The following is a 57,671-nucleotide window of genomic DNA, read 5'->3' on the forward strand; positions in this document are numbered from 1 at the left end:
GCTGAGCCAGAGCAGCTCGGTGCCGATCCGCGAGCGCAGCGAGAGGATGAAGTCGGGGGTGGCCATGCCTCCACCGTACGGGCGCCGTCGAGCCCGCGGTTACACTCGGCTCACCCGAGAGACCCCACCGTGGAGGACGCCGTGACCTGGTCCGCCCCGCAGGACGCCCCGCCGACGGTGCGCATCGCCGCGCACCGATCGACCATGCTGCCCAGCGAGCGCCGCGTCGCCGATGCGATCGCCGCGCAACCGGCGACGCTCGTCGAACTGACCGCGCAGGAGCTGGCCGAGCGCATCGGCGTCGCCCGCACCACCGTGATCCGCGCCAGTCAGAGCCTGGGCTACGCCGGCTACACGCAGCTGCGGCTCGCGCTCACCAAGGAGCTGGCGCGCTCGGTCCCGGCACCGCGCACGGTCGGCGAGGGGATGCTCGGCCGCCTCCGCGCGGACGTCGAGGAGCTGGCCTCCGGCCTGCACCGCCTCGCCTCGACGCTCGACGAGGCGTCGATGCAGCGGGCGGTCGAGCTCGTCGCCGCCGCCCCGCGGGTGCTCGTCTTCGGCTCGGGGCTCTCCGCGACCATCGCCGAGGACCTCTCCATGCGGCTCACCGGGATCGGACGCACCGCGGAGTACCTGCTCGATCCGATCAGCCAGCAGATCGCCGCGGTGCAGCTACGCGACGGGGACGTCGCCCTCCTGGTGAGCGGATCGGGCGCGACGCAGTCGAGCCTCGCGGCAGCGCGAGCGGTCGCCGAGTCGCAGGGCTCGCTGGTGCTGATCACCTCGTTCGCCCGCTCCCCGATCGCCGAGCTCGCCGACGTGCGGCTCGTCGTCGGCCCGGTGCAGCAGGGCTTCCGCGACGAGCTGGTGCGCCGCACCCGCGTGCCCCACTCGATCCTGGTGGAGTTCCTCGTCGACCGCGTCGGCGAGGCGCTGGGCCCGGAGGCCGCGGCGATGCACCTGCGCGCGATCGGCATCCTCGCCGACAACATCGGCGAGTAACCGCTACTCGGCCGGGGACTCGGCGGCGACCTTCTCGAGGTCGCCCTTCAGCACGGCGAGCGTCGGCCCGGCGGGGTTGAAGAGCAGCCCCTCGACGCTCGGCGCGCTGAGCACCGAGCGGGCGTGCTTCGGGAACGGCACCGGCACGGCGAGGTGCTTGGGCGACCACGCCCACACCTCGGCCGGTGAGGTGAAGGCGGCGGCGTAGCTGCGGCCGTCGGGCGCCTTCACGCCGGCGACGGAGAGGTCCTTCGCGGCGGGCGGCTGCCCGTCGACGACCTCGCCCTTGCGCTCGACGGCCAGGAACACGGTCTCGGTCTCGGCGAGCACGCCGAGCACCGCGCCGAGGCGGCCCTCCGGCTTCGTGGCGAGGGCCTCCTTGAGCGCCTCGTTCGCGCCCGGCTCGACGGGCAGGCCGCGCACGATCTGGTCCTTCGGGATCACGATCGACGCGGAGCCGGAGCCCGCGTCCACGATCACGCCGTCGTACTGGTCGCGTGTGGCGAGGCGCAGCGCGCCGAGCGCCGGCTGCACCATCGACCGGACGACCTCGCCGTCCTTGTGCGCCTTGCGCAGCTCGGCGTTCGAGGTGAAGAGGAGCAGGAAGTTGCGGCCGTCGTCGGACCGGCGGCTGGCGACGGCGATGGTGGAATCGCGCTGCACCTTGCCGTCCTCGATCTTGAGCTCGGAGGCGCTGATGTCGAGCAGCAGCTGGCCGCGAGCGCCCTGGCGCAGCACGTCGGCGAGCGCCTGCGGGCTGTTGCCCCTGGCCCAGCGCTGCAGCGCGGCCGCCACGTCGGCGTGGTGCGGGCCGACGGGGCCTTCGGCGCCTCGGGCACCGGCGCGCTCGGCATGGCGAAGGAGAGGTTGGCGGGATCGGAGCGGCCGACCGTCGTGGTCGTGAAGGGCATGCTCGGCTCGGCGGGCGCCTGCGGCTGCGGAGCGGGCGCCTGCGGCTGCTCGGCCTCGGGGGCCTCCGGCTGCGCATCGGGTCGCGGCTGCTCGGCGGGCGCCTGCGGCTGCTCGGCGTCGGGGGCCTCGGCCTCGCTCGCGGCGGCTTCCTGCGACGTGGGCTGCGACTCGGGCTCGCGCCGCTTGCGGTTGAAGAGTGCCATTCGATCGACGCTACAGGCAGTGGGTGAACAGCTGATGCGCCCACCGCGAACAGCCCGGCGTCGGCCCGTGACTCAGCACCGTCGCGACGACTCAGCAGCGTTCACGGCACTGACTTGTCGCGAACATGATGAGTCGCGGCTCGGGGGCGCGAAGTGCGTCGCGGCTCGGCGGTGCGCGGCGCGTCGCGGCTCAGTCGCGCGCGAAGAGCGCGGCCCGGTTGGGCGAGAGGGCGCTCCAGGCGAGGTCCGCGGGCTCGCCGAGCCGTGCATCCGCCTCGACGATCTCGGCCGCGGCCAGGCGCCCCGCCGCCGCGGAGGTCTGGATGCCGTAGCCCGACTGCGCCGCGAGCCAGAAGAACGTCTCGACGTCGCCGTCGCGCCCCATCACCGGCAGGTGGTCGGGGCTGTCGACGCGCAGCCCGGTCCAGGCGCGGCGCACCTCGAGCTCGAGCTCGGTGAGCGCCTCGACCCGGCGCAGGGTCTCGGCGACGAGCTCCTCGCGGGGCTGCGCGTCCTCGGCGGCACTCGGCGCGTCCTCCATCGGCGAGGCCAGCAGGCCCTCCTCGTGCGGGCGGAAGTACACGCCGTCGCGGTCGTCGACGAACATCGGGGCATCGACGGGGATCGTCCCCCGCAGCGGCGCCGCGATCGCCACGGTGCGGCGCAGCGCCCGCAGCCCCCGCGGCCGCAGCCCGGCGAGGGACGCCACCTCGTCGGCCCAGGCTCCGGCGGCGTTCACGAGGTGACCGGTCGAGACGTCGCCGCCCTCGGTCTCGAGCACCCAGCTCGACCCGCGGCGCTGGATCTCGCGCACGCGCCAGCCGGTGAGGATGCGGGCGTCGCGCTCGCGGGCCATCTCCTCGTAGGCGCGCAGCAGCAGCGGTACGCGCACCTCCCTCGAGGCGTCGTCGATGGCCGCGCCGCGCAGGACGTCGCGGCGCAGGAACGGCAGCAGCTCGTGCGCGTGCTCGGGGTCGATGCGGCGGAAGCCGCGGCCCTGGGCGAGCAGCGCCTCGATCGGGTCGGCCGGCGCCTCCGCCTCGCCGCGGGCGATCGCCGCGAGCTCGGCGGCTTCCGGCGCGACCGCGCCGACGACGAGCGGCCGCGGGCTGAGGATGCGCTCCCCCATCCGATCCTCGATGGCGGGCATCAGCTCGAGCGTCGCCGCCGTCAGGGCGCGCACCGGATCGGGACCGTAGCTCGGCTGCAGCTGCTGCGCCGAGCGCGAGCTCGTGTGCTGCGCGAGGCCGCGCTCCGCCTCGACGACGATCACGCTGGCCTCCTCGGCGAGCGCCGCCGCCAGCGAGAGGCCGGCGATGCCGCCGCCGATGATCGTCACGTCCGCGGTCAGCCTCGCCATGCCGCAACGGTACCGGCGCCGCCGGACGCTCCCGCGCATCCGCTCGCCGCGCCGCTCCGCGCCGACTCGCGTCGACCGGCACCGTGTCGAGGGGACGGCAGCTGCTCATCCCGCCCTCCCGAAGAGCGTCTACCGTCCCCTCGACCTCGGTCGACGCGGTGCGAGCGAGGATGGACGCGGTGCGAGCGGGAGTCGACGCGCTCGGGGTCGGGACGAGGAGCGCGAGGCCCGGGACGAGCGGCGCCCGGCACGAAGCGCCGGTACGCTCCCGGACGAGCGGACGCCCCCGCCGAACTACGATTGACGGGCCCATGAGCGACCTGACGATCACCTACCCGCCCGAGCTGCCCGTCAGCGCGCGCAAGGACGACATCGCCCGCGCGATCCGCGACCACCAGGTCGTGATCATCGCCGGCGCCACCGGGTCGGGCAAGACCACGCAGATCCCCAAGATCTGCCTCGAGCTGGGCCGGGAGTCGATCGGCCACACGCAGCCGCGCCGCATCGCCGCGCGCACGATCGCCGAGCGCGTGGCGGAGGAGCTCGGCAGCGAGCTCGGCGGCCTCGTGGGCTACCAGGTGCGCTTCACCGACCAGGTGAGCGCCGACACGCGCATCAAGCTCATGACCGACGGCATCCTGCTCGCCGAGCTGCAGCGCGACCGCGACCTCAAGAAGTACGACACGATCATCATCGACGAGGCGCACGAGCGCAGCCTCACCGTCGACTTCTTGCTCGGCTACCTGCAGCGCCTGCTGCGCCGGCGCCCCGAGCTCAAGGTGATCGTGACGAGCGCGACGATCGACCCCGAGAGCTTCGCGCGCCACTTCGCCGACGCGAGCGGCGAGCCCGCCCCGATCATCGAGGTCTCCGGCCGCACCTTCCCCGTGGAGGTGCGCTACCGCCCGCTCGTCGCCGACGCGGTCGAAAGCGACGATCCGGATGAGGACGGCAGCGCCGGCCAGGACCGCGACCTGAACGAGGCGGTCGCCGAGGCGATCGCCGAGCTCGGCGCCGAGGAGCCCGGCGACGTGCTCGTGTTCTTCAGCGGCGAGAACGAGATCAAGGATGCCGAGGAGCACCTGCGCGGGCGCCTGCCCGCCGGCACCGAGGTGCTGCCGCTCTACGGCCGCCTCTCCGCCGCCGAGCAGCACCGCGTCTTCGAGCGACGCGGGGCGACGGTGCGCCGCCGGATCGTGCTGTCGACCAACGTCGCCGAGACCTCCCTGACCGTGCCGGGCATCCGCTACGTCGTCGACACCGGCACCGCCCGCATCAGCCGCTACTCGACCCGCGCGAAGGTGCAGCGGCTGCCGATCGAGGCGATCAGCCAGGCCAGCGCGAACCAGCGCTCGGGGCGGTCCGGGCGCACCAGCCCGGGCATCGCCATCCGCCTCTACTCGGAGGAGGACTTCGGCAAGCGCCCCGAGTACACCGAGCCGGAGATCCTGCGCACGAACCTCGCCGCGGTGATCCTGCAGATGATCTCGCTGGGCCTCGGCGAGATCGAGCAGTTCCCGTTCCTCACCCCGCCCGACTCGCGCGGCGTGCGGGACGGCCTCGGTCTGCTCACCGAGCTCGGCGCGATCGACAAGGATGCGCGCATCACCCGCATCGGCCGCGACCTGTCGCGCCTGCCGATCGATCCCCGCTTCGGGCGGATGGTCGTCGAGAGCCGCAAGCACGGCGTCAGCCGCGAGGTGCTCGCCATCGTCGCGGGGCTCAGCGTGCAGGACGTGCGCGAGCGGCCCGCCGAGCGCCGCGGCCATGCCGACCAGCTGCACGCGCGCTTCACGGACACGACGAGCGACTTCGTCACGATGCTGAACCTCTGGAACCACCTGCAGGAGCGCCAGCGCGAGCTCGGCAGCAGCGCCTTCCGCCGCGAGGTGCGGGCCGAGTACCTGAACTACCTGCGCATCCGCGAGTGGCAGGACGTCTACCGCCAGCTCGCGCGCATGGCCCGGTCGTTGCAGCTCGAGGTCGGCGAGCCCAGCACCGACGCCGACGGCATCCACAAGTCGCTGCTCGCCGGCCTCCTCGGCCAGATCGGCCTGCGCGACCAGGGCAAGAAGGACTACGCCGGGGCGCGCGGCACCCGCTTCGTGCTGTTCCCGGGCAGCGCGCTGTCGAAGGCGCAGCCGGCGGCGATCATGAGCGCCGAGCTCGTCGAGACGAGCCGCCTCTTCGCCCGGATGAACGCCGCCATCGACCCCGCCTGGGCCGAACCGATCGCGGGCGACCTGGTCAAGCGCACCTACAGCGAGCCGCGCTGGGAGCGCAGGCAGGGTGCCGTGATCGCGGACGAGCGGATCACCCTGTTCGGGGTGCCGATCGTGCCCCGCCGCAAGATCCAGTTCCGCCGGGTCGACCTCGACTACTCTCGCGACCTCTTCATCCGCCACGCCCTCGTGCAGGGCGAGTGGGACGAGCGCTACCCCTTCGAGCGGTCCAACGCGAAGCTGCGCCGCGAGCTCGAGCAGCTGGAGGAGCGCACCCGCCGCCGCGATCTGCTCTACGACGACGAGGCCGTGTTCGCGTTCTTCGACGCGCGCATCCCGGCGGACGTGGCGACCGTGCGCGACTTCCAGGGCTGGTGGAAGACGCTGCCCGACCAGTCCATCCTCACCATGACGATGGACGACCTCGTCGAGCGGGAGGAGATCGACGAGCTCGCCGACGAGCGCGAGGCCTACCCCGAGCAGTGGCGCCAGGACGACCAGGTGCTGCGGCTGCACTACCACTTCGAGCCCGGCGCCGACGACGACGGTGTGACCGTGATGGTGCCGCTCGCGCTGCTGCCGGGGCTGCGCGCCGAGGGCTTCGACTGGCAGGTGCCAGGGCTGCGCGAGGAGCTCGTGACCGCGCTCATCAAGACGCTGCCGAAGGGGATCCGCCGCAACGTGGTGCCCGCCGGCGACTGGGCGCGGCGCCTCCTCGCCGAGCACGTGCCCGCGGAGCCCGACGGGCGCGAGCTCGTGCAGGTGCTCGCCACCGCCATCCGCGCCGCCGCGCACACCCCCGTCGAGCCGGGCGACTTCGACGTCGAACGGCTGCCCGCGCACCTGCGGGTCACGTTCCGCGCGGTCGACCAGCGCGGCCGCGCGGTGCGGAACGAGAAGGACCTCGCGGCGCTGCAGGCTGCGCTCGCCGAGCGCAGCCGCAGCAGCGTGGCGAAGGTCGCCGCCGCGGCGCCGAAGAACGACCTCGAGCGCAGCGGCATCGAGCGCTGGGACCTCGACGCGCTGCCGCAGGTGCTCGACACGAAGCAGCCCGGCGGCGTCGTGCGCGCCTACCCCTCGCTCGAGGACGACGGCCGGTCGGTCTCCATCCGGCTGCAGTCCACCCCCGAGGCGCAGCAGCGGGCGCACCGCCGCGGCGTGCTGCGCCTGCTGCAGCTGGCCACGCCGAGCCCCGCGGGCTACGTGCTCGAGCACCTGACCTCCAAGGAGAAGCTGCTGCTCGCGGCCGGGCCGTACCCCTCCGCCCGCGCGCTGATCGACGACGCGCTGGCTGCGTCCATCCGCTTCCTGGTCGATGAGCGGATGCAGGGCGCGCTCCCCTGGGACCGCGCCGCCTTCGACACCCTCCGCGAGCAGGTGAGCCAGGGCGTGCTGCCCACGCTCGACGCGACCATCGAGGTCGTGCTGCGCGTGCTCGGCGAGGCGCAGGCCGCCGAGAAGGCGCTCAAGGGCGGCACCAGCCTGGCGCTGCTGCCCGCGCTGAACGACGCGCGAGCGCAGCTGGCGGGCCTCGTGCATCCCGGCTTCGTCTCGGCCATCGGCGCCTCGCAGCTGCGGGAGGTGCCGCGCTACCTGCGCGGGCTGCAGCAGCGCCTGCAGCGGCTGGCGGAGAACCCGGGCCGGGATCGCGTCGGGCAGAACGAGGTCGAGTCGGCGACGCGGCTGTTCACCGAGGCCGGCGGCACGGTGCCGGTGCCAGCGGATGCGCCGGGACGCCTCGTGCGCACGCGCTGGCTGCTCGAGGAGCTGCGCGTGAGCGTCTTCGCGCAGACGCTCGGCACCGCCGAGCCGGCGTCGCTCAAGCGCGTGCGCCAGGCGCTGGACGGCAGGTGACCGAGCTGCGCACGGGCTGACGGCCGTCCGTCCCGGCGGTCCGCCGTCGAACCCCCTCGCGCTCCGCCCCGCCGTGTCCGCCGGCGCGGAGCGACTCGAGCAGCGCGCGCCGTCGCGGGATCACCGCGCTCTCCGGACAGCCCCGGGAACGAGGCCGCCGGTTCCCTTGTGGCCGTCGGAAACGCGATTTATCCTCATGTCGCTCGGGCTCGGGAACCCGCGCATCCCCCGTCAGCTACCGAGGGCGGCTCGCGCCGTGCCCCGCCGAGCCGCGCTCGGAATCCAGGAGAACAGCCATGTCCAACAGCGCTCACCGCGGCACGCCGCGCCGCCGCCCGGCGATCATCGCCCTCATCAGCCTCGTCTCGGTCGTCGGCATCGGCACCGCGGCGTACGCGTACTGGACCACGACCGGCGGCGGCTCGGGTTCCGCTGCCACCGGTGCGGTCTCGACGGTCGAGATCGTGCAGACCAGTCAGGTGACCGACCTCGCGCCCGGCTCGGGCACGCAGGCGCTCTCGGGCACCTTCAACAACCCGAACGATGCCGCCGTCGCGGTCGGCGCCGTCGAGGCCGAGGTCGTCGTCACCGGCGCCGGGGACTGCTCGGCGGACGACTACGTCATCACCGGCACCGGCGCGGTGACCGGCGACAGCGTCCCGGCGGGCACGGGCGTCGGTTCCTGGAGCGGCCTCGACATCGCCTTCGACAACGATCCCGTCCGCAACCAGGACGACTGCCAGGGCGCCACCATCACCATCGAGTACACCCTGACGCCGGGCAGCTGATCGAGGCGTCGTCGCCGGAGGACCCGGGCGCACACCGGCTCGCATGATGAGGCACTCGACATCGCGCCGCCGGCACGGTCGCCGAGCGGCGTCGTCGGGGAACCGTGTGCGACTCCTCCTCGTTCCGGCCGTGCTGCTGAGCCTCGCGCTGGGGCTGCCGAGCGGAGCGCTCGCCCACTGGACGGCCGAGGGCAGCGGCACCGGGACGGGTACCACCTCGGCTCTCGGAGCGCCGGTCGCCGAGGCCGCGCGCATCGCCGGCACGAACACGATCGTCATCAGGTGGAGCCCGCCGGTCGCGAGCGTCGGCCACACGGCGTTCCATGTTCAGCGCTCGCCGGCGGGCGGTGCGACGTGGGTCGACGCGTGCGGCTCCGACGCCGCGCCGATCCCGGGCACGTCCTGCTCGGACACCCCGACGTCGACGGGCACCTGGACCTACCGCGTCATCGCCCAGCAGGGCACCTGTCGCACGCCCAGCGACGAGACCGCGCCCATCGCCACCGACCACGTGCGCCCGACCGTCACCATCGAGCAGGCGACCGGACAGGCGGACCCCACCCGCGCGCTCCCCATCCGCTTCGCCGTCGAGTTCAGCGAGGCCGTGACGGGATTCGACACCGGCGACGTCGCCATCGCCGGCACGGCCGACGTGACCGGGGCGACGGCGACGGTGACTCCGCAGACGGCGACGCGCTTCTCCGTCGAGGTCACCGGCGTCACGTCCAGTGCCCCCGCAGGGGCACGGTCGTGGCGTCCATCGCCGAAGGACGGGCTCGGGATGGCTTCGGCAACGGCAACGTCGCCTCCACGAGCGCAGACGCCACCGTGCTCTACGACCCCAGTCCTCCCGCGGTCCCGATCGCTCCCGATCTCACCGCAGCGACGGACACGAGCGCGCCATCGCTCATCGCGACGAACGGGCGCGCGGACGACATCACCCGTTCCGAGACCCTGACGTTCACCTCAGCCGAGGCCGTCCCCGCGACGACGCTGCCCGCCGACACGGCCGGGGGCAGCGTCCGCCTCTACCGGTCGACCACCGCGACCGGCGCGAGCGATCCCGCGCAGCCGGTAGCGATCGCCGAGATCGTGGGCGGGGGTTACACGCTGAGCGACCCCGGCTCGGCCGGGCTCGCCGACGGCACGTACCACTACTCGGTCCGCCTCCTCGATCGAGCCGGCAACACGAGCGCGGAGAGCCCGCGGCTCGCCGTCACCCTGGACCGCAGCGCACCGGTGCCGTCGATGGCCTACACGCGGTCCATCGTCACCCTCGTCCCGCTGCTGGGCAGTGTGACGGTGGCGGGAACGGCACCGCACGCCCCGGGCGATCTGCTGCCGCTCGACATCCGCGTCTGCAGTGGCTCCTCCACCGGCTGCGCGACGGCGAGCACCGCGACCGTCATGGCCGATGCGTCGACCGGGTCGTACAGCTACACCACGGGATCCCTGCTCGGCGGCATCCTGTCGAGCAGCACGGCCCAGGTCTCGCAGTACGACCGAGCCGGCAATCGCGGCTCCAGCGCGCCGGTCACGTTGCCCGGCCTGCTCGGATGATCCCCCTCCGCTGGTGGGGCGTCGTCGGCGCCGTCGTCCTGCTCGCGCTGCTGCTCCTCAGCGTCCCCGGGCCGCCGGGTCCGCTCCAGGTGCGCCAGACGGGCGACGTGAGCGACCTGATGCCCGGTGAGCGGCGCGAGCTCGTCGGCGTGATCGACAACCCGGGCGGCGTCCCGCGCACCACCTCCCAGCTGAGCGCCGCGGTCACCGGGACCAGCCACCCGGCCTGCGGCCCGGAGTTCTTCGTCATCGAGGGCTCGCCGCTCGCCGTCGACCTCACCGTGCCCCCGGGCCCGGACCAGGCCGCCTGGTCGGGGCTGCTGATCGCGCTGCTGCCCGAGGCGGCGGCCCGCGAGGCGTGCCAGGGTGTCGAGGCCACCATCGACTACGCGCTGCGCTGACGACCCCGCGTCGCCCGACGTCACGCGCCGTCACTCCCCGTCACGAACCCCGCGGAGGACGACGCCGCGCGGGAAGGTGGTCCCACCGATCGGAGGGAGGCGGCATGGCACGTCGACGGCGCACGCTGCACCTGCTGCTGGGCGTCCCTCCCCTCGGCGGGCATCGCGCCGCGTGGCGCCGCGCCGAGCTGCCCGCTGGCGCGCAGGCCGACCCCTCGCACTACGCCGAGCTGGCCGGCCTCGCCGAGGCCGCCAAGCTCGACGCCGTCGTGCTGCCGGACGCGGCGGCGCTCGCCGAGGATCCCGCATCCGCTCCCCCGGCCCGCCTCGACCCCTCCGTGCTGCTCGGCGCCCTCGCGACGGCGACCACCCGCATCGGTCTCGTGGCCGCCACGGGCACGAGCACCGCGCATCCCTTCGAGGTGGCCCGGCGCATCGCCTCGCTCGACCTCGTCTCGGGTGGTCGGGCAGCGCTGCTCGCCACGAGCGACTTCCCCGAGGCCGCGGCGCTCAACGTGGGCGACGACCCCGCCGCGCTGCGCGGGGAACGGCACCGCCGGGCCGCCGAGTTCCTGCATGTCGTGCAGCGGCTCTGGGACAGCTGGCACCCCTCCGCCGTCGTCGGCGACACCGCGCGGGGCCTCTTCGTCGATCCCGAGCGCATCGCCCCCATCGACCACGACGGCGAGTTCTTCGCCGTGCGGGGACCGCTACCGGTGCCGCGCGGTCCGCAGGGTCGGCCTCCGGTGCTCGTCGCCGCGTCGAGCGATGCGGAGCGAGCGCTCGCCGCCCGCCACGGCGAGATCGTGCTGGGCGGGGAGGGGCTGCTCGAGCGCGCGGTCACCGCGTACAACGAGGTGAAGGCCCGCGCGGCGGCCATCGGGCGCAGCCCCGACCGCATCCGCGTCCTCGGCCGCGTGGCGACCGTCGTCGGTGCGACCGAAGCGGATGCGCGGGCCCGGCTCCGCGAGCTCGACGCGTACCTGCGCGACGACGGCGAACCGCTCGGCGCCGCCGGATGGGCCGAGGAGGGCCGCGGCGGCGTGCTGCTGGTCGGGGCCCCCGAGCAGGTGGCCGAGGAGCTGGCGCGTCGCTTCAGGGCCGGCGCCGCGGACGGCTTCGTGCTCACCCCCGACGTCTTCCCGTCGGGCGCGCGCGACCTGCTCGAGCAGGTCGTGCCGATCCTGCGGCAGCGGGAGCTCTTCCGACGCGACTACGAGGGCGTCACGCTGCGCGACCACCTCGGCCTGCCGCAGCCGGTGCTGCGCCGCGGCGCGTCCGCGACCTGAGCGGGTCACGAGCCGCACCGGTGACGAGCCGCGCCGGTCACGAGCTGCGTCGCTTCCAGCCGCTGCCGACCGCTGCCGACCGCTGCTCATCAGCAGTCCCGAATGACGGAACTCCGGCAGAACCGGTGCCGCCCGGCCCGACACGGCGGGGGACGACACCAGGACTCCGTCATTCGGGATCGGACGGCGCATCCGCTGTCCCGGTCCCCGCACGGAAGAAGGGGCCGGGCCCGCAGTCCCGACCCCCTCGCGGTGCGCTCCGCGCCCCCTCAGCTGTACAGACGCACCGGTGCGCGGGGGTCGCGCTCCGGCGTGACCTCCGCGACTCCCTCGGCGAGGGCGGCGCGGATCGCGCGCTTCTCCTCGACGTTGCCGCGCACGAGCGGCAGCGCCCGGGCGATGGACTTCTCGATGCGGTCGGCAAGCAGCCGGCTCGAGACCCGGTAGTCCGTGAAGTCGGAGTCGTGGGCGTAGACGCCCAACGGCAGCGTGAGCGCCTGGAAGAAGGCGAACAGCGGCCGGAACTGGTGCTCGATGATGAGCGCGTGGCGCTCGCTGCCACCCGAGGCGGCGAGCAGCACCGGGGTGTCGACGAGCGCGTACTGGTCGACGAAGTCGAACAGGTGCTTGAAGAGCCCGGTGAAGCTGGCCCGGTAGACCGGGCTGGCGACGACCAGCAGGTCGGCCGTCTCGATAGCCTGCAGCTCCTCCTCGACGACGGCGGGGAGTTCGGCGCGGCTGAGCGCCCCGGCGAAGTGCGGCCCGATCTCGGTGAGCTTGATGAGCCGGGCCTCGATCGGATGCACCTGCGCGAGACGGTCCAGGATCTCCTGGAGCAGCACGGTGGTCTTGGAAGGGTCGTGCAACGAGCCGGAGACGGCGACGACCTTGATCGGGGTGGACATGCGCACCAGTGTGCTCCGGCCTACGACGGGCGTCGAACGGGTGCGTCACACTTCGACGCGGGGCGTCGTCGTCCCCTCGACCGCGAGGACGCGGGTGACGCGATCGGAGCTCGCCGGAGCCTGCACGGGGGTGGAGGCCGTCGTGGAGCGACCGTCCCATCCGGCGGACGGGGGCCGCGGGGGCCGCGTCGGCCGTGCCCACAGCCTGCCGGTTCCGGGCGGGTCTAGAGTCCGTTCCATGACCGCGCTCGCCAGCATCCCCCTCACGACCATCGACGGCCGCACGACCAGCCTCGACGAGTACGAGGGCAAGGTGCTGCTGATCGTCAACGTCGCCTCGCGCTGCGGTCTCGCGCCCCAGTACGAGACGCTCGAGGAGCTGCAGAGGACCTACGGTGAGCGCGGCTTCACGGTGCTCGGCTTCCCGAGCAACCAGTTCCTGCAGGAGCTCGGCTCGGAGGACGCCATCGCCGAGTACTGCTCGATGACCTGGGGCGTCACCTTCCCCATGTTCGAGAAGGTGAAGGTGAACGGTCGCTCGCAGCATCCGCTCTACGCCGAGCTGACGAAGGCGCAGGACGACGCGGGCAAGGCCGGCCGTGTCAAGTGGAACTTCGAGAAGTTCGTGGTCGCCCCGAGCGGCGAGATCCGCCGCTTCCGGCCGACCACGCTGCCGGACGCGCCCGAGGTGATCGCGTTCATCGAGGCGAACCTGCCCGCCTGAGCCGGAATGCAGCGGTCCGGCCGCCGGTTCGAACGGGTATGAGCGACTACTTCGACCGCGAGGACGACAAGAAGCACGTGCGGGTCTACAAGGAGCAGACCCCGGACATCCTGCAGGCGTTCGGCGCCTTCGACAAGGCGGTGTTCGCCGCCGAGGGTCGCGAGATCCCGCTGAAGTACCGCGAGCTGATCGCGCTCGCCGTCGCCGAGACCACGCAGTGCGTCTACTGCATCGAGGCGCACGCGAAGCGGGCGGCGGATGCGGGCGCCACCGAGGGCGAGCTCGCCGAGACCGCCTGGGTCGCCACGGCGATCCGCGCCGGCGGCGGCTACACGCACGGCCGCCTCGGCTTCAAGTTCAGCGGCCTGCGCAACGAGGACGGCACGCCGCACGAGCACTGAGCCCGTCCAGCACCTGCGACTTCGCGTCGGGGCGCCTCGGCGACGCTGGGGCATGCGCCCGCGCGCCCCGTTGCCGTCGAAGCGCCCCGAAGCGGAGTGAACCAATCGGCGGGTGAGCGCAACCGGTGGCGAGACGGCCGGCGATCGAGCCCCGACCGGGCGTCACACGATTAACTGGACGCCGTGCAGTTAATCGGCGAGGCTCGTGGCATGACGCTGCTCGCCGCTCCTCCGCCGCCCTCCGCAGCGGGCGACCGCATCCGCTCCACCGTCGTCGGCCTCGTGCCCCACGCCGTGCCCTACGCCCGCGGGCTCGCGCTGCAGGCCGAGTCGACCGCGCGGCTCGAGGCCGGGGACGACCGCGGCGAGCTGCTGCTGCTCGAGCACGAGCCGGTCTACACGGCCGGCCGGCGCTCGCTGCCGGAAGAGCATCCGACCGACGGCACCCCCGTCGTACCGGTGAGCCGCGGCGGCAAGGTCACCTGGCACGGGCCGGGCCAGCTGGTGGGCTACCCGATCGTGCGGCTACGGCGACCGCAGGCGGTGGTCGACTTCGTGCGCGTGCTCGAGCGCACGCTCATCGACGCCGCCCGCGAGCTCGGCGCCGACGCGGTCGCGGTGCCCGAGCGCAGCGGCGTGTGGGCGGTGGCGCAGGGCGGCGATCTGGTCAAGGTCGGGCAGATCGGCCTCAGCGCGCGGCGCGGCGTCATCGGGCACGGTTTCGCGCTCAACTGCAGCAACGCGCTCGAGCCGTTCGCCGCCATCGTGCCCTGCGGCATCACGGATGCGGGCGTCGGCTCCCTGAGCACGGTGCTCGGCCGCCGCGTCGATCCGGTCGACGTGCTGCCCGTGCTGCTGCCGCGGCTGCAGCGGATGCTCGAGGAGCAGGCCGCGTGAGCCCGGCGCGCATGCTGCCGTCCACGGGCACGCGGCCGGAGGAGCGGACGGTCGGATCGAGCGGCGCGCCCGCGGGGTCCGGGCGCGAGCAGGCCGGCGGTCCGACGGGACCGCTCGCCGCGGCGGACGGCGCGACCGCCTCGCCCGGCGGGCCGTCGCAGGCGGCCGGCTCCGCGCATCCGCTGCCCTTCCCCACCACGGTGCGACCCGCCGCCGAACACCCGACCGCACCCGACGGCCGCCCGCTGCTGCGGGTCGAGCAGCGCAACCGCGAGACGCCCATCGAGCGCAAGCCCGAGTGGATCAGGACCGTCGCGAAGCAGGGCCCCGAGTACCGGCAGCTGCAGGGCCTCGTGAAGGACGAGGGCCTGCACACCGTGTGCCAGGAGGCCGGCTGCCCCAACATCTTCGAGTGCTGGGAGGACCGCGAGGCCACGTTCCTGATCGGCGGCGCCATCTGCACGCGGCGCTGCGACTTCTGCCAGATCACCTCCGGCAAGCCGCTGCCGCTCGACCTCGACGAGCCGCGCCGCGTCGCCGACTCGGTCGCCACGATGGGCCTGCGCTACGCCACGATCACGGGCGTCACCCGCGACGACCTGCCCGACACCGGCGCGTGGCTGTACGCCGAGACCGTGCGGCGCATCCACGAGCGCAACCCGGGCGCCGGCGTCGAGGTGCTCGCGGACGATCTCGGCGGACGCCCGGAGCACCTGCAGCTGGTCTTCGACGCGGCGCCGGAGGTGTTCGCGCACAACCTCGAGACGGTTCCGCGCATCTTCAAGCGCATCCGCCCGGCGTTCCGGTACGACCGGTCGCTCGACGTCATCGCGCAGGGCAAGGCCGCGGGCATGATCACGAAGTCGAACCTCATCCTGGGCATGGGCGAGACCGACGACGAGGTGCGCAGCGCGATGCGCGATCTGCGCGACGCCGGCACCGACATCCTCACGCTCACCCAGTACCTGCGCCCCTCGCCGCTGCACCTGCCGGTGGACCGCTGGGTGAAGCCGCAGGTCTTCGTCGAGCTGCGCGAGGAGGCCGAGCGGATGGGCTTCGCCGGCGTGCTCGCGGGCCCGCTCGTGCGCTCGTCCTACCGCGCCGGGCGGCTCTGGGCGCAGGTCATGGAGGCGCAGGGGCGCGAGATCCCGGCCGCGCTGCAGCACCTCGCCGCGGACCGCACCTTCCGCCAGGCCGTCTGAGCGAGCGGATGCGCACCACGCGCATCCGCTCCCCGCCCCACTTCACCCCACCAACCCGCACCCAACCCAACCCGATCCAACGCAACCCGCACCCCCACCCGACCCCCACCCCTGGTCGATTCGGAGGAGCGGCTCGAGTCGGCGGCTGCTCGCACCGGTCGACTCGAGCCTCAGGGCGTGCAGCGCGCCCCGGCAGCGGTCTCCGCTCCTCCGAATCGCACGTGCGGCGGCGCGGAGTGGTCGCCAGGCGATGCTCAGGCGTCGCCCGCGCCGACCGCGGCGGCCTCCTCGACCGGGCTCGGGTCGCGGCCGTCGATGGGGCGCAGCGCCTTCGCGCCGAGCGCCAGAATCGCGACCGTGACGACGACGCTCGCCGCGGCGACCCAGTAGGGCATGCCGGGGCCGAAGGCATCCGCGAGCAGGGTGGCGAGCGGCGGGGCGATGGCGCCGCCGAGGAAGCGCACGCCCGAGTAGGCGCCCGAGGCGACCGGGCGGGGCAGGTCGGTGGCCTCCATGACCGCCTCGGTCAGCGCCGTGTTGAGCACGCCGAGCGCGAGCCCGCCCGCGACCACCGCGGCGACGACCCCGGCTGGCACGTCCGCGAGCAGGCCGGCCGCGACGAGCACGACGGCCAGCACCCCGAGCGCCCCGCGGATCACCGCCGTGCGGCGGAAGCGCCGGGTGAGCGCGGGCGCGACGAGCACGCTCGTCAGCGCGACGCCGAGGCCCCAGCCGAAGAACACGAGGCCGAGCCCGAGCTCGCTGAAGGGCAGCACGAAGGGGCTGTAGGCGAGCAGGATGAAGAAGGCGATGTTGTAGAAGAAGGCACCGGCCGCGAGCACGCCGAGCGCCGGCACGGCGAGCGCGCGGAAGGGCGCGCTGAGGGGGATGCGAGCGGATGCGGGCCGGGCATCCGCGGGACCGGAACCGGCGGCGTCCGCTCCGGCCGCGGCGGCGACCGTCGCTCCGCCGGCCGCAGCCGCGCCGGACGCGCCCGCGGCACCGCCCCGCGCATCCGCTCCTCCACCGCCCTGCCCGGGCAGCAGCGCGACCACCGCGACGAAGCCGATCGCCATGAGCGAGGCGGTGCCGAAGAAGGGCCCGCGCCAGCTGACGCTGCCGAGCGCGCCGCCGACGAGCGGCCCGATGGCGATGCCGAGGCCGAGCGCCGCCTCGTAGAGGATGATCGCGCTGCCGGTGCCGCCCGAGGCCGCGCCGACGATCGTGGCGAGCGCCGTCGAGATGAAGAGCGCGTTGCCCAGCCCCCAGCCGGCGCGGAAGCCGATGACCGCGTCGATGCTGCCGCTGAGCCCTGCGAGCGCGGCGAAGACCACGACGAGGGCGAGTCCGATGAGCAGCGTGCGCTTGGCGCCGATGCGGCTGGACACCCAGCTCGAGAAGAACATGACCACACCGGTGACCGCGAGGTAGCTGGTGAAGAGGAGCTCGCTCTCGGTGGGTGTGGCGTCGAGGCTGCTGGCGATCGCCGGCAGGATCGGGTCGACGAGCCCGATGCCCATGAAAGCGATGACGCAGGCGAAGGCGACCGCCCACACCGCCCTGGGCTGCTTGAGGATCGAGCCGGTGGCTCCGTGGGCGCTCATGCGCACTCCTTCCGCCGCGGCGGGGCCGCGGATCGACGCGGCCTCGGCCGCGATCTGCTGGCCGGCGCGCCGCGCGGAGCGGTGGTCGGTCGTACGGGCTTCGCCGTCGAAGCGGATGCGGGCGATGGCGCCCGCACGGGAACTCGCGCACCCGGGTTCGTCACCGGGCGCGCGAGGGCTCAGGTGGTGCGGGTGGCCGAACCCTCCAGCACGCCCGTTGCGGATGACGCGGTGCCCGGTTCCGAGCGGACCTCCGCCGCGCTCGGGTCGAGACGCTCGCGCAGCAGCGCGACCGTGCGGCGCAACGCCGCGACGTCCTCGGCGTCGAGGCCGCCGAACTGCGGCTCGAGGGCCGCGACGAGTCGCCGCCGCCAGTCGTCGAGGGCGGCGTCGCCGGCGTCGGTCAGCACGACGAGGCGTGCGCGCGCGTCGCCGGGGTCGGCATCGCGCCGCACCCAGCCCTGCGCCTCGAGGCCCTCGACGATCTTCGTCATGGTCGGCTGCGCGACCCGGCTCGCGGCCGCGAGGTCGCCGAGCCGCAGCGGGCGCTCGCGCAGGGTGCTCAGCGCGCCCCAGACCGCGGCGGAGCGGTGCTCGCCGGTGGCTTGCGCGGCCCCTCGCGTGGCCCGGTGCACGAGCGCGAGCAGCTCGCCGAGCTCTGCCAGACCGTTTCGCATAGCCTAACTATATAGCGTCGCTATCGTCTCCGCAACGCCCGATGGCCACGCGGAGGTCGGGCCCCGGGCCTGAGTGCCCGGGGCCCGACGAACGGTCCTACTGCATCGCCCACCGCTGGGTGGCGCTGCCCGTCGGGCTCCAGAGCTGCACCGCCGAGCCGTTGGCCGTGCCGAACGCGGCGACGTCGAGGTTCAGCCCGTTCGAGAGGTTGCCGATCGTGCCGTCCGTGCGGAACGCCCAGCGCTGGCTGGTGCTGCCGTTGCACGGCCACAGGATCGCCTTCGTGCCGGCGGTGACGCCGTTGCCGTCGGCGGCCAGGCAGCGGTCCCCGATGCGGATCTCGTCGGCGGCCGTGCGCGTGAAGCGCTGGTTGGCGTTGCCCACGCAGTCCCAGACCTGCAGCTGGGCACCGGATGCCCCGTTCGGCACGTCCAGGCAGCGGTTCGAGTTCGCGCCGCGGAGGCTGAACGGCACCCCGAGCGGCGAGGCGTCGGTGACGTACTGCCACTCCTGCGCGTCGTTGTCGCTGCTCGGCAGCGCGTTCTGCAACGCGATGGAGCCGTTGCCGCCCGCGGTGACGTACAGCGAGGCGTTGCGCGCCGACTGCATCGTCACGAATCCGTCGCTGGTCGGCACCAGGCGCCACTGCTTGTCACTGGCGCCGTCGTCGACCCACTGCGCCAGCGACTGGCCGGCGGTGGCCTGACCCGTCCAGGTGGCGATGCTGCGGCCGCCGCTCTTGTTGAGGAAGGTCGTGAGGCCGTTGCGGGTCTCGGCGCTCCAGCGCTGCTGCTCGCCGGCTCCGCTGCGCGGCACCGTGAGGAGGTCCGGCGTGTCCCCGGTCAGGTTCGCGTCCTGAGTCCTGCCGGACTGCGGGCTCAGCACCTGGCCGGTCTTGCGGTTGACGAGCAGGCCGTAGGCGCTGTCGGTGCGCCCGATGTCGAGGTCGGCGTGCAGCACCGGGCCGGTGCTGCCACCACTCCACCCCGCCTGCGCGATGAGCACCCGTCCGGTCCCCTCCACGTACTGCAGGTTGCGGCTGTAGCCACCGGGCACGCTGCTCTGGAACTCCTTCCACTGCCCGTCGCTGCGGCCGCTCTCGTTGACCCAGACGCTGCCGCTGCCGGCCGCGTTGTAGATCAGCCGCCCGTCGGGCAGGGCGACCGTGACCGGGCTGCCGCCGGCGCTCAGCCCGCGCTGACCGGAGGGGACCGGCAGCGTGCCGATCTCGGCGCCGTCGGCGTCGCCGGTCGCGAAGAAGCGCAGCGGGTCGTCCGCCATGAGCACCCTGGTGTTGGAGCCGCCGCCGAAGAACTCGAAGGTCATCATCCAGCGACCGTCCACCGTGGGGGCGACGGTGGTCATGCCCGGCCGTCCTCCGCCGATCTGCCGCTTGCCGTTGCCGCGGTCCTGGGTGAGCCCAGGCGCGTCGACCACGGGCTGGCTCCAACCGGCGCTGCGCCCGTCCCAGGTCCTGTGCACGAGGATCTGGCCGTGCGAGTCCGGGGCGGAGGCGTTCTGGGGATCGATGGTCGGCACGCCGGTCTGCGGGTCGAAGCCGAGGTAGTCGTTCTCGTCGGAGTAGTACGCGACGAGCTGCCCGTTGCGGGCGATGAGGTGCGGCTCCCAGACGGGGTCGACCTGCCGGGCGGAGTTCGCCGCGGCGGTGCGGCCGATGGCACCGGCGCTGCCGCCCTGCCATCCGCCCTGCGCGATGACGTTGAGGAACCGCCAGCTGGCACCCTCGTCGCTCGACGCGTAGAGCGCGATCGCGACATCGCGACGGTCCCCGTCCCCGGTGGGCCGCCAGTTGGGATCGGCCGCCTTCTGCTCCGCGGCGTAGGCGTCATCGCCGGAGACGACGGTGGCGAGCAGCAGGGTGCCGGCCGGCAGCGCTCCGACCGCCTGCGGCAGCACGTAGAGGTGCGGGTTGGTCCAGTTGCTCGTGTACTTGGCGTACTGCGGGTCCGAGGAGGCGTAGGCGGGCGCCACCACCTTCGCGAGCGAGCGCCAGGTGGTGCCCTGATCGTCAGAGACGTGGATGGGCATGGTCTGCCCCACCGGCGCCGTCTGGCTGTCCTCGAACGCGGCCACGAGCCGCCCGCTCGGCAGCTGCGCGGTCTTCGGGTAGAGCACGCACGGGTTCTTGTTGCAGGACGCCGGGTTCTGCGCGGTGAACAACGGCGATGCCGTCGGTTGGTAGGCCGCTGCCGGTGCGATGCCGGTGATGGCGAGACCTGCGGCGAGGACGGTACCGGTGAGTCCGGCGATGAGGCGCCGGGAGTACAGCTGCTCCATTGCAGCTCCTTTCGAGTGAGCGATGGGATCGAGCATCCGCAATCCGACGCCACAGCGGAACCGCGCGCCGCGAGCTGGAAACCTTTTCTCGTCGCTGAGGGATCGTCACCCCGTCCGCGGGCCTCCGAGCGCCTGGTCGGTCGCCGGGGGCGCCTCGCCGCAGCCGCCCGCTCGGATCTCGAGAGCACGGGCGCCGAGATCGGGTCCATCGGAGCGGCCGCGTTCCTCGCGCTCGTCCTGGGCGCGGCGACGACGGCGGCGGTCCGCAGACGATGCCAGCCCCGGTGATCCGCCAGCCCGGGTGATCGACCAGCCCGGGTGACCAGCCAGCGCCCCGCGAGTGAACTCGCGAGGGCGCTGCGCTGGTCCCGGCGAGGGCGCTGCGCTGTTCCCGGCGGGGGGCGGAGCGACCGCCGAGGAGTGCGCAAGGCAGGACGACCGGGCACGAAAATCTTTCGCTCATCGAAGACTTCCCCGGCCTTCCCCGCGCGCATACATTGACCAATGCGTCCGACCCGAGACGTTCATCCGGCCCCGCGCAGCAGCGGAGACGGGGTCGACACAGAGAGGTGTCCCCATGAAAATCTTTCGCACCCCGGCTCGAGGTGCCGCCGGTCTGACGGTCGCAGCGCTCAGCATCGCGGCGCTCGCCGGCTGCGCGCCGGCGTCGAGCGACGGTCCGAACGAGAACCGTCCCGAAGGCGAGATCCACGTCGCCGTGTACGGCGACGCTGCCGCGTCGGTCGAGCAGGCGGCGGCGGATCGCTTCAACGAGGACTCGGAGATCAAGGTCGTCATCGACTCCATCCCCGGCGACAGCAACTACGGCAGCGCCGTGCGCACGTCCCTCGGCACCGACAACGCCCCCGACATCTTCATGAGCTGGGGCGCCGCCGACATCGAGCAGCTCGTCGACGCGGGGGCGCTGCTGCCGCTGGACGAGTTCATCGCCGAGGACCCCGCCCTGCGCGATTCGTTCATCCCCACCGTCTTCGACGAGCAGGTGATCGACGACGAGGCCTACGGCATCCCCATGCGCGGTACCGCGCCGACCTTCCTCTTCTACAACGAGCAGGTCCTCGCCGATGCGGGGCTCGAGCCCGCGCAGAGCCTGGACGAGCTGCTCGACCAGACCGAGGTGCTCGCCGCCGACGGCGTGACGCCGGTCGCGCTCGCCGGCGCCGACGTCTGGCCGACCCAGATGTGGTTCCAGTACCTGTTCGCGCGCCAGCTCGGCAACGAGGCGGTCGCCGACGGACTCTCCGGCGACGCGGACGTGTGGGAAAGCGAGGGCAGCCGCACGGCGCTGACCGAGCTGCGCGACCTGGTCGACGCGGGCACCTTCGGCACCAGCTTCGACTCGGTCGGCTACTCCAACCAGGGCACGACCGCGCTGCTGAGCCAGGGCCGCGCCGCCTACGAGCTCATGGGCACCTGGAACTACGCCACCCTCGCCGCAGCCGACGCCGACTTCGCCGAGAACGACCTCGGCTGGGTGGCGTTCCCGGAGCTGACCGGCGGCGCCGGCGCCCCCGGCGACATCGCCGGCAACCTCGCGAACTACTACAACGTCGCCGCCGACACGCGCTATCCGGAGGCCGTCGCGGGCTTCCTGGCCGAGCTCTACAGCGACGATTTCCAGAACGACCAGCTCGCGATCGGCAACCTGCCGCCGACGACCAACGCCGGTGAGCTGGTGGCTGCCAATCAGGACCTCGACGCGCGGACCAAGGAGTACCTGGACTTCGTCATCGGCCTGGTCGAGGACGCCCCGTCCTTCCAGCTGTCCTGGGACCGCGCCGTGCCGACCGAGAGCACGACGCGACTGCTCGACGCGATCAGCGGCTACACGAACGGCTCGCTCGACGCCGATCAGTGGGTGGAGCAGATGCAGTCCCTGACCGCCACCGACTGATCCACAGGACGAGAGAACTCCCCGCCATGCCCTCCGCCGCGCCCCGCGCGCGTCGAGGCACCACCCAGGCCCGCCGGGTCGGTCAGCATGAAGCTGGTCGGCCCGGCGCGGTCTGGGCGCTGCCCGCCGCGCTCTACTTCGTGCTCTTCGCCCTGCTGCCGCTCGGTTTCGCCGTCTGGCTGTCGTTCACCAGCTACAACGGGATCCGCCTGGCTCCCCCGAGGTTCATCGGCCTCGAGAACTGGACCCGCCTCGTCGCCGACCCGGTCGTACTCGGCAGCGTGGGCACGACGCTCACCCTTGTCGTGGTCGCGGTCGCCACGCAGGTGCCGCTCGGCCTGCTCACCGGGGTGTGGGCGGCCGGACCGCAACGGTTCCGGGCCGTGATCGGCGCGCTGTACTTCATCCCGCTGCTCATGTCGACGGCGGCCGTCAGCGTGCTGTGGAGCTCGCTGATCGACCCGAACTTCGGGCTCCCGAACGCCCTGCCGTTCCTCTTCGGCGATGGCAACCTGCTCGGCGACAAGGGCTCAGCGCTCGGCGTGGTGGCCTTCATCTACCTGTGGGGTGCGACTCCGCTCTACACGCTGATCTTCCAGGGGGCCGCGCGCACCATCCCGCTCTCCCTCTACCAGGCCGCTCAGCTCGACGGAGCCGGCATCGTGCGCCAGTTCTTCTCGATCACCCTGCCGCAGCTGCGCAACACGATCATCACGGTCTCGATCCTGATCGTCGTGGGCACCTTCACGGCCTTCGACATCATCCTCATCCTCACCCGCGGAGGGCCGGACAACGGCACCGCGATCCTGCCCTTCCTCATGTACGAGCAGGCCTTCGTGTCGTTCGACCTCGGCTACGGCAGCGCCATCGCCGTGGTGCTCGTCGTGCTCGCCGCGGTCGTGTCGACGGTCATGGTCAAGATCACCGGATACGCGGACATGGCCGGAACGCAGGAGGGCATCTGATGCGCACCCGACCGAACTGGATCGCCGGCGCGGCCGCGCTGCTGTGGCTGGCCGTCGTGCTGCTGCCCGTGTTCCTCATGCTCCGGGCGTCCTTCGAGTCGCAGGGGACCTACCTGGCGAACGGCCCGATCGCCCTGCCGACCGAGTTCAGCCTCGACAACTTCGCGCGCTCCTTCGAGATCGGCTTCGGGCGCTACCTGCTCAACGCCGGCATCATCGCCCTCGGCACCGTCGCGATCGTGCTGATCCTGGTCCCGCCCCTGGCCTTCGCCATCGTGCGCAGCCGCTCGCGCACCGTCCGCGCCGTGTTCCGGGTCCTGCTGATCGGCCTGGCCGTGCCAGCCCAGGTCGTCGTCATCCCGCTGTACTTCCTCATCGACTCGCTCGGCCTCTTCGACACCCTGCTCGGCGTCATCCTGCCCACGGCGGCGTTCGTGGTCCCGCTGACCACGCTGGTGCTCACCGGGAGCATGCGCGAGATCAGCGGCGAGACCTACGAGGCGATGGCGCTCGACGGCGCCGGCTCGGTGCGCACGTTCCTCAACCTGGTGCTGCCGCTGTCGCGCGGTGGCATCGCGACGATCGTGGTCTACACCGCGCTGAACGCCTGGAACGGCTTCCTCCTGCCCCTCATCCTCACCCGCTCCCCCGAGGTGATGGTGGCCACGGTGGGTCTGAGCCAGTTCCGCCAGCAGTTCAGCGTGGACATCCCCGGGCTGCTCTCGGCAGTGGTGCTCACGATCATCCCGATCTTCGTCGTCTACCTCTTCGCCCGGCGCGCGCTCGTCGCCGGCCTCACCGGAGTGGGCGGCAAGTGATGGCGGGCGAGGCGACGCGGTCGGTGCGCCGCATCACCATCGGCGACGTCGCCCGCTCGGCGAACGTCTCCGAGGCGACCGTCTCGAAGGTGCTCAACGGGCGCCGCGGGGTCGGCGGCGACACCCGCGAGCGGGTGCAGGATGTGGTCCGCGAGCTCGGCTACGTGAGCATCAGCGAACGGCAGGGCTCCCTGCGCCGGGTCGGCGAGGCCACCATCGAGGTGCTCCTCGAACCGCACGACGTCGACAACCCGTACTTCTCGACCTTCATCGGCGGCGCGGTGCAGCAGGCCGCGGACTCGGCCGCCGCACTGCTCGTGCGACCGGTGACCTCGATCGACGAGCGCTTCGATCTGCGCTGGGCGCAGTCGGTGGCACGGGCGGGGCGGGTCGGCGTGATCGAGCTCACCAGCGCCTACTCGGCCCACCGCGAGAACGCACTGCGCGCGGTCGGTCTGCCGATGGTGCTCGTCGACCCGATCGACCGCCCGCGGCCCTCCACCCCGAGCATCGGCGCCACCAACTGGGCCGGCGCCTACGAGGCCGCCCAGCATCTGCTCTCGCTCGGCCACCGCAGGATCGACTACATCGGAGGACCTCCGAAGGCCCGCTGCGACGAGGTGCGCGCACACGGGTGGGCGGCCGCGATGGGCGATGCCGGCATCGCCGTCGACATCGAGGCGGTTCCGCGCGAGGCCTACTCCTTCGAGCACGGGCTGCGCGCGGCGACGGCGCTGCTGCAACGGCCCGACCCGCCGACGGCGATCTTCGCCGGGAGCGACATCAGCGCCAAGGGCGTGCTCGAGGCCGCCCGCCGGCTCGGGGTGCTGGTGCCCCGCGACCTCAGCGTCGTCGGCTTCGACGACACCTACCTGGCGCAGACCTCGACCCCGCCGCTCACCACCGTGCATCAGCCGATCGCCGACATCGGCCGCACCGCGGTCTCCACCCTGCTGCGGTTGGCCGCCGGCGACGCGCTGGCGACGCGTCGGATCGAGCTCGCCACCCATCTCGTCATCCGCGACTCCACGGCTCCGCCGTCGCCTCGCAACCCGAACGAAGGACGCCCATGACCCCCGAGAGCATGATCCCCGAGAACCCGTCGACGACGCCCCGCTGGCACGACGTCTCCCTCCCTCCCCGGGACCGCGCCCGAGCGCTCCTCGACGCCATGACCCCGAGCGAGCGCCTGGCCCAGCTCGGATCGACCTGGCCGGACGCCGACGGCGCGAGCGGCGACGTCGCTCCGATGCAGAGCACGCAGAATCGCGCGCAGCCCTTCGACGAGGCCATCGCCGGCGGCATCGGTCAGCTGACGAGGGTCTTCGGCACCGCCCCGCTGACGCCCCTGGAGGGCATGGCCAAGCTCAACGAGCTGCAGCGCGCCGTCCGCGACGCCAACCGCTTCGGCCTGCCCGCGCTGGCGCACGAGGAGTGCCTCACCGGGTTCACCGCCTGGCAGGCGACCGTCTTCCCGACCGCGCTCGCCTGGGGCGCCACCTTCGATCCGGACCTCATCGAGCGGATGGCCGCGGCCATCGGTCGCGACATGGCGGCCGTCGGCGTGCAGCAGGGGCTCTCCCCGTGCTCGACGTCGTCCGCGACTACCGATGGGGCCGCGTCGAGGAGACCATCGGCGAGGACCCCTACCTCGTCGGCGAGATCGCCGCCGCGTACGTCCGCGGGCTCCAGTCGGAAGGCATCGTGGCCACCCTGAAGCACTTCGTCGGCTACTCCGCCTCCCGGGGGCGCGCAACCACGCCCCGGTCTCGATCGGGCCCCGCGAGCTCGCCGACGTCATCCTGCCCCCTTCGAGAAGGCGGTCGTCGCGGCGGGTGTGCGCTCGGTGATGAACGCCTACAACGACAACGACGGCATCCCGGCGGCCGTGGACCGGTCCCTGCTCACCGAGCTCCTGCGCGAGACCTGGGGTTTCGAGGGCACGGTCGTCTCCGACTACTGGGCGATCCCCTTCGTCAACAGCATGCACCGGGTCGCCGAGGACGATCTCGACGCGGCACGCCAGACCCTCGCCGCGGGCATCGACGTCGAGCTGCCGCACACCATCGGCTACGCGCCGGCGCTGCTCGAGGACCCGGCCTCGCTCGCGCTCATCGACGCCTCGGCGCTGCGCGTGCTCACCCAGAAGGCCGAGCTGGGACTGCTCGACGCGGACTGGGCCCCGCCCGCTCCGACCGCGATCAATCTGGACTCGGCGGGCAACCGCGACCTCGCGCGCCGGATCGCCGAGCGCTCGGTGGTGCTGCTGCAGAACGACCGGGCGGCGCTGCCGCTGCGGGCGCCGGAGAGCATCGCCGTGATCGGGCCGGGCGCGGACGACGCCGGCTGCCTCTTCGGCTGCTACTCCTTCGTCAACCACGTCGTGCCCAACCACCCGGGCATCGACATCGGGGTGACGGCGCCCACGGTGCTCGATGCCGTGCGGGCCGAGTTCCCGGGCGCCACGGTGCGCCACGCGCTGGGCGTGCCGGTGCTCGGCGGCGATGACGACGGGCTCGACCGGGCCGTCAGCCTCGCGGCGGAGAGCGAGATCACCGTGCTCGTCGTCGGCGACCGTTCCGGCATGTTCGGCCACGGCACCTCGGGCGAGGGATGCGACGCCGAGGATCTGCGGCTGCCCGGCCGGCAGACCGAGCTGGTCGAGCGGGTGCTCGGGACCGGAACGGAGGTCGTGCTCGTCGCGCTCTCCGGCCGGCCCTACGAGATCGGCGGCGCCGCGCGGGCATCTGCCGCCGCCCTGCAGGTGTTCTTCCCGGGCGAGGAGGGCGCTGGGGCGGTCGCCGGAGTGCTCTCCGGACGCGTCAGCCCCTCCGGCCGCCTCCCGGTGCAGATCCCCGGGGATGGCTCCAACCAGCCCGGCACCTACCTCGCAGTGCCGCTCGCGCTGCGCAGCGACGGGGTCAGCAACCTCGACCCGACGCCGGCCTACCCCTTCGGCCACGGGCTGTCGTACACCCGCTTCGAGGTCGAGCGGTTCGACGCCGCGGCACGGCACATCCCGGTCGACGGACGAACGGTCCTCACGGCGCGCGTGCGCAACGCCGGCGGCACCACGGGCAGATGGGTGGGCCAGGTCTACCTGAGCGACCCGGTCGCGAGCGTCGCCCGACCCGTGCGACAGCTCATCGGGTTCGGCGCGATCGAGCTCGCCGCCGGGGAGACGGCGACGGTCGAGTTCGACTTCCACGCCGACCTCGCCGCGTTCACCGGGCGCGATGGCACGCGACGGGTCGAACCCGGACTGATCGAGCTCCGCCTCGCCGCGGACGCCGCCGACGAGGGACGGATGGTCGTCATCGAGCTGACCGGCGACGCACGTCGCGTGAACCACTCGCGCGAGCTCACGATGCCGGTCCGCCCGGTCTGAGCGTCACCGACGCGGGATGCCGCCGGTCGCTTGTCGCTCCGTCCCGGCACCAGCCCTCGTCGCCGTTGCGATCACCGCATCGATCACGGCGGTGCGCCTCGATCTCGAGCTGCGGATCAGCGCGGTCGCCCTGCGCTTCCTCGGGCGCAGGGCTTCGCCGCGACCACGGTCGAGGACATCGCGGAGTCGGCTGGCGGTTCACCGAGGACCTTCTTCCGCTGCTTCGCGACGAAGGAGGATGCGGCCCTGTTCGATTTCATCGAAGTCGATGAGGCGCTCGGAGGGCTTGAACTCGACGTCAAGGATCTGGCGGACGCCAGCGTCGAGGTGCAACGGTTCCTCGCAGGCCTGCTCCGAGCCCTCGAGGGCGACAGACTCGAGCGATTCGCCCAGATCCGACGCCTGACCGAGGCGATCCCATCGATCCGCCACGCAGCCGATGCACGCCTGCGCACCGTGACCCGGGGCATCCGAGACGCGCTCATCGCTGCGCTCGGCGAGGCCGCGGACGACGCCCGTCAGAGCTCGAGCTGCCGCAGTCGGGGCACGTTGCCCCAGACGACGGAGGTGTAGGCCGGGTCGAACATGGCGTGGTAGCCGCCGGTGTGCCAGAACACGACCGGTCCTCGCAGCGTCTGTCGGCGGGCCTGGTCGATGAGCGCGGCGGCCGCCTTGCCGGTGTAGACCGGATCGACGACGATCCCTTCGAGTCGCGCCATGAGGTCGATGGCCTCGTAGACGCCGTCGGCAGGCTTGCCGTACCCCTCCCCGAGGTACTGCTCGGTGATCTCGAGCGCATCGGCGCCGATCTCGATCGTCGGCGCCACCAGCGCCGCGGCCTCGCGCGCGAGCTGCAGGTACCGCCCGGGCACGTCGTCGTAGACGTTCTCCGCCACGACGACGCCGAGGATGCGCGTGTCGGCTCCCTTGATCGCCCGCCCGAGGACGAGACCCGCGTGCGTGCTGCCGGCCGAACTCGCGTGCACGATGGTCGAGAAGGATGCGCCCTCAGCCGCCATCTGCTCGTCGAGTTCGCGGTAGGCGCGGGCGAAGCTCGTGGCGCCGCGGCCGGTGGCCGATCCGATGGGCAGCCGGTAGACGTGCTCCCCGTCCGCCTCGAGCTCCGCGACCACATCGGAGGTGCGCTGAGCGAGCTCCACCCACGAGATGTCGCCGACCAGCCGCAGGTCGGCGCCGAACAACGCGTCGAGCAGCAGGTTGCCGACCGGCTCCTTCGGCTCGTCGTGGCAGAGCACGAGCGTGCATCGCATCCCGAGTGCGGCCGCCGCGGCCGCGGCCGCCCGTGTGGCGTTGGAGTGACGCGACCCCTCGGTGACCAGGTGCGTCGCGCCGAGCTCGCGGGCGCGAGCGAGCTCGACCTCGAGCTTGCGCACCTTGTTGCCCGCCAGTCCCACGGAGCCCAGATCGTCGCGTTTCGCCCAGACCTCGACGCCCAGCTCCTCGCTGAGCCGGTGGAGCGGCTGCACCGGCGAGACGAAACCGCGCAGGTCGAGTCGGGGGAGATCGAGTGGCATCGAGGCGTTCATGCGTGCACCGTACGCCGTCGGCACGGGCCGCACGAGCGCGTCCGACGCAGAGGAGCACGTGCGCGCCAGGCGCAGCCGTGACACCGGATAATTGGGCATATGCACACACTCGACGCCCTTGATGCGAGCATCCTCCTCGAAAGGGATGCCACTCCGGAGGCGACCGTCCTGGAGATCGCGCGTCGGCTGCAGATCTCCCGGAACACCGTCCACAGCCGGCTGCGGCGCCTGCGCGAGAGCGGGGCGCTGGGGGCACCGAGCTCGGCGCTGCTCGCCCAGCACATCGCGAGACCGCTGGTCGCGTTCGTGACGGTCTCCGTGGCGCAGCAGCACATCGATGGCACCGTCGCGGCGCTGCGCGCCATCCCCGAGGTCCTCGAGGCGCACACGATCACCGGCGACGCCGACATGATGCTGCGCGTCGCCGCGGCCGACACGGCCGACCTGCATCGCATCACGCAGCGCATCCAGCTCGCCCCGGGCGTGCGGCGCAGCAGCACCTCCATCGCCACCACGGAGGTCGTCGCCCGACGGGTCGTGCCCTTGCTCGAACGGCTCCGCGACCAGACCACCGATCGCGCCCCGAAGCCGCCGTCGCACTAGTTGGAGGCGGGGGCGAAGCGGCGCGATCTCGTCGGCTGATGGGGAGCGGCGAAGGCGGCATCAACGGCTGACTACCACAAGCCAAACAGAATGACGGTTATCGGATCACTGGTTGGCAGCCACTGCCGTGCTCTCGCGCCATTGCACCTCGGGGCGGAGGGTGTGCAGGTCGCCCGCATCCGCCTCGTCCGACATCGCGGCGAGGAGGGTCGCGACGCCGCGGGCGCCGAGCTCGCTGAAGTCCTGCCGCACGGTCGTCAGCGAGGGGACCCAGAGCGAGGACAGGGGGTGGTCGTCGAATCCGGCCACCGAGATGTCCTGCGGCACGCGCCGTCCGCCGTCGACGAGTCCGCGCATCAGTCCGAGCGCGATCTCGTCGTTGCCGCAGAGCACGGCCGTGACCTGCGGGTCCGCGGCCAGCTCGCGCCCGACGGCGCGTCCGCTCTGCGGATCCCAGGTCGCCTCGATGATGTCCGGCACCGGAGCGCCCGCCTCCTGGAGCGCGGCACGCCAACCGGTCGTACGGCCGTCTTCGCCGTGCACGGCAGGGACCGTGATGTGGTGCACCGTGCGGTGGCCCATCTCCAGCAGCCCGCGCACGAGCTCCTCGGCCGCGGTCGACTCGTCGATGAGCACTTGCGGCACGCCGTCCGCACGGGCACCCGACAGTGCCACGACCGGCACCGACGTGGGCAGCGAGCGCAGGGTGGCATCGCCCGCCGGGTCGAAGGTGAGCACGATGACCCCCTCGGGGCTCTGCGAGAAGGCGGCGGTGACCGCGCGCCGCACCACCTCGGGGTCGTCGTTCTCGACCACGGAGATCGTCACCGTGTAGTCGGCCGCACGCGCGGCGAGCTCGATACCGCGGATGGTCTCGGCGTAGCCGTATCGCGAGGTGTTGCTGGTGACGATGCTGAGCATCCGGGACCGCCGGGAGGCGAGCGTGCGCGCTGCGGCGCTCGGGCGGTAATCGAGCTCCTCGATTGCGGCGAGAACGCGCTTGCGCCGCTTCTCGCTGACGGGCACCACCTGGTTGAGCACGCGCGAGACCGTGGGCACCGAGACGCCCGCCCGCTCGGCCACGTCGGAGATCGTGGCCTGCTTCTTCACCGTCGTCATGGAGTCCTTCTGCTGGGCGGTCCGGCCGCTCCCTGCGGGACGGCACCTGCCGTTCATCATAGATCTTGATAGCGGTTTCAAACTGCGCTACGTTGCATCTCTGAAAGCGGTATCATTCGATAGCGCGACGACGTCGATGGAGACGGAGCACGGATGAGCACGGACACCTGGCTGACAGGCGGCATCGCCCTCGCGCTGCACTGGTCGCAGGACGAGCCGGTGACGGTGACGCTGAGCGAGAACGGTGCCGAGCGCGGAGAGCACAGGGTGCCGCTCGTCGAGGTGCTCACCGCGGGCAGCGGCCACGTGCCCGCCTCCGCACGCTCGGTGCACACCGAGCTCGGGGCCGCGTTCCGTCACGTCGGCACGCAGCAGTCCCTCGAGGACGGCACCGCCCGGCTCGAGATCGTGCAGTCCTCAGGCGCTCTCGAGGCGCGGGCGCAGCTCGAGGTGCTGCCGGGCACCACCGCGGTGCGCTCGACGGTAGAGGTGCGCAACACCGGCGACGAGCCCGTCGTCCTGCTGTCGGTCGCCTCCTGGAGCGCGGGATTCACCCTGGCCGGCGATGACGATCCGATGGCCGGATGGCAGCTGCTCTCCGGGCGCAGCGACTGGCTCGGCGAGGGTCGCTGGACCACGACCGACCTGCGCCGCGACCTCTTCCCGCGTCTCGCCGAGCATCTCACCGGCCACGACCCGCGCGGCAGTCACCGCGTCGCCTCCACGGGCACCTGGTCCACGGGTCAGCAGCTCCCCTTCGCCGTGCTCGAGCACGCCGAACAGCGACGGGCCCTCGCCTGGCAGATCGAGCACAACGGCTCGTGGCGATGGGAGATCGGCGAGGACACCGCGGGCGGCTACCTCGCGCTCTCCGGCCCCACCGCCGACGACTCCTCGTGGTCGCAGATGCTCCGCCCAGGCGAGGTCTTCCGCACGGTGCCCGTCACGGTGGCCGTCGGAGCGGACGCGGATGCGGCCGTGGCCGCGCTGACCCGGTACCGCCGCGCCTCCCGTCGCGATCACGACGACAACCGGCTCATGCCGGTGGTCTTCAACGACTACATGAACACCCTCGACGGTGATCCGACCACCGAGAAGCTGCTGCCGCTCATCGCGAGCGCCGCGGAGGTCGGCGCCGAGGTGTTCTGCATCGACGCGGGATGGTACGACGACTCGGGCCACTGGTGGGACAGCGTGGGCGAGTGGCTGCCGTCCACCACCCGGTTCCCGGGCGGCCTCGGCGAGGTCATCGGCGCGATCCACGACGCCGGGATGGTGCCGGGCCTCTGGCTCGAGCCCGAGGTGGTCGGCGTGCGCAGCCCCGTGGCCGATGCGCTGCCGACCGAGGCGTTCCTGCAGCGTCACGGGCAGCGCGTGGTGGAGCACCACCGCTACCACCTCGATCTGCGCCACCCGGCGGCGCGCGCTCACCTCGACGGCGTCGTCGACCGGCTCGTGCGCGAGTTCGGCGTCTGGTTCTTCAAGTTCGACTACAACATCGACCCGGGTGCGGGCACCGACCTGCACGCCGACAGTCCGGGTGCGGGCCTGCTCGCCCACAACCGCGCGCACCTCGATTGGCTCGACGGCGTGCTCGACCGGCATCCGCAACTCGTCATCGAGAACTGCAGCTCGGGCGCCATGCGCATGGACTGGGCGATGCTCTCCCGCCTGGCCATGCAGTCGACCTCCGACCAGCAGGACTTCCGCCGCTACCCGCCGATCGCCGCATCCGCTCCGCTCGCGATGCTGCCGGAGCAGGCCGCCAGCTGGGCGTATCCGCAGCCGGACATGGATGCGGAGGAGATCGCGTTCTGCCTCGTCACCGGACTGCTGGGCCGCTACTACGTCTCGGGCTATCTGAACCGCATGGACGATGCGCAGCGGAGGCTGGTGACCGAGGCGATCGCCGCCGCGCGATCGCTGCGCACCGAGATCGCCGGGAGCGTGCCGAGCTGGCCGCTCGGCTTGCCGGGGTGGGAGGACGGCGACGTCGCCCTCGCGCTCGATGGCGACGGCTCGTCGCTCGTCTCCCTCTGGCACCGGCACGGCGAGGGCGGCACCGTCGCCCTCGAGCTGCCCCACCTGCGCGGTCGCGACGTCGTCGTCGAGACCGTGTTCCCCCTCGCTCCCCGCTTGGCCGACCTCCTGGGACGCCGAACGCGGAGTGCTCGACGTGCACGTCGGCGATCGACTCGCTGCGCGCACCCTCCGCCTCACCGCGCACCCGAACGCGGCGGTCTGAGGCTTCGCACCACACTTGGAAACGCAGTCACGAAGGAGCAGTTCAATGAAGAAGTGGATCCCCGCAGCGGCAGCATTCGCCGCCGTCGCAGCGCTCACCCTGGCCGGATGCTCGGACCCCGGCACCGGCGGCGGCAATGGCAACGGCGGCGGCGCCGAGGGCTGGCCCGCGCAGGACACCGACCTGACCGGTACGAGCCTCACCATCTGGGCCGCGCAGAACTCCAACACCATCCCCGACAGCGTCGTGGAGGGCTTCGAGGAGCTCACCGGTGCGGAGATCGACGTGCAGACGATCCCGGACCCGTACGAGCAGAGCGTGCAGACCCGGGTCGCGACCGGTGACAAGCCGGACCTCGCGTTCTGGCAGCCGACCGCCTCGCAGCTCACGGCGCTCAACGCCTCGCAGAACCTGCAGTCGCTCGAGGGTGCGCCCTGGCTCGACGCGTACGACCCGGCGTTGCGCGACATCACCGGCATCCTCGACGACACCCGCTACGCGGCGCTGATCAGCACGCCCGCCGTGGAGGGGGTCTACTACAACAAGGAGGTGTTCGCCGAGGCCGGCATCACCGAGACCCCGGAGAACTGGGACGAGTTCCTGCAGACGGCCCGCGACCTCAAGGCCGCCGGAGTGACGCCCTTCTTCGACTTCGGCGGCGGCACCCCGTGGGCCACGCAGTGGTGGGTGCAGGTGCAGCTCGCCGACGCCGCGACCGACGGCCTCTGGGACCGCGTGAACGCCGGCGAAGAGAAGTTCACCGACCCCACCATCCTGGGCGCGATCGAGGGCTACAACGATCTCATCGAGGAGGGCCTCTTCAACGAGAACCTGCGCACCGCCACCTTCGAGGATCAGGGCCCCGCGCTGCTCGCCGGTGAGGCGGCCATGACCGTGCAGGTGAACTCCTTCTTCGGCCAGCTGCAGTCGCTGGCCGACACCGAGGAGCTCGACGAGAAGATCGGATTCTTCCCGATCTCGCCCTCGGGCAACGTCGGCACCTTCATCCCCGACCAGGCCAACGCGGTCGTCGCGTTCACCACCGGTGACGCCGAGCGCGAGGCGGCGACCCGTCAGCTGCTGAGCTACTGGCTCGGCGACGGCTACCCGGCCTTCGTCGAGGCGCAGTCGACCGTCTCGCTGCAGAGCGACGTGCCGTCGCCTGCCGGCGTGCCGCAGGCGCTGCTCGACGTGAGCGCCTCGCTCGGCGACTCGGTCGGCTCGATGCAGGCCCTCGCGATCGTCAACCCGGACCTCTACCTCAACCTCGGCGACATGATCCAGGGCACGCAGACCCCGCAGCAGGTGGCTGAGACCACGCAGTCGCAGTTCGAGGAGCTGGCCGGCGCCATCGGCGCGTCCGGCTTCTGATCAACCGGATGGGGCGGCGTGCGCGCCGCCCCATCCCCTCCCCGTCAGAGAGGACGGAGCGATGACCGCCAACCTCGGTCTCTCACGCGGCGCCGCGCGCGCCCAGGGCATCCGCAAGACGCCCGTCCGGCACGGCTCGAAGGACCATCCGCTCTGGTTCCTCATCCCCGCCTTCGCCGTACTGCTGATCTTCTTCGTCGTGCCGACCCTGTCGAACTTTTTCTACGCGTTCACCGACTGGTCGAGCTTCCGCAGCGAGATCGAGCTCATCGGCACCAAGAACTTCGAGGCGCTCTTCGCCAACGGCAAGCTGCTCAGCGCCCTCGGCATCACGCTCGTCTACGCGGTGCTGGTGGCGATCTTCCAGAACCTCTTCGGCCTCATCCTCGCGCTGCTGCTCGAGCGCGACACCCGCGTCAACCGCGCCGTGCGGGTGGCCTTCTTCGTGCCGGTCATCATGTCGGCGCTCGCCGCCGGCTACATCTTCCAGGCGCTGCTGAAGCCCGACGGCGCGCTCAACGGCATCCTCGGCCTGCTCACCGACTCGACCTCCGAGATCGCCTGGCTCGGCAGCACGACCTGGACCATCGTGGTCGTCGCCCTCGTGCACGCCTGGAAGTGGATGGGCCTGTCGATGCTCATCTACCTCGCCGGGCTCAAGACCATCAACGCCGACGTCATCGAGGCCGCTCGGCTGGACGGCGCCGGCTGGTGGGCGACCTTCGCCCGCATCCGCTTCCCCTGCTCGCGCCGGCCGTCACCTTCAACGTCGCCACCGCCCTGCTGGGATCGATGAACGGCTTCGACATCGTGCAGGCCACCACCGCCGGCGGCCCCGGCAGCACGACCGAGATCCTCAACATCTTCATCTTCCGCACCTTCGGGCAGGGCCTCTTCGCGCAGGCCACGACGATGAGCCTGGTGCTCTTCCTCATGGTCGCCCTCCTGGCCTTCCCGGTCATCCGCTTCCTCCGCCGACGGGAGAACGTCCTGTGAGCACCACCCATCTCCGCCCCGACACCACCGGTCGCCGCCGCAGCCCGTTGCGCTTCGTGCAGCCGACCGTCGCGATCGTCGCCGCCGTGGCGCTGCTCGGCGTACCGTTCTGGCTCGTCGTCGTCACCGCCTCGAAGAACCAGGCCGAGGCGTTCCGACCCGATCTCGCGCTGCCGTCGGAATTCCTGCTCTGGGAGAACTTCGCGACCGTGCTGACGGACGGGCGCATGCTCGCGGCGCTCGGCGGCAGCCTCCTGGTCATGATCCCCTCGGTGCTCGGCGTGCTGATCCTCGGCTCGATGGCCGCCTGGATCCTCGGGCGCCGCAAGTCCCGCCTGCTCGCCTTCCTCTACGCGCTCGGCATCAGCGGCATCGTGCTGCCGCCGGCCGTGGTGACCATCGTGCTGCTGCTGCGCCAGATGGGCCTCGCCGGCACCCCGGTGGGCATGATCGGCGTCTACATGGGCATGTACATGTCGACCGTGATCTTCTTCGTCACCGGCTTCGTGCGCACCATCCCGCCCGAGCTCGAGGAGGCCGCGCGGGTGGACGGTGCTGGACCGGTCAAGGTGTTCGTGCGCATCATCCTGCCCCTGATGATGCCGGTGCTCGCCACCGCGACGATCCTGATCTCGCTCTACATCTGGAACGACGTCTTCTACGCCCTCTTCGTCGTCGGCGGGCGGCTCGACACCCTGCCGCTGAACCTGTACCTCGTCGCGAGCTCGGGCCTCTACCTGCAGAACTGGCACCTGATCTTCGCCTACATCATCCTGATGACCCTGCCCCTCCTGATCGTCTTCATGGTCGCGCAGCGCAAGATCATCGCCGGCGTCACCAGCGGCGCCGTGAAGTGACCGCGACGGCGGGATCGGATGGCCGGCCCGCGACGATTTCGGATGTCGCGCTGCTGGCCGGCGTCTCCGTGCCGACGGTCTCGCGGGTGCTGACCGGTTCCGCCAGGGTCACGCCCGGCAAGCAGGATCAGGTCGAGCGCGCCATCGCCCAGCTCGGGTTCCGACCGAATCCGGCCGCGCGCCAGCTCAGCTCGCGAGCGGCCGGAGCCATCGGCGTCCTCACCGCCGACACATCGATCCACGGCTACGCCGAGACGATCCGCGGGATCGAGGAGGAGGCGCGCGCAAATGGCACCGCCATCCTCATCACCGTGATCGAGAGCGCCGAGGAGGAGCGGGTCGAGCAGGCTGTGGAGGCCGTGCTCTCGCATCCGCTCGACGGGGTCATCGCGCTCAAGTTCGACCCGGCGGGCGTCGCAGCGCTGCGGAGACTGCCGAGATCGCTGCCGGTCGTCGCCCTGGCCGGCGCACGCGACCACTCGCGCTCGCAGGTGCTGCTGGCCGAGAAGGAGGCGGGCCGGGCGCTCACCGCCATGCTGCTCGATCTCGGGCACCGGACGGTGCATCACGTGCGGATCCCGTCGAGCTCGCGCAACAGCGGCCGCGCTGCCGGATGGCGGCGCGCGCTGCAGGATGCGGGCCGTGCCGTGCCGCCTCCGCTGGACACCGGATGGGACCCGCGCGACGCCGTGCGCCTCGGCCGCCTCATGGCGCTCGACGACCAGGTGACGGCGGTGTTCTGCGGCAACGACGAGATCGCGATGGGCGTGATGCGCGGGCTCATCGACGGCGGCCGACGGGTGCCCGACGACGTCTCGGTGGTCGGCTTCGACGACCATCCGCTCGCCCCGCTGTGGACGCCGTCGCTGACGACCGCGCGCCAGGACTTCGCCGCTCTGGGGCGCCTCGGCGTGCGCCTGCTGCGCGAGCAGCTCGCGGGCGGCGGGCGGGTGTGCCGGTCGCTCGAGCCGAGCCTCGTGCTGCGCGCGAGCGCCTCGCCGCCGCGATCGGGCTGACCCCGGGGCTCGACTTTCCGCACCGGATCTGTACAAAATGATACCGCTATCATTTTTCCACTCAACGACGAGGAACTGATGACCACCAGCACATCCCCCCGACGCAGGCCCGCGCGCTCCGCGCTGGCCTGCCTCGTCGCAGCACCACTGGCGCTCGGCGCGGCGACCCTGCCCGCGCAGCCGGCGGTCGCCGACACCGCACTGCCCGCACCCCTGATCGCCTACGACTTCGACAGCGCTCCCGACGCGGCGTCCGTCGACAACAGCGGCTCGCTCGGCGAGGCCTTCGACGCCAGGGTGCGCTCGGGCTCGACGCTCCCCCGCGGTACCGGCCCGCTCGAGGACTCCGGTGCCTCCGGGGTCTTCGACGGCGGCGCTCAGAACGCTCCGCTGCAGGCGCATCTCGACATCCCGGCCGGCCTGTTCGAGGGCCGCGAGGCGATGACGGTCTCGACCTGGATCAAGTGGGACGGGCGCAACGCCGCCCAGCTGCCCTGGGCGTACATCGTCGGCAGCGACCGGTTGCCGAGCGACAACTGGGGGCTCTACTACCAGCCCAGCGAGGGCGGCCAGTCCAAGGCCGTCGCCAACTCCGGCACCGAGGTCAAGGCATCCGCGCCGTCGGCCCTGACACCGAACGTGTGGACGCACATCACCACGGTCGCCGACGGCGAGTCGGTCGCCTACTACATCAATGGCGACCTCATCCGCACCGAGGCCGTCGCGCTCGACTTCGCGAAGCTGGGCAACGCGAACAGCACGCGCTCGGGCCTCATCGGCCGCGTGCCGTGGTCGCCGCAGTGGGCGTCGTCGTTCGGCGGCGAGTTCGACGACTTCACGATCTACGGGGAGGCGCTCTCCGACGAGCAGGTCGGCGGCGGCTTCGCCGACGCCGTCGGCCCCATCGACAGCGTCGAGCAGACCGCCTTCACCGTCGCCACGGCCGCGGGCAGCGCCCCGCAGCTGCCCGCCCGCGTCGGGGTCACCCACGAGAGCGGACTGGTCAGCGACGCTGCGATCAGCTGGGCTGCGGTGCGGCCGAGCCAGTACGCCACCCCCGGCGCCACCTTCGACGTGCGCGGCTCCATCGCCGGCTCGGATGCGGTGCTCACCGCCACCGTCACGGTCGACGCCCGGCAGACGGAGGACGTCGCGGTGGACTTCGCCCAGCGCACCGGCGATTTCCGCGGTGGCGCCTCCGGCACCCTCTACGGTCTCGGCGACGAGGGCTCCCCCACCCAGGCGCTCGTCAACGGCGCGGCGATGACGAACATCTCGCAGAAGGCCCCGTACGGCACGCAGCACCCGGGCGGCGACGCCTTCAACATCGAGGACACGTTCTTCGACAAGCACGGCGAGGACCTGTACATCTACACGCAGGACTACTACCCCGACTGGCCCTACAACGGCGGCGTGCGACCCGGCGACGACTGGACCTACGTGCGCGACGCGGATGGGCGCCTCACCCCCGAGCGCACCGCTGGCGGCAACGACGTCTGGGACTACCTCGAGGTGCTCGAGATCGTCGTCGAGGAGGTCGCCCGCAACTCGGACCGGCCGAACGACTACGTCTTCAAGCCGTTCAACGAGGTCGACCTGCAGTGGTACAGCCGCGGTGACGACTACGACCGGTACATGCACCGGGGCAACCAGCCCGACAGCAACACCCCGGGCGACGTCAGCGACTGGGAGGCCGCGGTCGACCTGATCGACGGCATCTACGCGGAGCACGGGCTCGACGAGCCCCGCATCGCCGGCCCCGGTGACGGCGCCTGGCGCGGCGAGGGCAACATCAAGGCCTTCCTCGACATGGCGATCCGCACCGACACCGTGCCCGAGATCTACGTGTGGCACGAGCTGCGGGGCTACGTCTGGATGCCGGACCGCGTGGCCGAGTTCCAGCGCTATGCCCGCGAGATGGGCATCCAGCAGGCCGACATGCCGTCGATCAACATCACGGAGTGGGGCGCGAGCACCGACATGAGCTCGCCGGCCAACCTGCTGCGCTGGTTCGCGGCCTTCGAGGCGGCGAAGATCGACGCGCAGACCGCCTACTGGACGGCCTCGGGCACCATGTCCGACAACCAGGCGAAGGTCAACGCCGCCAACGGCGGCTGGTGGCTGTTCAAGTGGTACGGCGACATGATGGGCTCCGAGACCGCCCAGGTCACCGCCAACCGCGAGAAGGCCATCGCGGCGATCGACGAGGAGAATCGACGCGCGCAGGTCATCGTGGGCGGTATCCAGGCCGGTCGTGACGGCCAGCTCGCGCTGGACAACCTGCCCGGCGACGTCTTCGGCGGCTCGGTCGACATCGAGGTGCGCGAGAACCTCGTCAGCGGCACCGACGGCATCGCGGACACCCCGCGCGTGGTCGCGGCCTACGACGCGCAGGAGCTCGAGAACGGCAGCACCACGCTGCGCATCCCGTCGTTCAATGCCAGCAGCACCTACCAGGTGATCATCACGCCCTCCTCCGAGCGCGTGGTGGCCGACCTCGTGACCGAGCAGCCCGAGCTGCACGTCGCCGAGGCCGAGGACTTGGCGCTGACCAACGCCTCCGCTCGCACCCACGGCGGCGGCTACCGCCTCTCCGGCGAGCGCGACGTGTCCGGTTTCAGCACCCCGACCTCGCGGATCGACTGGGACGTCGAGGTCGAGGAGGCCGGCCTGTACCGCTTCACGGTGCTCGGCGCCACGCCGGCCCGGGCCGTGCAGCACGCGGTCTTCGTGGACGGGCAGTTCGCCGAGACGGTACAGTACGGCGCCAACGCCGTGCGCCCGCCGCTGGCGCGCACGACCGCACGCGGCACCGCCGAGGTGGCACTGCAGCTGGAGGCCGGTGCGCACAGCATCAGCCTGCGCACCAGCAAGGACGGCACAGTGCTGCTGCCGGGCGCCGGCGAGGAGGGCGGCGTGACCGTCGACCGCCTGCACCTGCAGCGCGTCGGCGACACGACGAACACCGAGTCGAAGCGCTACCCGGCCACCGGGTTCCGCGTGTTCGACGGCGCAGCGCTGCGCGACGGCTCGGCGCGCATCGCCGCCGGCCAGCGAGCGGACGTGTACCCGTCGAACGTGGAGTCGGGCTACTACGACGTCGAGATCGATTGGACGGGCTCGAACCTCGAGCTGACGGTGGACGGCCGCGTCGCCACCGCCTTCGCCGCCGGCCAGAAGACCGCTCGCATCCACCTGCCCGAGGGCATCGCGGAGTTCGAGCTGCGCAGCGCGGGCGGCGCTACGGTGCACGGGGTCTCGACGACCCGTGCGGTCGAGGGCGACGCATCCATCATCCGCATCGAGGCCGAGGACGGCCGGATCGTGCTCGACGGTACCGCGGCGGTGCGCGGCTTCGGCGGCGCGCTGACGAACGGCACCGGCGGTTACGTCGGCGGACTGGGCATCACGGATGCGAACCCCGAGAACGAGGGCACCATGACGCTGCCCCGCCTGGACGGTTTCGCGAAGGCAGGCCGGTACAACGCGGTCGTGCACTTCTCGAACGACGACATCGAGGGCACGCACGACTACAACCCGCAGGTCGTCGACCTCGGGCTGCAGGCCGAGGAGGAGGGCGTCGACGGACTCGTCGGCCGCACCACGTTCCGCTACACGTACACGTCGACCAACTTCTGGGAGGCGGTCATGCAGCTGGACCTGCGGACGGACGGCGGTGCGATCACCTTCGGCAACACCAAAGAGACGCTGTACATCGACGAGCGCGGCAGCATCCGCGAGCAGGTCGTCCTACCCGGCTACGCCATCGCGCCCGACGTGGACTGGGTCGCCCTAGCCCCACTGGTGCTCGAGACCGACGGGACCGTGCCGACAGAGCCCGGCACCCCGACGGAACCCGGCACCCCGTCGGAACCCGGCACCCCCACCGAGCCGACCAACCCGAGCGACGGTGCACCATCCGCTCCGTCGGCGGACGACCTCATCGATGACAACCGCGGTGACGTGCAGGCTCCCGGCTCGGCGGCGGCCGGGTCGATGATCACGGTGCAGGTCGGCCGCGACTGGGCGGGCCAGCGGGTGTGGGCGTGGCTGTACTCCGCGCCGATCGCGCTGGGCGCCGACGTGGTCGACGCCGATGGGTCGACGCAGTTCCGCATCCCGGCGGACACGCCCGCCGGGCAGCACCGCATCGCGATCGTGGCCGAAGACGGCGACGTCATCGGATGGGACACGATCACGATCACCCGCGACGGCACCGCGCTGAGCCGCACGGGCGCGGAGGTGTCGGCCATCGCCGGCACTGCCCTGCTCCTGCTGCTCGCCGGCGCAGCCCTCATCGCGATCCGACGCCACCGCACGGCGTAATAACTGCGAGATGGGAGGGGTTGTCGTCCCCGACACCCTCTCCCATCTCGCTTGATCCTTCGGTTCTGCAATTGTGCCTCGACGTGAGGTGGCATCGTCGAGCAGTCGAAGCGAAAACTGCCACGCGTTCTCGCTAGCTCTGCGCACCCGACTCGGCGAATGTGCCTTGCCAGCTCCGATCAGCCATGCAAACCTCTGATCAACTCGGCGCAGCGCTCGCCGATCATCATGGTCGTGATGTTCGGGTTCACCGTCGTCAACTCGGGCATGACCGAGGCATCGGCGACGCGCAGGCCGCGCACGCCCTTCACCCGCAGCTCCGGATCCAGCGGGGAGAGCGCATCGTCGACCGCCCCCATCCGCACCGTGCCGGCCGGGTGGTAGACCGTGTTGTGCGTGCGGGTGATGTAGTCCTCGATCTGCTCGTCGGTCTGCACCTCGGCACCCGGGAAGAGCTCGCGGCCCGCCCACTCGGCCATCGCCGGCTGCGCGACGATCTCGCGTGCTCGGCGGATGCCGGCGACCATGACCCGCATGTCGTGCGGATCGGTGAAGTAGTTCGGGTCGACCCGCGGCTTGTCGCGCCAGTCGCGGCTGCGCAGCCGCACGCTGCCTCGCGAGCGCGCGTGCGTGACGTTCGGCGTCAGGCAGAAGGCGTTCTCCGAGGTCGGGTACCCCTGTCGCACCGTGTGCATGTCGAACGGCACCGAGCCGTAGTGGAACATCAGATCCGGGCGGTCGAGCCCCTCCTCGGTCGTCGTGAAGATGCCCGCCTCCCACCACTGGGTCGAGGTGGTCGTCATGGGCTGCTTCGCCTCCCACTGGATCACGCCCTCGGGGTGGTCCTGGAGGTGCTCGCCCACCCCGGGCGCGTCCACGATCACGTCGACGCCGACCTCGGCGAGGTGCTCCGCCGGGCCGATGCCCGAGAGCATGAGCAGCTTGGGGCTGTCGATCGCGCCGGCGGAGAGGATGATCTCGCGCCGCGCGGAGATCGTCGAGGTGCGGCCGAAGCTGACCCCCGCCACCGTGACGCCGGTGGCCCGCCGCTCCTCGTCCAGCACGATGCGCGTGACCTGCCGGTCGGTGAGCAGCACGAGGTTCTCGCGGTCGGCGATCGGATGGATGTACGACACCGACGACGATGCCCGCGTGCCGTCGGCGCGTCGGTTGATCTGGAAGAAGTTGGCCCCGTTGACCACCGTCGAGCCGTCGTTGAAGGTCGCCCGCGGGATGCCCGCCTGCTCGCAGGCGTCCAGCAGCGCGACGCCGCAGGGGTCCTCGGGCGGGACGGTCATGATGTGCACGGGGCCGTCGTCGCCGTGGTGCGGCGCATCGGGTCCCGCCTCGGAGTTCGTCTCCAGCTTGCGGAAGAGCCGGTAGGCCTCATCGGACGTCCAGCCCTGCGCGCCGAAGCGCTCCGACCACTCGTCGATGTCCTCGCGCGGCGCCCAGAAGGCGATGCAGGAGTTGTGGCTCGAGCAACCGCCCATCACCCGCGCGCGGGCGTGGCGCATGAAGGAGTTGCCGTGCGCCTGGGGCTCGATCAGGTAGTCCCAGTCGTAGCCCGACTCGAGCAGCTCCATCCAGCGGTCGAGCCGCAGGATCGCGTCGTCGTCGCGGTCGTCGGGACCCGCCTCGATCAGCGCGACCGTCACCGAGGGGTCCTCGCTCAGCCGGGCCGCGATGACCGAGCCGGCGGAGCCGCCGCCGATCACGATGTAGTCGACCTCGCGGTCCGCCTCCGGCCGCTCGTTCATGCCGTTCATCGCGCCTCCTGCTCGCTGCCGCCGAACCAGCCCGTGACCTGAGGGGCGGTGTTCTGGTAGATGTGCTTGGCCTCGCGGTACTCGTCGAGGCCGGTCGGCCCCAGCTCGCGGCCCACGCCCGAATGTCCGAAGCCGCCCCACTCCGCCTGCGGCAGGTAGGGGTGGTAGTCGTTGATCCAGATCGTGCCGTGGCGCAGCGCCCGAGCCACGCGCTGCGCTCGTCCCGCATCCTGGGTCCAGACCGCACCGGCGAGGCCGTAGCGCGTGTCGTTGGCGATGCGGATCGCATCCGCTTCGTCGGTGAAGGTCTCGACCGTGATGACCGGACCGAAGCCCTCGTCGACGACCACGGACATGCCCTGGCGCACCTGGTCGAGCACCGTGGGCAGGTAGTAGAAGCCCTGCTCGAGATCGCCCTCGCCCCAGCGGCCGCCGCAGCGCAGCCGCGCGCCCTCGGCGATGCCCGCGTCGACGTAGGCGGTCACCTTGTCGCGGTGGCCGGCGGAGATGAGCGGACCCGTCTCGGCGTGCTCGTCGTAGGGCCCGCCGAGCCGGATCGTCTCCGCCCGGCGCACGAGCTCGTCGACGAAGCGCTCGGCGATCGAGTCCTGCACGACGAGGCGGGCGCCGGCGGAGCAGACCTGGCCCGAGTGCACGAAGCCGGCGTTCAGGGCGTTGTCGACGGCTGCCTCGAAGTCCGCGTCGGCGAAGACGACATTCGGGTTCTTACCGCCGAGCTCGAGCGCGACCTTCTTGACGGTGGCGGCCGCCGAGGCGGCGATGCGCTTGCCGGTCTCGAGCCCGCCCGTGAAGGAGACGAGATCGACATCGGGGTGCTCGGAGAGCGGGGCGCCGGCCGTCGCACCGGCGCCGAGCACCAGGTTGGCGGTGCCGGCGGGCAGGCCGAGCTCGTCGAGCAGGCGCATCGTGAGGATCGCGGTGCTGGGGGTGAGCTCGCTGGGCTTGAGCACGATCGAGCAGCCGGCCGCGAGGGCAGGCGCGATCTTCCACGCCGCCTGCAGCAGCGGGTAGTTCCAGGGCGTGATGAGGCCCGCGACGCCCACGGGCTCGTACTCGATGCGGCTCACGACGCTGTCGGAGCCGGCATCGACCAGGCGGCCCGCGTCCTGGGCGGCGAGCTTGCCGAAGTACTCGAAGCAGGCCGCGATGTCGTCCATGTCGATGCGCGATTCGACGATGCGCTTGCCGGTGTCGTTCGACTCGGCGCGAGCGAACTCTTCCGATCGCTCGCGCAGGGCGGCGGCGAAGCGCAGCAGCAGGTCGCCGCGCTCGGCGGCCGGCGTGCGGCGCCACGTGCCCTCGTCGAAGGCACGCCGTGCCGCGCCGATGGCGCGCTCCGTGTCCTCGCGGGTGGCTTCGGCGACGGTGGCGGTAAGGCTGCCGTCGGCGGGGCAGCGGATCTCGCGCGTGCCCCCGTCGGAGGCGGCGGTCCAGTGTCCGTCGATGAAGAGCGTGGCGGTCATTCAGTCGTCCTTTCCGGGGGCGAAGTCGGTCTCCCAGTCACCGGGGGCGGTGCCGGGTTCGGCGATCACGGTCGAGCCGGCCTGCGCCGCGCTCGAGTGCAGGAACGCGAGGTGCCGCTGGTACTGGTCGAGCACGTCGGCGATGAGCTGCTCCTCGGTGAACTCGGTCACCGGGTAGCCCTGCGACCCCTCGAGCAGGAACACCTCGAGGGCGAAGTAGTGGTCCTCGGTGCTCGCGGCGCGCAGGTTGTAGCTCGGCACGGGGTGCCGCACGGGGTACACCTGGTAGCGGAAGCCGCGTTCGGGGGCCGAGGAGACGCGCAGATCCACGGAGGGGATGCCGCAGGACTCCACGTCGGTGACGGTCACCTCGGCGTGCACGCCCTGCTCCCGCAGCTCCTCGGCGACGCTGCGCAGCGCCGGCTCGACCACCGAGCCGACCTGCCGCTCGATCTGCCGGCGCCCGGGGTGGCGCACCATGGAGGCGAGCCGCTGACGCCACGGACGGCCACCCGTAGTGCTGTGACCGGAGAGGATGGACGGCATCGCGCGAGCGGCGCTGTCGAGCCGGGTGCCCTCGAGACGGAGCGCCCGCAGCACGCCGAGCATGATGAACACGAGCAGCACCGACAGCGGCAGCCCCATCACGATCGTCGCGTTCTGCAGGGTAGTGACGCCACCGACCGAGAGCATCGCGAGCGTGAGCACGCCCGTGATCACCGCCCAGAAGACGCGCAGCCACTTCGCGCCGTCCGCATCGTGCGGGCCCGGCCGCGAGGTGAACTTCGCCATGACGAGCGCACCCGAGTCGGCGCTGGTCACGTAGAAGAGCAGCCCCGTGAACGTGGCGATCGCGGCGGTCAGCGGCGCGAGGGGGTACTGGTCGAGCAGCGAGTAGAACGCCTCCTCCGGCACGTTCGCGGCGGTCTCGCCGAAGTCGGCATCGCCGCCCATCACCACGGCGAGGGCGCCGTTGCCGAAGATCGAGATCCACAGTGCGATGAAGGCGAACGGCACGACGAGCACGCCGGTGACGAACTGGCGGATGGTGCGACCGCGCGAGATGCGGGCGAGGAACAGGCCGACGAAGGGCGCCCACGCCACCCACCAGGCCCAGAAGAACAGCGTCCAGGCGCTCATCCACGCGTCCGGCCGATCGTAGGCCATGGTGTCGAGGCTCATGCCGGGGAAGCGGGCGAGGTAGTCGCCGATGTTCTGCATGATGCCGTCGAGCAGCAGCGTGGTGGGCCCGGCCACGAGGATGAAGACCATCAGCGCCACCGCGAGGTAGACGTTGAGCTCGGAGAGGCGGCGGATGCCCTTCTTCACCCCGGAGACGACCGAGAGCGTGGCCATGACGACGGCCGCGATGATGAGACCGATCTGGGCGGGGAGCCCCTGCTCCCAGCCGAACAGGTACTCGAAGCCGAAGTTGAGCTGCACCACGCCGATGCCGAGGGAGGTCGCGATGCCGAAGACCGTGCCGAGCATCGCGGCGGTGTCGATGAGGTCGCCGAGACGGCCCTGCACCCGCTGGCCGAAGATCGGCACGAGGGCGGAGCGGAGGGACAGCGGCATGTTGTGCCGGTAGGCGAAGTAGCCGAGCGCCAGGCCGACGAGCGCGTAGAGGCCCCAGCCGGTGAGGCCGTAGTGGAACAGGGTCCAGACGATGGCCTGCCGTGCCGCCTCCACGGTCGACCCGTCGCCCTGCGGCGGAGCGAGGTACTGGCTCACCGGTTCGGAGACGGAGAAGAACATGAGGTCGATGCCGATACCCGCGGCGAAGAGCATCGCGCCCCAGGTGAAGAGGTTGAACTCCGGCTTCGCGTGGTCGGGACCGAGCTTGACACGCCCGATGCGCGAGACCGCGATGGCCACGACGAACACCAGCACGGCCGTGACGATGAGGAAGTAGTACCAGCCGAGGTTGACCGAGACCCACTCGACGACCGAGCCGATGACGCCCTCCGCGCCGCTCGTGTCGATGACGGCCCAGATCGAGATCGCCACGATGATGCCGGCGGTCGAGAAGAAGGTGAGCGGGTTGACGTCGGCGAGCGGACGGCGCCGCCGGCCTCCGCCGTCGGTGCGCGGAGCGGTGGTCATCGGGCCTCCGAGGGGTGCTGGTTCGAGCCGAGGCTCGATCAGGCGCCGGCGGTTCGTCACCCATTCAAGGGGTCATCCGCTGGACGCAGTCAGCACTCTCGCCGCCTGTTCAGCATCCGATCCTCTGCCTCGGGACGCGCGAAGCGCCCCGACCGCCGACGGTGGGGCGCTTCGCGACGAGGGGTCGGCTCAGAAGTCCCAGTCCTCGTCCTCGGTGTTGACGGCCTTGCCGATGACGTAGCTCGAACCGGAGCCCGAGAAGAAGTCGTGGTTCTCGTCGGCGTTGGGCGACAGCGCCGAGAGGATCGCCGGGTTCACGTCGGTGGAGTCTTTCGGGAAGAGGGGCTCGTAGCCGAGGTTCATCAGCGCCTTGTTGGCGTTGTACATGAGGAACTTCTTCACGTCCTCGGTCAGGCCGACCTGGTCGTAGAGGTCCGCCGTGTACTTGACCTCGTTCTCGTAGAGCTCGAAGAGCAACGAGAACGTGTAGTCCTTGATCTCCTGGCGCTTCTCCTCCGAGACGAGCTCGAGGCCCTTCTGGAACTTGTAGCCGATGTAGTAGCCGTGCACGGCCTCGTCGCGGATGATGAGGCGGATCAGGTCGGCTGTGTTGGTGAGCTTGGCGCGGCTCGACCAGTACATGGGCAGGTAGAAGCCCGAGTAGAACAGGAACGACTCGAGCAGGGTCGAGGCGACCTTGCGCTTGAGGGGGTCGTCGCCCTGGTAGTACTCCATGACGATCTGAGCCTTCTTCTGAAGGTTCTCGTTCTCGACCGACCAGCGGAAGGCGTCGTCGATCTCGGGCGTCGACGCGAGGGTCGAGAAGATCGAGGAGTAGCTCTTCGCGTGCACGCTCTCCATGAACGCGATGTTCGTGTAGACGGCCTCCTCGTGCGGGGTGAGCGCATCCGGGATGAGGCTGATCGCGCCGACGGTGCCCTGGATGGTGTCGAGCAGGGTCAGGCCGGTGAACACCCGCATGGTGAGCTGCTGCTCCTGCGGGGTCAGGGTGGCCCACGACTGCACGTCGTTCGACAGCGGCACCTTCTCGGGCAGCCAGAAGTTGTTGACGAGGCGGTTCCACACCTCGACGTCCTTGTCGTCCTGGATGCGGTTCCAGTTGATCGCCTGGACGCTGTCCACGAGCTTGAGGCTCTCGACCACGGTGTTGTTCCTGTTCTGCGGTTCGTTGTCTGCGGTTCGGTGATGGATCGGATGCGGCGAGGCCGCGGAACGGGCCGGAGGCGGATGCCCCCGGCCCGATCAGGTCACAGCATGCAGCTGACGCAGCCCTCGACCTCGGTGCCCTCGAGCGCCATCTGACGCAGGCGGATGTAGTAGATCGTCTTGATCCCCTTCTTCCACGCGTAGATCTGCGCCTTGTTGATGTCGCGGGTCGTCGCCGTGTCCTTGAAGAACAGCGTGAGCGAGAGGCCCTGGTCGACGTGCTGCGTGGCCGCGGCGTAGGTGTCGATGACCTTCTCGTAGCCGATCTCGTAGGCGTCCTGGTAGTAGTCCAGGTTGTCGTTCGTCATGAACGGCGCCGGGTAGTAGACGCGGCCGATCTTGCCTTCCTTGCGGATCTCGATCTTCGAGGCGATCGGGTGGATCGACGAGGTCGAGTTGTTGATGTAGCTGATCGAGCCGGTCGGCGGCACGGCCTGCAGGTTCTGGTTGTAGATGCCGGTGGCCTGCACCTTGGCCTTGAGCTCCAGCCAGTCCTGCTGCGTGGGGATGTGCACGTTCGACGCCGCGAAGAGCTCGCGCACCCGCTCGGTCGCGGGTGCCCACTCCTGCTCGGTGTACTTGTCGAAGAACTCGCCCGAGGCGTAGGTCGAGTCCTCGAAGCCGTCGAAGGTCTCGCCGCGCTCGGTGGCGATGAGGTTCGAGGCGCGCAGCGCGTGGAAGAGCACCGTGTAGAAGTAGATGTTCGTGAAGTCCACGCCCTCCTCGCTGCCGTAGTGGACGCGCTCGCGGGCGAGGTAGCCGTGCAGGTTCATCTGGCCGAGGCCGATCGCGTGGCTCTTGTCGTTGCCGACCTCGATCGAGCGGACGGACGCGATGTGGCTCTGGTTCGACACCGAGGTGAGGCCGCGGATGGCGGTTTCGACGGTCTTGCCGAAGTCCGGGGCGTCCATCGTCAGCGCGATGTTCAGCGAGCCGAGGTTGCAGGAGATGTCCTTGCCGATGGCGTCGTACGAGAGGTCCTCGTTGTACGACGTCGGAGTGTTGACCTGCAGGATCTCCGAGCACAGGTTGCTCATGTTGATCCGGCCCTTGATCGGGTTGGCCTTGTTCACCGTGTCCTCGAACATGATGTACGGGTAGCCCGACTCGAACTGCAGCTCGGCGAGGGTCTGGAAGAAGTGCCGCGCGTTGATCTTGGTCTTGCGGATGCGCGCGTCGTCGACCATCTCGCGGTACTTCTCGGTGACGGAGATGTCGCCGAAGGGCACGCCGTAGACCTTCTCGACGTCGTACGGCGAGAACAGGTACATGTCCTCGTTGTTCTTCGCGAGCTCGAAGGTGATGTCGGGCAGCACGACGCCGAGCGAGAGCGTCTTGATGCGGATCTTCTCGTCCGCGTTCTCGCGCTTGGTGTCGAGGAACTTCATGATGTCGGGGTGGTGCGCGTTGAGGTACACCGCGCCCGCGCCCTGACGCGCGCCGAGCTGGTTCGCGTAGCTGAAGCTGTCTTCGAGCAGCTTCATGACGGGGATGATGCCCGACGACTGGTTCTCGATCTGCTTGATCGGGGCGCCGGCCTCGCGGATGTTCGACAGCAGCAGGGCCACGCCGCCGCCGCGCTTCGAGAGCTGCAGGGCGGAGTTGATGCCGCGGGCGATCGACTCCATGTTGTCCTCGATGCGGAGCAGGAAGCAGGAGACGAGCTCGCCGCGCTGCGCCTTGCCGGCGTTGAGGAAGGTGGGGGTGGCCGGCTGGAAGCGGCCGCCGACGATCTCCTCGACGAGGTTGATCGCCAGCTGCTCGTCGCCGGCGGCGAGGCCGAGGGCGGTCATGACGACGCGGTCCTCGAAGCGCTCGAGGTAGCGCTTGCCGTCGAAGGTCTTGAGCGTGTAGCTCGTGTAGTACTTGAACGCGCCCAAGAAGGTGTCGAAGCGGAACTTCTTCGAGTAGGCGAGGTCGTTGAGCTGCTGGATGAACTCGAACGAGTACTGGTCGAGCACGGCCTGCTCGTAGTACTCCTTCTCGACCAGGTAGTCGAGGCGCTCCTTGAGGTTGTGGAAGAAGACCGTGTTCTGGTTGACGTGCTGCAGGAAGAACTGCTTGGCGGCCTCGCGGTCCTTGTCGAACTGGATCTCGCCGTTCGGGCCGTAGAGGTTCAGCATCGCGTTGAGCGAGTGGTAGTCCAGACCGACCTGGTTCTGGATGGTGCTGACCTGGCTGTCGTCGAGCACGTCGGCTACGGGTGAAGTCGCCAAAATTCGTCCAATCCTGTGGAGACGGCCGCCACGTCGTCAGGCGTGCCGAAGAGTTCGAGCTTGTAGAGGAAGGGCACACCGCACTTCTGGGCGACGATGTCGCCGGCGAGGCAGTACGCCTCGCCGAAATTGGTGTTTCCTGCGGCGATGACGCCGCGGATGAGGGATCGGTTCTGCTGGTCGTTCAGGAACGTGATGACCTGCTTCGGCACGGCGCCCCGCCCGTTGCCGCCACCGTAGGTGGGCAGCACGAGCACGTAGGGGTCGACGACCGAGAGGCTGTCCTCCTTGGTCTTCAGCGGGATGCGCGACGCGTCCAGACCAGGATGAGCAGCGCGGAGCTTCTCGACGAACCGGTGGGTGTTGCCCGAGACGCTCGAGAAGTAGACGAGGCGGCTCATGGCGACCGGGTCAGCCGATGCGGGCGGCGAGCTCGTCGATCTTGTCGGGGCGGAAGCCGCTCCAGTGGCCCTCGTCGGTGACGACCACGGGGGCCTGCAGGTAGCCGAGGTTCTTCACGGTCTCGAGCGCGTGCTCGTCGGCCGAGACGTCGAGCACCTCGTACTCGATGCCCTTGCTGTCGAGGGCGCGGTACGTGGCCGTGCACTGCACGCACGACGGCTTGGTGTAGACGGTGATCGCCATGGCCTGAATCCTCCTGCTGGACGTGAAAATCGATGTTCGGGGGCTCCCCCGAGCGGCCCCGTTCCCTGCGGGGGACGTGGTGCGCTGCGGTGACTCCAGTGTATGCCCCACCACCGACATGAGCACTACATCTAGTGCTCGCTTTCGCTCCGACCACTAGATGCAGTGTTACAGCCGTGTCATTCTCCACAAGCGTTTCCACAGCCCCTGTGGATGGCGAGGGCCGCGAAACCGGGCTTCGGAGCCCACTGTCCACCGGTCCACCGACCCGGCTCGCGTTCAGGAAGCCGAGGGTGTGGAAATCCGGATCCGCGCATCCGCTCGGCGTGTCGCGTCGGAGTATCGTGGCAGACCGGATGAGCGCGTACGGAGACCTGCTGAAGACCCCCGGGGTGGCCCGGATCGTGAGCGCGCAGCTGATCGCGCGACTGCCCGCTGGGATGCTGTCGCTGGGTGTGCTGATGCACGTCGAGCAGACCCACGACTCGTACGGCGCGGCCGGGCTCGTGCTCGCCGCGCTGAGCATCGGCCAGGCCGTCTCGGGACCGCTGCTGGGCCGCTGGATGGGCGCCTGGCGCATGCGGCCGGTGATCGCCATCACGATGGCCGTGTGCACCGCCGCCATCGCCGTGCTCGCGCTGGCGCTGCCGGTCTGGGCCTTCGTGCTCGTCGCGCTGCTCGTCGGCCTCTCGACCCCGCCCATCCAGCCGGCCGTGCGCACCATCTACCCGAAGATGGTCAACGCGAAGCAGCTGACCCCGCTCTTCTCGCTCGACGCGAGCGCGCAGGAGGTCATCTGGATCGCCGGCCCGGTCGCCATCACCTTCATCTCGACGCAGATCGGCACCGCCTGGGGCGTGCTGGTGCCGGCCGCGCTGACCCTCGTCGGCGGCCTCTTCTTCCTCAGCTCGCCCGAGCTCGGCCGCGTGCGCATCCCCGCAGCCGCGGCGGCTTCGGCAAGGTGCTCCTCAAGCCGATCGTGGCCATCGCCACCGTGGTGGGTATGCTGCTCATCGGCACCGCCGCGGCCGTCGAGGCGGGCGTCGTCGCGGTGTTCGGCCACGACGGCCTCGAGGCGGGCATCGTGCTCGCCGTCTTCGCCGTCGGCTCGCTGGTCGGCGGGCTCGCCTTCGGCCACATCGGCATCTCCCCTGGGCGGTCGCGCGCCGCATGGCCGTCGTCGCGGTCGGCGTCGCGCTCGCATCCGCTCTGCTCGAGGCCTGGTGGCTCTCGATCGCGCTGCTCATCGCGGGCCTCGGCATCGCCCCCGCGCTGGCCGCCATCTTCACGAGCGTCTCGTCGAGCCTGCGCTTCAGCGAGACCGCCGAGGCGTACGGATGGGTGGGCACCGGCCAGCTGATCGGCGCGGCGGCCGGCAGCGCGCTCGCCGGCTTCATGATCGACGGCGTCGGACCGCGGGGCGCGTTCTGGGTCGGCGGCGCCCTCGCGGTGCTGGGCGTGATCGTGTCCGTGATCTCGGTGCGCTGGCTGCCCGATCTGCGCGGCAAGGACGCGGGCCCGCGCCCCGACACGGAGCCCATCGAGCTCGTCGGCTGAGGGCGCGGGGCTGCCGGCTCCCGGTTGCGGCGCTCAGCGCGGCAGCCCGCACCGGCGACCTGGTCGCGCCGGGGCGGGTGCCGCTGGTCGTGTCGGTGCCGGTGGTCTTATCGGTGCCGGTGCCGGTGCCGGTGCCGGTGGTCGAACCGGTACCGAATGACGGAGATCGGCGGCCCAGCCGCGCCCGCACTGCCGCCACCGCTCCGCATCCGCTTCTGATTCCGTCATTCGGGACAGGGCCGGCAGCGCGGAAGCGGTCAGGCAGCGCCAGCAGCCCGCCGGCCGGTCGGTGGCCGGCCGGACCCAATGAATCGGCGGAACGCCGCAACCCCGTACCGAATGACGGAGATGAACGCGGCGGCCGCACCTGCCACCCCACCACTGCGCTGCATCCGCTTCTGATTCCGTCATTCGGGACAGGGCCGGCAGCGCAGGGCGGGCGAGCAGGCCGGCAAGGGCGAGCCGGCCGGTAAGGGCGGGCAGGCCAGGGCGAACGGGCCGGGCTGGCCGGCAGCCCGGCAGCCGGGTCCGGCGGACCGGCGGAACGCCGCAACCCCGTACCGAATGACGGAGATGAACGCGGCGGCCGCACCTGCCACCCCACCACTGCGCCGCATCCGCTTCTGATTCCGTCATTTGGGACAGGCTGGCTGGACAGGACAGGGCAGGCAGGCAGGCAGGCAGGCAGGACAGGCAGGCAGGACAGGCAGGCAGGCAGGACAGGACAGGCAGGACAGGACAGGACAGGCCCCGAGGGGGCGGACTGCGGCAGCTGCGCAACCGTGCGCCGGCCGGGCGATGCGGCCGGGGCCTGCGGCGCACGCCAGGATGGGGGCATGACCTCCGCGATCAGCCCCACGCTCGCCCTGCACGACGGACGCGAGATCCCGCAGCTCGGCTTCGGGGTCTACAAGACGCCGCCGGCCCAGACCGCCGAGGCCGTCTCGGTGGCCCTGGCGGCCGGCTACCGGCACATCGACACCGCGACGCTCTACGCCAACGAGCAGGGCGTCGGCGAGGCGGTGCGCGCGAGCGGGCTCGACCGCGACGAGGTGTTCGTCACCACGAAGGTCTGGAACGCCGACCAGGGCTACGACGCCACCCTCGCCGCCTTCGCCGAGAGCGAGCGGCTGCTGGGCCTGGGCGTGGTCGACCTGTACCTGATCCACTGGCCGCAGCCCGCGCGCGGTCTCTTCGTCGACACCTACCGCGCCCTCGAGACCCTCAAGGGCGAGGGGCGGGTGCGCTCGATCGGCGTCAGCAACTTCGAGCCCGAGCATCTCGAGGCGCTGCGCGAGGCGGGCCTGGAGACGCCGGTGCTCAACCAGGTGGAGCTGCACCCCCGCCTGCAGCAAGAGCAGGTGCGCGCCTACGGCGAGCGCCACGGCATCCTGACCGAGGCTTGGGCGCCACTCGGCCGCGGCAGCGTGCTCGACGACCCGGTGCTCGCGGGCATCGCCGCCGAGCACGGCATCTCCCCCGCCCAGGCGGTGCTGCGCTGGCACCTGCAGCAGGGGCGCATCGCGATCCCGAAGTCCGTGACGCCGGAGCGCATCCGCGACAACATCGACGTGTTCGGCTTCGTGCTCGACGAGGTGCAGATGGCCGCGATCGACGCGCTCGACGCCGGCGAGTCGGGCCGCACCGGCAAGGTCCCGGGCGAGTTCAACGACTGATCGAACGGATGCGGATGAGCGGAGCGGCACGATGACCGGAGCGGTGCGGCGAGCGATCGTGATCGGCGACGCCCTCATCGACGAGTGGCAGGACGGCGACACGACCGTGGAGGCGGTCGGCGGCGCCGCGCTCAACGTGGCCGCAGGCCTGCGCACGCTGGGCGTCGATGCGCGCCTGGTCGCGATGGTCGGCGACGACGCGGACGGCGACGCCGTGCGCGCGCACCTCGAGGCCGCGCACGTGCCGCTCGTCGCGACCGCCGCACCGGACGGCACTGCTCGCGCGACCTCGGTGCGCATCGCGGGCGAGCCGAGCTACGTCTTCAACGAGGCCGCCATGCGGCGGCGGGTGGAGCTCGACGGGGTCGACCTCGGCGACGACCTGGTGGTCGTCAGCTGCGTGGCCTTCGACGACGCGCGCCAGGCCCGCGCGATCGCCGAGGTGCCGTCGCCCGAGGGCCGGCTCGTGATCGACCCGAACCCGCGCCCGGGCATGCTGAACGACCGCGACGCCTTCCGCGCCGGATTCCTCGAGGCGGCCTCGCGCGCGCTGCTCGTCAAGGTGAGCGATGAGGACGCCGCGGTGCTCGGCTTCGACGGGCTCGACGCGCTCGTGGCGGCGCTGCGCGCCTCCGGCACGCGGCTCGTTCTGGCGACGGAGGGGCCGCGGGGGCGAGCCTGCACGGCGAGGGTGTCGGCGCATCCGCTCCGGTGACCGTACAAGCGGATGCGGTCGTCGACACGATGGGCGCCGGCGACGCCACGCTCGCCACCGTCGTGGCGGGACTCGCGGCGGGCGAGCCGACGGATGCGGCCGGCTGGCAGGCGCTGCTGGACCGCGCGATGGCCGTGGCCGGGGCGACCTGCACCGCCTACGGGGCGCAGCTGCGACTGCCGCGGTGACCGGGATCGGCCGCATCGGTACCGCGGACCGCGTCGCCCGCACGGACGCCGTCGCGTGACGCGAACGCCGCCGTGTGACGCGGACGCCGTCGCGTGACGCGAACGCGACGAGGGCCGGCACCCCACGGGTGCCGGCCCTCGCACTGAAAGGGTCCGCGACTAGCGCAGGTCCTCCTTGAACTCGTTCTTCGCCTGCACGGCGTCGCGGTCGGTCTCGGCCTTCTTGACGTCGGCCTCGGCCTTGCGCACCTCGGACTCGGCGCGGGCCTCGTCAGCCTTGTCGCTGATGCGGTCCTTCGCGTCCTCGACGGCCTCGCCGATCTTCTTGCCGGTCGCCGCGGCGGCGTCCTTCGCACTGTCGAGCAGTCCCATGGCCCCTCCTTCGTTCGGGTGATGTCGTTCTCGGCGGTCGCACCGCCTGCGGATGACGATACGAAGGGGCGGATGCGGCGGAGCACGCTCCCAGCGCTCGTCCACAGAACGCAGGGCGAGCATCGGGCGGGCGGCGGGCGTAGCGTGGGCGCATGGGTGACGCGGCGCGGTTCCGGCTCGAGGACGATCTGCTGGAGCGCATCCGCTCCCGGGCCGCCGGCTACGACGCCGCGAACGCCTTCCCGCACGAGGACCTCGCCGAGCTGCGCGAGGCCGGCTACCTCGAGGCCGGCGTACCGGTCGAGCTCGGCGGCCACGGGCTGGGCCTGCGCGAGCTGGCCGCCGAGCAGCGCCGGCTCGCCGCCGCCGCGCCGGCCACCGCGCTCGCGATCAACATGCACCTGGTCTGGACGAGCGTCGCGGTGGTGCTGCGCGAGCGCGGCGACGCCTCGCTCGAGTTCCTGCTGCGCGAGGCCGCGGCCGGCGAGCTCTTCGCCTTCGGCATCAGCGAGGCGGGCAACGACCTCGTGCTCTTCGATTCCGGAACGGTCGCTGAGCCGCAGCCGGACGGCGGCTACCGCTTCACCGGCCGCAAGGTCTTCACCTCGCTCGCGCCCGCCTGGACGCGCCTCGGCGTCTTCGGCCGGGACGACGTCTCCGCCGACGCGCCCAAGCTGGTCTACGCCTTCCTCGAGCGCGGCGACGCGATCGTCGCCGAGGACGACTGGGACATGCTCGGCATGCGTGCGACCCGCTCGAACACGACCTCCCTCCACGGCGCGCCGGCCGCATCCGACCGGGTGATCCGACGCCTCGATCCGGGGCCGAACCCCGATCCGCTGGTCTTCGCGATCTTCGCGAGCTTCGAGGTGCTCATCGCCAACGTGTACGCGGGGCTCGCGACGCGCGCGCTGGAGCTGGCGGCCGCATCCGCCTCCGCCCGGACATCGCGGTCGACGGGGCTCCGCGCCGCCGACGACCCGGTCACGCGCTGGAGGGTCGCCGAGGCGGCGATCGAGCTCGACGGGCTGCTGATCGAGGCGGATGCGCTCGCGCGCGACGTCGACGAGCAGGCCGGGCACGGCAGCCTGTGGTTCGCGAAGCTCGTGGGCCTCAAGACGCGGGCGGCCCGGGTCTCCGGCGAGGTCGTGCGCGAGGCCGCGGCGATCGCGGGCGCGGCCGGGTACCGGGCGGATGCGGAGCTCGCCCGACTGCAGCGCGACGTGCTCGCGGCCGGCTTCCATCCGTCCAACGAGGACAGCGCGCACCGCACGGTCGCGGACGCCTGGCTCGGGCCGATCACGCCGCCCTCCGCCTGAGGGCCGCGGTCGAGGGGACGGCAGATGCCGTCGCACGGCCGGGGAAGGACCTCGACCGTCCCCTCGTCGGCGAACGGCCGGGCGTCGGGCCGTCTGCCGCCGGCAGGTACGATCTCCTGTGACCTCCGAGACCCCCGCACCCCAGCACGGCCCGAGCGGCATCGACCCCGACGAGCTGGCGACGACGCTCAAGGTGCTCGGCATGGTGCACACCGTCGACGAGGAGCACCCCGACTTCGTCGCCGTGCGTCGCGCCACCGGCAAGATGTTCAAGGCCGTCAAGACGCACCGCCGGCTCGAGAAGCGCGCCGAGATCGCCGAGTGGGACCGGGCCGTCGTGGCCGCCACCGCCACGGGCGCCGCCGACCGCATCGATGACGAGACCCGTGGCATCCCGCTGGCGACCCGGGTGGAGACCCCGATCGCCGGCGAGCTGCGCAAGCCGCGCCCCTGCTACGTCTGTAAGCAGGACTACACGCTCGTCGACGCGTTCTACCATCAGCTCTGCCCGCGGTGCGCGGCCGAGAACCACGCCAAGCGCGACGCGCGCACCGACCTCACCGGCAGGCGGGCGCTGCTCACCGGCGGCCGCGCCAAGATCGGCATGTACATCGCACTGCGGCTGCTGCGCGACGGCGCCCACACCACGATCACCACCCGCTTCCCGCGCGACGCGGTGCGCCGCTTCCAGTCGCTGCCCGACTCGGCGGACTGGCTGCACCGCCTGCGCATCGTCGGCATCGACCTCCGCGACCCGGCCCAGGTGATCGGCCTCGCCGAGGACGTCGCGGCGCAGGGGCCGCTCGACATCCTCATCAACAACGCCGCGCAGACGGTGCGCCGCACCAAGGGCGCGTACCAGCCGCTCGTCGAGGCCGAGCTCGCGCCACTGCCCGACGGGCCGCTGCCGGAACTCGTGACCTTCGGGCAC

The 57,671-nt window shown here is 71.6% G+C and carries 45 protein-coding genes and 5 pseudogenes (2 of these 50 cut by a window edge); 31 read left to right on the forward strand and 19 right to left on the reverse strand.

The window, feature by feature from the left end; all coding sequences use genetic code 11:
• Window positions 1-66 carry the 5' portion of an NUDIX hydrolase gene (locus tag QQK26_RS07930; protein WP_284231720.1) on the reverse strand. 417 nt of this gene lie to the left of the window's left edge, so 66 of the gene's 483 nt are visible here — the first part of the coding sequence; the start codon lies at window positions 64-66; its stop codon lies beyond the left edge, outside the window.
• A 75-nt stretch (window positions 67-141) separates the two neighbouring features.
• On the opposite strand from QQK26_RS07930, the gene QQK26_RS07935 reads away from it, so the two are divergent.
• Window positions 142-1,002, forward strand: a complete 861-nt coding sequence (locus QQK26_RS07935; RefSeq protein ID WP_284231721.1) for a MurR/RpiR family transcriptional regulator — start codon at window positions 142-144, stop codon at window positions 1,000-1,002.
• A 3-nt stretch (window positions 1,003-1,005) separates the two neighbouring features.
• Here the strand turns inward: QQK26_RS07935 and QQK26_RS07940 are convergent, their stop codons facing one another.
• Together QQK26_RS07940 and QQK26_RS07945 are read right to left on the reverse strand one after the other, a co-directional pair.
• Window positions 1,006-1,797, reverse strand: a complete 792-nt coding sequence (locus QQK26_RS07940; protein WP_284231722.1) for an SseB family protein — start codon at window positions 1,795-1,797, stop codon at window positions 1,006-1,008.
• Between the two features lie 510 nt (window positions 1,798-2,307).
• Window positions 2,308-3,477 (reverse strand): NAD(P)/FAD-dependent oxidoreductase, encoded by a 1,170-nt coding sequence (locus tag QQK26_RS07945; RefSeq protein ID WP_284231723.1) that lies wholly within the window; start codon window positions 3,475-3,477, stop codon window positions 2,308-2,310.
• 311 nt (window positions 3,478-3,788) lie between these two features.
• On the opposite strand from QQK26_RS07945, the gene hrpA reads away from it, so the two are divergent.
• Both hrpA and QQK26_RS07955 read left to right on the forward strand, forming a co-directional pair.
• Window positions 3,789-7,553: an ATP-dependent RNA helicase HrpA gene (gene hrpA / locus QQK26_RS07950; RefSeq protein ID WP_284231724.1), complete on the forward strand. Its 3,765-nt coding sequence runs from the start codon at window positions 3,789-3,791 to the stop codon at window positions 7,551-7,553.
• A 296-nt stretch (window positions 7,554-7,849) separates the two neighbouring features.
• A complete protein-coding gene (locus QQK26_RS07955) occupies window positions 7,850-8,341 on the forward strand; it encodes a hypothetical protein (RefSeq protein WP_284231725.1) in 492 nt (163 codons plus the stop codon).
• Between the two features lie 438 nt (window positions 8,342-8,779).
• Here QQK26_RS07955 and QQK26_RS07960 read toward each other — a convergent pair whose 3' ends face one another.
• Window positions 8,780-9,055 (reverse strand): hypothetical protein, encoded by a 276-nt coding sequence (locus QQK26_RS07960; protein ID WP_284231726.1) that lies wholly within the window; start codon window positions 9,053-9,055, stop codon window positions 8,780-8,782.
• A gap of 36 nt (window positions 9,056-9,091) precedes the next feature.
• On the opposite strand from QQK26_RS07960, the gene QQK26_RS07965 reads away from it, so the two are divergent.
• The 3 genes from QQK26_RS07965 (at window position 9,092) to QQK26_RS07975 (ending at window position 11,591) form a co-directional block, all read left to right on the forward strand.
• On the forward strand, window positions 9,092-9,901 hold the full coding sequence (locus tag QQK26_RS07965) for an Ig-like domain-containing protein (RefSeq protein ID WP_284231727.1): 810 nt from the start codon (window positions 9,092-9,094) through the stop codon (window positions 9,899-9,901).
• Entirely contained in the window at window positions 9,898-10,302 is a 405-nt protein-coding gene (locus QQK26_RS07970) for a hypothetical protein (RefSeq protein WP_284231728.1), read from the forward strand. Before QQK26_RS07965 ends, QQK26_RS07970 begins: the two co-directional genes overlap by 4 nt.
• A gap of 104 nt (window positions 10,303-10,406) precedes the next feature.
• Entirely contained in the window at window positions 10,407-11,591 is a 1,185-nt protein-coding gene (locus tag QQK26_RS07975) for an LLM class flavin-dependent oxidoreductase (RefSeq protein ID WP_284231729.1), read from the forward strand.
• A 269-nt stretch (window positions 11,592-11,860) separates the two neighbouring features.
• Here QQK26_RS07975 and msuE read toward each other — a convergent pair whose 3' ends face one another.
• The gene (msuE, locus tag QQK26_RS07980) at window positions 11,861-12,496 is read right to left on the reverse strand and encodes an FMN reductase (RefSeq protein WP_284231730.1); all 636 of its coding nucleotides are present in this window, start codon (window positions 12,494-12,496) and stop codon (window positions 11,861-11,863) included.
• A gap of 238 nt (window positions 12,497-12,734) precedes the next feature.
• Here msuE and QQK26_RS07985 point away from each other — a divergent pair, with 238 nt between their 5' ends.
• The 4 genes from QQK26_RS07985 (at window position 12,735) to lipA (ending at window position 15,720) form a co-directional block, all read left to right on the forward strand.
• Window positions 12,735-13,220 (forward strand): glutathione peroxidase, encoded by a 486-nt coding sequence (locus QQK26_RS07985; protein WP_284231731.1) that lies wholly within the window; start codon window positions 12,735-12,737, stop codon window positions 13,218-13,220.
• Window positions 13,221-13,258: 38 nt separating this feature from the next.
• Window positions 13,259-13,621: a carboxymuconolactone decarboxylase family protein gene (locus QQK26_RS07990; protein ID WP_284231732.1), complete on the forward strand. Its 363-nt coding sequence runs from the start codon at window positions 13,259-13,261 to the stop codon at window positions 13,619-13,621.
• Window positions 13,622-13,831: 210 nt separating this feature from the next.
• A complete protein-coding gene (gene lipB / locus QQK26_RS07995; RefSeq protein ID WP_284231733.1) occupies window positions 13,832-14,518 on the forward strand; it encodes a lipoyl(octanoyl) transferase LipB in 687 nt (228 codons plus the stop codon).
• Between the two features lie 200 nt (window positions 14,519-14,718).
• Entirely contained in the window at window positions 14,719-15,720 is a 1,002-nt protein-coding gene (lipA, locus tag QQK26_RS08000) for a lipoyl synthase (RefSeq protein ID WP_284234500.1), read from the forward strand.
• A gap of 254 nt (window positions 15,721-15,974) precedes the next feature.
• On the opposite strand, the gene QQK26_RS08005 is transcribed toward lipA, so the two are convergent.
• The 3 genes from QQK26_RS08005 to QQK26_RS08015 all read right to left on the reverse strand — a co-directional run bounded on the left by QQK26_RS08005 (window position 15,975) and on the right by QQK26_RS08015 (window position 20,300).
• Window positions 15,975-17,324, reverse strand: a complete 1,350-nt coding sequence (locus tag QQK26_RS08005) for an MFS transporter (RefSeq protein WP_284231734.1) — start codon at window positions 17,322-17,324, stop codon at window positions 15,975-15,977.
• Window positions 17,325-17,503: 179 nt separating this feature from the next.
• Entirely contained in the window at window positions 17,504-18,001 is a 498-nt protein-coding gene (locus tag QQK26_RS08010) for a MarR family winged helix-turn-helix transcriptional regulator (protein ID WP_284231735.1), read from the reverse strand.
• A 97-nt stretch (window positions 18,002-18,098) separates the two neighbouring features.
• Window positions 18,099-20,300 carry a ricin-type beta-trefoil lectin domain protein gene (locus QQK26_RS08015; protein ID WP_284231736.1) on the reverse strand — a complete coding sequence of 734 codons (2,202 nt, stop codon included), beginning with the start codon at window positions 20,298-20,300 and terminating at the stop codon, window positions 18,099-18,101.
• 577 nt (window positions 20,301-20,877) lie between these two features.
• Here QQK26_RS08015 and QQK26_RS08020 point away from each other — a divergent pair.
• From QQK26_RS08020 to QQK26_RS08055, 8 genes and pseudogenes are all read left to right on the forward strand, one after another.
• On the forward strand, window positions 20,878-22,215 hold the full coding sequence (locus tag QQK26_RS08020) for an ABC transporter substrate-binding protein (protein ID WP_284231737.1): 1,338 nt from the start codon (window positions 20,878-20,880) through the stop codon (window positions 22,213-22,215).
• A gap of 26 nt (window positions 22,216-22,241) precedes the next feature.
• Complete coding sequence (locus QQK26_RS08025; RefSeq protein ID WP_284231738.1) at window positions 22,242-23,180, forward strand: carbohydrate ABC transporter permease; 939 nt, start codon at window positions 22,242-22,244, stop codon at window positions 23,178-23,180.
• A complete protein-coding gene (locus QQK26_RS08030; RefSeq protein WP_284231739.1) occupies window positions 23,180-23,998 on the forward strand; it encodes a carbohydrate ABC transporter permease in 819 nt (272 codons plus the stop codon). The genes QQK26_RS08025 and QQK26_RS08030 overlap by 1 nt, the downstream gene beginning before the upstream one ends.
• Before the next feature lie 23 nt (window positions 23,999-24,021).
• Window positions 24,022-25,071 (forward strand): LacI family DNA-binding transcriptional regulator, encoded by a 1,050-nt coding sequence (locus QQK26_RS08035; RefSeq protein WP_284231740.1) that lies wholly within the window; start codon window positions 24,022-24,024, stop codon window positions 25,069-25,071.
• Window positions 25,072-25,355: 284 nt separating this feature from the next.
• Window positions 25,356-25,687 (forward strand): annotated as a pseudogene (locus QQK26_RS08040) (glycoside hydrolase family 3 N-terminal domain-containing protein); the annotation flags it as partial.
• Between the two features lie 112 nt (window positions 25,688-25,799).
• Window positions 25,800-26,960, forward strand: a pseudogene (locus tag QQK26_RS08045) (glycoside hydrolase family 3 C-terminal domain-containing protein); the annotation flags it as partial.
• A 123-nt stretch (window positions 26,961-27,083) separates the two neighbouring features.
• Entirely contained in the window at window positions 27,084-27,386 is a 303-nt protein-coding gene (locus QQK26_RS08050; protein WP_284234502.1) for a fibronectin type III-like domain-contianing protein, read from the forward strand.
• A gap of 30 nt (window positions 27,387-27,416) precedes the next feature.
• Window positions 27,417-27,581: pseudogene (locus QQK26_RS08055) on the forward strand (hypothetical protein); the annotation flags it as partial.
• A gap of 3 nt (window positions 27,582-27,584) precedes the next feature.
• On the opposite strand, the gene QQK26_RS08060 reads toward QQK26_RS08055, so the two are convergent.
• Together QQK26_RS08060 and QQK26_RS08065 are read right to left on the reverse strand one after the other, a co-directional pair.
• The gene (locus QQK26_RS08060; RefSeq protein ID WP_284235387.1) at window positions 27,585-27,818 is read right to left on the reverse strand and encodes a hypothetical protein; all 234 of its coding nucleotides are present in this window, start codon (window positions 27,816-27,818) and stop codon (window positions 27,585-27,587) included.
• A gap of 86 nt (window positions 27,819-27,904) precedes the next feature.
• On the reverse strand, window positions 27,905-28,933 hold the full coding sequence (locus QQK26_RS08065) for a 1-aminocyclopropane-1-carboxylate deaminase/D-cysteine desulfhydrase (RefSeq protein ID WP_284231741.1): 1,029 nt from the start codon (window positions 28,931-28,933) through the stop codon (window positions 27,905-27,907).
• Between the two features lie 99 nt (window positions 28,934-29,032).
• On the opposite strand from QQK26_RS08065, the gene QQK26_RS08070 reads away from it, so the two are divergent.
• Window positions 29,033-29,536, forward strand: coding sequence for an Lrp/AsnC family transcriptional regulator (locus QQK26_RS08070; protein ID WP_284231742.1), 504 nt, complete (start codon window positions 29,033-29,035; stop codon window positions 29,534-29,536).
• A gap of 105 nt (window positions 29,537-29,641) precedes the next feature.
• Here QQK26_RS08070 and QQK26_RS08075 read toward each other — a convergent pair whose 3' ends face one another.
• Entirely contained in the window at window positions 29,642-30,655 is a 1,014-nt protein-coding gene (locus tag QQK26_RS08075) for a LacI family DNA-binding transcriptional regulator (protein ID WP_284231743.1), read from the reverse strand.
• A gap of 153 nt (window positions 30,656-30,808) precedes the next feature.
• Between QQK26_RS08075 and QQK26_RS08080 the strand changes: the two genes are divergently transcribed.
• The 7 genes from QQK26_RS08080 (at window position 30,809) to QQK26_RS08110 (ending at window position 41,466) form a co-directional block, all read left to right on the forward strand.
• Complete coding sequence (locus tag QQK26_RS08080; protein ID WP_284231744.1) at window positions 30,809-33,244, forward strand: glycoside hydrolase family 36 protein; 2,436 nt, start codon at window positions 30,809-30,811, stop codon at window positions 33,242-33,244.
• Window positions 33,147-34,271, forward strand: a complete 1,125-nt coding sequence (locus QQK26_RS08085) for an ABC transporter substrate-binding protein (protein ID WP_284231745.1) — start codon at window positions 33,147-33,149, stop codon at window positions 34,269-34,271. The genes QQK26_RS08080 and QQK26_RS08085 overlap by 98 nt, the downstream gene beginning before the upstream one ends.
• 61 nt (window positions 34,272-34,332) lie before the next feature.
• Window positions 34,333-35,067: a carbohydrate ABC transporter permease gene (locus tag QQK26_RS08090; protein ID WP_284231746.1), complete on the forward strand. Its 735-nt coding sequence runs from the start codon at window positions 34,333-34,335 to the stop codon at window positions 35,065-35,067.
• Window positions 35,064-35,267: a hypothetical protein gene (locus QQK26_RS08095; protein ID WP_284231747.1), complete on the forward strand. Its 204-nt coding sequence runs from the start codon at window positions 35,064-35,066 to the stop codon at window positions 35,265-35,267. The genes QQK26_RS08090 and QQK26_RS08095 overlap by 4 nt, the downstream gene beginning before the upstream one ends.
• Window positions 35,264-36,124 carry a carbohydrate ABC transporter permease gene (locus tag QQK26_RS08100; protein WP_284231748.1) on the forward strand — a complete coding sequence of 287 codons (861 nt, stop codon included), beginning with the start codon at window positions 35,264-35,266 and terminating at the stop codon, window positions 36,122-36,124. The genes QQK26_RS08095 and QQK26_RS08100 overlap by 4 nt, the downstream gene beginning before the upstream one ends.
• Window positions 36,121-37,140 carry a LacI family DNA-binding transcriptional regulator gene (locus QQK26_RS08105; protein ID WP_284231749.1) on the forward strand — a complete coding sequence of 340 codons (1,020 nt, stop codon included), beginning with the start codon at window positions 36,121-36,123 and terminating at the stop codon, window positions 37,138-37,140. The genes QQK26_RS08100 and QQK26_RS08105 overlap by 4 nt, the downstream gene beginning before the upstream one ends.
• A gap of 78 nt (window positions 37,141-37,218) precedes the next feature.
• Window positions 37,219-41,466: a LamG-like jellyroll fold domain-containing protein gene (locus QQK26_RS08110; protein ID WP_284231750.1), complete on the forward strand. Its 4,248-nt coding sequence runs from the start codon at window positions 37,219-37,221 to the stop codon at window positions 41,464-41,466.
• Window positions 41,467-41,645: 179 nt separating this feature from the next.
• Here QQK26_RS08110 and QQK26_RS08115 read toward each other — a convergent pair whose 3' ends face one another.
• The 7 genes from QQK26_RS08115 to nrdH form a co-directional block, all read right to left on the reverse strand.
• On the reverse strand, window positions 41,646-43,235 hold the full coding sequence (locus tag QQK26_RS08115) for a GMC family oxidoreductase (RefSeq protein ID WP_284231751.1): 1,590 nt from the start codon (window positions 43,233-43,235) through the stop codon (window positions 41,646-41,648).
• Window positions 43,232-44,719 (reverse strand): aldehyde dehydrogenase family protein, encoded by a 1,488-nt coding sequence (locus QQK26_RS08120; protein ID WP_284231752.1) that lies wholly within the window; start codon window positions 44,717-44,719, stop codon window positions 43,232-43,234. The genes QQK26_RS08115 and QQK26_RS08120 overlap by 4 nt, the downstream gene beginning before the upstream one ends.
• Complete coding sequence (gene betT, locus QQK26_RS08125) at window positions 44,720-46,825, reverse strand: choline BCCT transporter BetT (protein WP_284231753.1); 2,106 nt, start codon at window positions 46,823-46,825, stop codon at window positions 44,720-44,722.
• A 189-nt stretch (window positions 46,826-47,014) separates the two neighbouring features.
• Window positions 47,015-47,989, reverse strand: coding sequence for a class 1b ribonucleoside-diphosphate reductase subunit beta (nrdF, locus tag QQK26_RS08130; RefSeq protein WP_284231754.1), 975 nt, complete (start codon window positions 47,987-47,989; stop codon window positions 47,015-47,017).
• 104 nt (window positions 47,990-48,093) lie between these two features.
• A complete protein-coding gene (nrdE, locus tag QQK26_RS08135) occupies window positions 48,094-50,244 on the reverse strand; it encodes a class 1b ribonucleoside-diphosphate reductase subunit alpha (RefSeq protein ID WP_284234504.1) in 2,151 nt (716 codons plus the stop codon).
• A gap of 5 nt (window positions 50,245-50,249) precedes the next feature.
• Window positions 50,250-50,669, reverse strand: coding sequence for a class Ib ribonucleoside-diphosphate reductase assembly flavoprotein NrdI (gene nrdI / locus QQK26_RS08140; RefSeq protein WP_284231755.1), 420 nt, complete (start codon window positions 50,667-50,669; stop codon window positions 50,250-50,252).
• A gap of 10 nt (window positions 50,670-50,679) precedes the next feature.
• Window positions 50,680-50,913, reverse strand: coding sequence for a glutaredoxin-like protein NrdH (nrdH, locus tag QQK26_RS08145; RefSeq protein WP_284231756.1), 234 nt, complete (start codon window positions 50,911-50,913; stop codon window positions 50,680-50,682).
• Between the two features lie 356 nt (window positions 50,914-51,269).
• Here nrdH and QQK26_RS08150 point away from each other — a divergent pair.
• The 3 genes and pseudogenes from QQK26_RS08150 to QQK26_RS08160 all read left to right on the forward strand — a co-directional run bounded on the left by QQK26_RS08150 (window position 51,270) and on the right by QQK26_RS08160 (window position 55,049).
• Window positions 51,270-52,470: pseudogene (locus tag QQK26_RS08150) on the forward strand (MFS transporter).
• 836 nt (window positions 52,471-53,306) lie between these two features.
• Entirely contained in the window at window positions 53,307-54,146 is an 840-nt protein-coding gene (locus QQK26_RS08155) for an aldo/keto reductase (protein ID WP_284231757.1), read from the forward strand.
• A gap of 31 nt (window positions 54,147-54,177) precedes the next feature.
• Window positions 54,178-55,049: pseudogene (locus tag QQK26_RS08160) on the forward strand (PfkB family carbohydrate kinase).
• A gap of 159 nt (window positions 55,050-55,208) precedes the next feature.
• On the opposite strand, the gene QQK26_RS08165 reads toward QQK26_RS08160, so the two are convergent.
• On the reverse strand, window positions 55,209-55,421 hold the full coding sequence (locus QQK26_RS08165) for a hypothetical protein (RefSeq protein ID WP_284231758.1): 213 nt from the start codon (window positions 55,419-55,421) through the stop codon (window positions 55,209-55,211).
• Between the two features lie 152 nt (window positions 55,422-55,573).
• On the opposite strand from QQK26_RS08165, the gene QQK26_RS08170 reads away from it, so the two are divergent.
• Window positions 55,574-56,740: an acyl-CoA dehydrogenase family protein gene (locus QQK26_RS08170; protein WP_284231759.1), complete on the forward strand. Its 1,167-nt coding sequence runs from the start codon at window positions 55,574-55,576 to the stop codon at window positions 56,738-56,740.
• Between the two features lie 118 nt (window positions 56,741-56,858).
• Window positions 56,859-57,671, forward strand: partial view of an SDR family NAD(P)-dependent oxidoreductase gene (locus QQK26_RS08175; protein WP_284231760.1) — the 5' portion only. It continues 666 nt past the right edge of the window; the window shows 813 of its 1,479 coding nt (coding positions 1-813); its start codon is at window positions 56,859-56,861; its stop codon lies off the right edge, out of view.

This window comes from Arenivirga flava, assembly GCF_030161575.1.
GTDB classification, from domain to species: Bacteria; Actinomycetota; Actinomycetes; order Actinomycetales; family Microbacteriaceae; genus Arenivirga; species Arenivirga flava.

Coding starts and splice junctions, on each gene's coding strand:
- QQK26_RS07945 (WP_284231723.1), bottom strand. CDS start 3,477: ATGGCGAGGCTGACCGCGGACGTGACGATCATCGGCGGCGGCATCGCC.
- hrpA (WP_284231724.1), top strand. CDS start 3,789: ATGAGCGACCTGACGATCACCTACCCGCCCGAGCTGCCCGTCAGCGCG.
- QQK26_RS07955 (WP_284231725.1), top strand. CDS start 7,850: ATGTCCAACAGCGCTCACCGCGGCACGCCGCGCCGCCGCCCGGCGATC.
- QQK26_RS07970 (WP_284231728.1), top strand. CDS start 9,898: ATGATCCCCCTCCGCTGGTGGGGCGTCGTCGGCGCCGTCGTCCTGCTC.
- QQK26_RS07975 (WP_284231729.1), top strand. CDS start 10,407: ATGGCACGTCGACGGCGCACGCTGCACCTGCTGCTGGGCGTCCCTCCC.
- msuE (WP_284231730.1), bottom strand. CDS start 12,496: ATGTCCACCCCGATCAAGGTCGTCGCCGTCTCCGGCTCGTTGCACGAC.
- QQK26_RS07985 (WP_284231731.1), top strand. CDS start 12,735: ATGACCGCGCTCGCCAGCATCCCCCTCACGACCATCGACGGCCGCACG.
- QQK26_RS07990 (WP_284231732.1), top strand. CDS start 13,259: ATGAGCGACTACTTCGACCGCGAGGACGACAAGAAGCACGTGCGGGTC.
- lipB (WP_284231733.1), top strand. CDS start 13,832: ATGACGCTGCTCGCCGCTCCTCCGCCGCCCTCCGCAGCGGGCGACCGC.
- QQK26_RS08005 (WP_284231734.1), bottom strand. CDS start 17,324: ATGAGCGCCCACGGAGCCACCGGCTCGATCCTCAAGCAGCCCAGGGCG.
- QQK26_RS08010 (WP_284231735.1), bottom strand. CDS start 18,001: ATGCGAAACGGTCTGGCAGAGCTCGGCGAGCTGCTCGCGCTCGTGCAC.
- QQK26_RS08015 (WP_284231736.1), bottom strand. CDS start 20,300: ATGGAGCAGCTGTACTCCCGGCGCCTCATCGCCGGACTCACCGGTACC.
- QQK26_RS08020 (WP_284231737.1), top strand. CDS start 20,878: ATGAAAATCTTTCGCACCCCGGCTCGAGGTGCCGCCGGTCTGACGGTC.
- QQK26_RS08025 (WP_284231738.1), top strand. CDS start 22,242: ATGCCCTCCGCCGCGCCCCGCGCGCGTCGAGGCACCACCCAGGCCCGC.
- QQK26_RS08030 (WP_284231739.1), top strand. CDS start 23,180: ATGCGCACCCGACCGAACTGGATCGCCGGCGCGGCCGCGCTGCTGTGG.
- QQK26_RS08065 (WP_284231741.1), bottom strand. CDS start 28,933: ATGAACGCCTCGATGCCACTCGATCTCCCCCGACTCGACCTGCGCGGT.
- QQK26_RS08070 (WP_284231742.1), top strand. CDS start 29,033: ATGCACACACTCGACGCCCTTGATGCGAGCATCCTCCTCGAAAGGGAT.
- QQK26_RS08075 (WP_284231743.1), bottom strand. CDS start 30,655: ATGACGACGGTGAAGAAGCAGGCCACGATCTCCGACGTGGCCGAGCGG.
- QQK26_RS08080 (WP_284231744.1), top strand. CDS start 30,809: ATGAGCACGGACACCTGGCTGACAGGCGGCATCGCCCTCGCGCTGCAC.
- QQK26_RS08090 (WP_284231746.1), top strand. CDS start 34,333: ATGACCGCCAACCTCGGTCTCTCACGCGGCGCCGCGCGCGCCCAGGGC.
- QQK26_RS08095 (WP_284231747.1), top strand. CDS start 35,064: ATGAACGGCTTCGACATCGTGCAGGCCACCACCGCCGGCGGCCCCGGC.
- QQK26_RS08110 (WP_284231750.1), top strand. CDS start 37,219: ATGACCACCAGCACATCCCCCCGACGCAGGCCCGCGCGCTCCGCGCTG.
- QQK26_RS08115 (WP_284231751.1), bottom strand. CDS start 43,235: ATGAACGGCATGAACGAGCGGCCGGAGGCGGACCGCGAGGTCGACTAC.
- QQK26_RS08120 (WP_284231752.1), bottom strand. CDS start 44,719: ATGACCGCCACGCTCTTCATCGACGGACACTGGACCGCCGCCTCCGAC.
- betT (WP_284231753.1), bottom strand. CDS start 46,825: ATGACCACCGCTCCGCGCACCGACGGCGGAGGCCGGCGGCGCCGTCCG.
- nrdI (WP_284231755.1), bottom strand. CDS start 50,669: ATGAGCCGCCTCGTCTACTTCTCGAGCGTCTCGGGCAACACCCACCGG.
- nrdH (WP_284231756.1), bottom strand. CDS start 50,913: ATGGCGATCACCGTCTACACCAAGCCGTCGTGCGTGCAGTGCACGGCC.
- QQK26_RS08155 (WP_284231757.1), top strand. CDS start 53,307: ATGACCTCCGCGATCAGCCCCACGCTCGCCCTGCACGACGGACGCGAG.
- QQK26_RS08165 (WP_284231758.1), bottom strand. CDS start 55,421: ATGGGACTGCTCGACAGTGCGAAGGACGCCGCCGCGGCGACCGGCAAG.
- QQK26_RS08170 (WP_284231759.1), top strand. CDS start 55,574: ATGGGTGACGCGGCGCGGTTCCGGCTCGAGGACGATCTGCTGGAGCGC.